Consider the following 54,963-nt stretch of genomic DNA (forward strand, 5'->3'; position numbering starts at 1 on the left):
GATCCGTAGTGGACTCCCTCGATCACGCCGCCCCGGGTGACGTGGGCGACGGGTGCATGCTGGGGCTCGCGCATCGCGGGCGCGTCCGCGAGGAGACTGCTGCGCATCACTGCCTCGTTTAGTGGTGGGTTGCTGCTGACCGGGGTGGCCGGCGGCAGGCCCGGCCCGGGGGGACCGGGCCGCGCCCGCCGCTTGGCTCAGCCCTCGCTCTTCGCGGCGGCGCGCGCCACGCGGCCGCGGACGGCGTACCAGCCGGCGACCAACGCCGCGGCGATCAGTGGCACGCACAGCACGGTGGTGCGCGCCGCTCCTCCGTCGGCGTACATGAGGACCAGGACGGAGGCGAGGAAGGCCAGCGTCACGAGTTCGGTCCACGGGGACCCGGGCAGGCGGTAGGAGGGACGGGTCAGTTCGCCGTCACGGGTCTTCCGCCAGAAGAGGAGGTGGCAGAGCATGATCATGCCCCAGGTGGCGAGGATGCCGATGGCGGCCAGGTTGAGCACGATCTCGAACGCGTCCGCCGGAACGACGAAGTTGAGCCCGACGCCGAGGACGCACATGCCGCTGGTGAGCAGGATGCCGCCGTAGGGCACCTGGGTGCGGCTCAGCCGGGCGGTGAAGCTCGGGGCGGAGCCGTTGACGGCCATCGAGCGCAGGATGCGGCCGGTGGAGTAGAGGCCGGAGTTGAGCGAGGACATGGCCGCGGTGAGAACGACCAGATTCATCACGTCGCCGGCCGCCGGGATGCCGATGTGGGAGAGCACGGTCACGAACGGGCTCTGGCCTGCGCTGTAGCTGTTCCACGGCATCAGCATCGACAGCAGGACGACCGAGCCGACGTAGAAGAGGCCGACGCGCCACATGATCGAGTTGATCGCCTTCGGCATGATCTCCTCGGGATTCTCGGTCTCACCGGCCGCGACTCCGACCAGCTCGACGGAGGCGTAGGCGAAGACGACGCCCTGGATGATCAGCAGCATGGGCAGCAGGCCGTTGGGGAAGATCCCGCCGTTGTCGGTGATCAGGGACGGACCAGGCACGGCGTCGTCGATGGTGTGCCGGGTCACGAGGAAAAAGATCCCGATGGCCATGAAGACGACCAGCGCGCCGACCTTGACGATGGCGAACCAGAACTCCAGTTCGCCGAAGATCCGCACCGAGATGAGGTTCACGGTGAGGACCACGGCCAGGGCTATGAGCGCGATCACCCACTGCGGGACGTCGGAGAACAGGCGCCAGTAATGGGTGTATGTGGCGACGGCGGTGATGTCGGCGATGCCGGTGGTCGCCCAGTTGAGGAAGTACATCCAGCCCGCGGTGTACGCGCCCTTCTCCCCGAGGAACTCCCGGGCGTACGAGACGAAGGCGCCGGAGGACGGCCGGTACATGACGAGCTCGCCGAGCGCGCGTACGACGAGGAACGCGAAGATCCCGCAGACGGCGTAGGCGACGAACAGTGAGGGGCCGGCGTCGGCGAGGCGTCCGCCCGCGCCGAGGAAGAGCCCGGTGCCGATCGCACCCCCGATGGCGATCATGTTGACGTGCCGGGGTGTCAAGGACTTGCTGTAGCCGGTGTCCCCGGCGTCCACGTGACGGGTCGTGGGGCGCTTCTCGTCTTTGAGGAACTGCTCGCTCACGCCTCGGGTCTGCCTTCCGTGGAGGTGGCCGCGCGCTGGGGGCGCACGATTTCTGTGAGGGTCGTCTCGACCCGCAGGAGGTGGTGGGACATGGCCTCCACCGCGTCGTGCTCGGAACCGTCGGCCAGCGCCTCGAGGATCGCCCGGTGCTCGCAGTTGGACTGCTCGCGCCGGCCGCCCAGTTCGTTGAGGAAGGTCGACTGACGCGCCAGTGCGTCGCGGATCTCCTCGATGACGCGGCGGAAGACGGGGTTGCGGGATGCCTCGGCCACCGCCAGGTGGAAGACGGTGTCCATCGCCACCCACGCGGTGGTGTCGGTCTCCTGCTCCATCCGGTCGAGCAGATGGCCCAGATGGTCCAGGTCCTCCGGGGTGCGGCGCAGCGCGGCGTACCCGGCGACCGGGATCTCGACGTGCCGGCGCACCTCCAGCAGGTCGCTGGCGACGTAGTCGCCGAAGGTGGGGTCCTCGACCGTGTTCGCCAGGACGAACGTGCCCTTGCCGCTCTTGGAGGCGGTCAGGCCGATGGCTTGGAGGGCTCGGAGCGCCTCCCGCAGCACGGGCCGGCTGACCTCCAGGGTCCGGCACAACTCGGCTTCGGAGGGGAGCTTGTCGCCCACGACGTACTCACCGCGCTCGATGGCGCTGCGCAGGTGGCCGAAGACCGCTTCCATCGCGCTGACGCGCCGCGGGGCCTGGCCACCTGTCTGGCTGTCTGACAGGTTCACGGTGTGATCCTGATGGGTGCGCCGGAGGGTGTCAAGACACCTGTGTCGGGAAAGTCCGGCCCGGCGAGTTTCGTACCGTGCGCACTTTCCGTCCTGCCACCGAAGCCGCCCGATCGGTGTCTGCGGCGAAACCGGCGGCATCCACCAGGGCGTGCACCACCGGCGTGTCGACACCCATCTCCGGATGCCACTGGACGCCCACGGCGAAGCGGTGCCGGGTGCTCTCGATCGCCTCGACGGTGCCGTCCGCCGCACGGGCTGCCACGATGAACCCGGAGCCAAGGCGATCCACGGCCTGATGATGGTGCGTGGCGACCTCGCGGGTCCCCGGCAGGAGGGCGCCGATCCGGGTCCCCGGCGCGGTGGTGACGGTGTGGGCACAGAAGTGGCCCCGGTAGGGGTTGTGGCCGTGATGGCCCACCCTGTCGGGCAGGTGCTGGATGAGGGTGCCTCCGGCGTGTACGTTCATCAGCTGCATACCCCGGCACACTCCGAGCACGGGAATGTCGCGGGCGAGACCAGCGGCCAGTACAGCCTGCTCCCACCGGTCGCGCTCGCGGACCGGCGGCCCCGTGCGCGGGTGGGGCCGGGCGCCGTACAGGGCGGGATCCACGTCCTCGCCTCCCGTCAGGACGATCGCGTCCAGACGTGCGACCACATCGGCCGCTGCCGACGGGGCGTCCGGCGGCAGCAGGACGGCCCGGCCGCCCGCGGCCTGGAGACAGCCGGCGTAGGCCGCAGGCAACACTGCGGCGGGCAGGTCCCACTCGCCCCACCGGGCGTCGGCCAGGTAGGTGGTGAGTCCGATGAGTGGCGGCTGGGGCATACCACTTCCTTTCAGGGCGTGAGGGGTGATCGTCGATGGCCGGGTGCACACCCGCCCCGCCGGACGTCCCCGGCCACGGCGGGCTGCGGCAGAAAAGGCGGACGGGGCGGACGGGGCACTGGCGGAGGGCGCCCCGGCGACAAGGTGGAGGGGCGGTCACGATCCGGGAGCGCGGGCTTGCGTTTTTCTTGCCGCGAGCAAGAATCCTGCTGGCGTTCATCCGCAATCACAAGAAAACACATCTTCGCGACAGATAAGTGAGCCTTAACTCCGTGCAAGGACTCGACCCCCGCCTGCTCGCCACCCTCGAAGCCGTCGTGCGGCACGGCTCCTTCAACGCCGCCGCACGCGAGCTCGGCTACAGCGCGCCCGCGGTCTCCCAGCAGATCGCCGAACTCGAACGCCGCGCGGGCCTGAGAGTGCTGGAGCGCCGGCCCGTGCGCGCCACACCGGCCGGCGAAGTCCTTCTCGACGCCGAGCAGGGCGTCCGCAACGCGTTGGCGACGGCATCGGTGGAACTCGACGCCATGCGCGCGGGTACGGCCGGACGGATCCGCCTCGGCGCCTTCGCCTCGGCCGCCACCAGCATCGTTCCGCAAGCGCTGGCCCAACTCCACGCGGCCTACCCCCACGTGCAGGTCAGCCTCAGCCAACTGGAACCCGAGGCCTGCTACAACCGGCTCAAGCGGGGGGACATGGACCTGGCCCTCAGCTACGACTACGACTTCATCCCCGTCCCGCCGCCCCGGATGCTGCGCCGGACGCTGGTCGCACGGGATCCGGTGGTGGCCGTGGTCCCGGCACACCACCGCCTGGCCGACAGGGAGGTCATCGACCTGGCCAGCCTCGCGTCCGAGACCTGGATCGCGGCTCCGGAGGCCGCACTGCGCCTGGAACTGCTGTCCCAGATGGCCAAGACGCCTGGCTTCCAGGCCCGCCTGCAATACGAGGGGGACGACTTCAACACCGTGCTCGGCTTCGTGGCCGCAGGCCTGTGCGTGGCCGTCATGCCGCAACTCGCCCTACCCCGCGCCAACACCCAGGTCGTGGCCCGCTCCCTGGCCGAGCCGCAGTTGACGCGCTTCATCTACGCCGTCCGCATCGACACCCGGCACGCCCCGCGCGCCGTCCTGGACCTGGAGCAGATGCTCGCCGCGCAAGCGCTGGCCGCGCTCGCATGAGGCTGCGGCGGGCGGCTACCGGAGGCGAACGGAGCGTGAACCCACGTGAAATGCGCCAAGTTGACGGCGGCCGCACGCGCGTAGACCGGGTGGTGACGCCAGGTCTCCCGGCTTGTCCGACTACCGGACGCGGTGGCTGAAAGTTAAACTATTGTGTGACGGGAGCCCTACGTTTGCGGCGGTTGACGTTCCAGCGAGAGGAAACCCCTCATGACCGCCGCCGACAGTGCGCCGCGAACGGCCCGCGTCCTCACCGGCTACCGCCCCGAGGACGGCTTCATGGCCGTGGAGCTGGACCCGCCTCCGGGCGAGTACGTATGGCACGACGAGCACGCCGAGCAGCAGGAGCAGCGCTACGGCCCGGGTGCGGGCTACCACCAGTGGCTGGCAGTGGACGCACGCGACGGCGCCGTATGGTTCGGCGACATCGACTGGCGGGCCCCGTCCGAAGACCTCGGCAGCCAGCTCCCCGGCCTCCCCCGCAGGGCACTCGGCGACGGGGCCGTCCCGGCCTCCGGAATAATGGTGCAGCTGCTCGGCCACCTGGCCCATGACGAACAGCGCGGCTGCTCCTGGCGCTTCTTCACCGCTGAGGAACTGCACGCGCTCGCCCTGCGCATACTCCCCGCCGTGCAGCGGCTCGTGGACTCCATCCACCGCATCGGACCGGGCGACGAACTGGAGTGGTCGGCCGAGGCCGCCACCGCCTGGGACGACATCGAGCAGGCCGCGACCCACACCTTCGATCCCTCCGGCGATCTCCGCTGGCCCAGGCTGCGCACGACACCGATCCCTGCCTGGCGTGTCGAGGTCGGCGCGTTCCTCGCCATGAACCCCGGTCTGTGCGATCCCTCCTGGGGCCTGGCCGCGGACGCGGAACTCGATGCCTACGCCGACTACAGTCCCGAGAGCGGCTATGGCGGTGTACCGGGGCGGATGTGCCGCGCCGCCGACCGGCAGATCGAGGACGGTTTCACTTTCTACGGCCACCGTGCCGCCCTGTACGCCTACCGCGCGCAGGCGTGCGGCGACCGTGTTCCGACAGACGCCCGCGTCTGGCTGGAGACGACAGAGGCGGGTCGGGGCACCTGGGAGGCGGCCAAGCCCCCCGGGGCCACCCTCGCCGACGTCCCCGACTGCGTGCTGGCGGCTTTGGCCGAAGGGTTCCAGAACTCCGCGCACCAGGAGGGTCTGGTCCTGACGGGCCTGGACGCCCATCTGCGCCGGTTGCGCGCCGAGGAACGCTCCGCCGTCGACCAGCAGCTCGTCCGCGAAGCCGAGGAAGCCGAACGCCTCGAGAACATGCTCAAGGACTTCCGCGCGGCACGGAACCGCACCGTGACACGGATCCTTGCCTGGTCCGATGGGCGCAGCGACGGGGAAATCGCCCGCCTGGCGTCCATGCCCGACGATTACGTCAGCGACTGGCGGGCCCGCCTGACCGACGAACAGACGACGGCCACACCCGCAACCTGAAGCATGTGCGGCGAAGACAGGGCACCCGCTCCGCAGCCTCACCGCCCGGGCAGCCCGTCGAGCGCCACGGCCGTCCGTAGACCGAGGCGACGGCCCGAGGCCTTGAGCTGGTGCCGCCGGCCCGCGGCGAGTACCGCTTGCGCGGGGTAGGCGGAGCCGGACCTGGCCGCTGTACCGGCGAGACGACCGGAGACGGTGATCGTCGACGGCCTCGGGACCGAACGCACCTGGCCTGCTGCGCCCCGGGCTCCGGACTCCGGCCGCTGCGATCCGAAGCCGCCATCCTCAGCCGGCGCCTACGACCGGACATCGTGAACCCCTGCGCAGGGCAGCGGCGCGGGTGGAGTGGGCGCACGCTCCCCGGCACCCAGCCCGGCGGTTCCAAGCCGCTCACCGAGCGCCAACAAGGGAAAGGCACTGGTCGCGGCGGCCTCGGGAGCGCGGTGGTCGCCTGTGGTCGCCCCCTGGAAGCGTCCGAGTCGGCAACCGCCGAGGCGGAGCCGAGTTCGTGCCCGGCCTCGCGCTGGGCGGCCGACAGAAACGGCATCACGGCCAGGGACAGAGCGGCGAGCACGATGCCGGGGATGGTCCGCTCGGCCTCTCCGGTGCCAGAGAGCGGCAGGACGGCGTCGACGGCGACGTACGTGGCGAGCGCGAAGAACGAGAAGGCGGTGATCCGTAGGATGGTCTTCTCCCGTGCCTCGCGGACAGCGTGGTCGCGGCCGGAGAACTGCCAGGCGACCGCGGCGGCCGAGGAGACCTCGATGACCGAGTCCAGGCCGAAACCGATCAGCGCAGTGGAGGGGGCGATAGCCCCAGCGGTGATGGCGACGATCGCCTCGACAACGTTGCAGGTGATGGTGGCCGCGACCAGCAGCCGTATCCGCTTCGCGAGGGCGTCACGGCGGGCCGGGGCCGGGCCGATGGATATCTCCGCAGCCATCTCAACAGCAACCCTTCTCCTCGGCGTCCACTCACGCACGGTCGGCCTCGACGGCGACCACGGCGGTGCGCAAGTCGTCCAGGGCGTGGCCGAGGCGCTCGTCGGCGAGTCCGTAGCGGGTGCGGCGGCCGACCGGGACCGTGACGACAAGACCGCAGTCGCGCAGGCAGGCCAGGTGGTTCGACAGCCGGGTCCGGGAGATGCCCCGCGCGTCGGCCAGCTCGGCGGGATGGGCCGGAGCCTGGCACAGGGCGAGCAGGATGCGGCAGCGGATCGGGTCGGCGAGGGCGCGGCCGCACCGCGCCGGCACCTCGATGTCGGAGGCGATTGTCATCACCTACGGGACGGTCCGCTTCGAGATCCCGATTCCCGTCGTGCCCGCCGCCGGCCGATTCGGCAGCTAGCCACTTCTCCTGCGGGGCCGCCCGAGCTCACCGAAGGCATCCTGTACGTACGCTGCACCCTCTCAGCGATCGACAACAACCACCTCGTCATCACCGCCCCGAAGACCCGCTCCAGCCGCGCCTGGGTCGCCATTTCACCCCGTGTCGCGACCGCACTCCGACACCAAGCGACGACAACCACCCGTATGCGGGGAGATCCTGACGATCCGTTCACCGGCCTGGTCTTCTGCCGCCCCGACGGACGACCACTCGGCCCCCACCACGTCCTGGACCGGCTCCATCAGCTGTCCGAAGAGGCCGGCGTCCCACGGGTCACCGTCCACGACCTGCGACACCTGGCGGCCACCATCACCATCAGCGCCGGCGTGCCGCTGACCGTGGTCTCCAAGACGCTGCGGCACTCCACCCTGTCGACCAGCGCCAACATCTACAGCCACCTCACCCGCCAGGCCGCCCGCGAAGCCGTGGACACCATCGACCGCGCCCTCACCGGAGCTGAGAAGGCCGGGCTCGGGACGAGCCGCCCGGCGTCACTGCGACCACCACGCGACCACATCCAACGGCTCGTCCGCCGGCTCCGCTCCCCTGTGCCGCTGGCCTTCAGCGCCACGGCCTCCCGGCCGCAGGCTGGACGTGCGACCACACTGCGACCACCATGGCCCCGGACGCACGAAAGGCCGTCCTCTCAAGTTTGAGAGAACGGCCTCCGACCTGCGTTTCCGCATGGTCGGGACGACAGGATTTGAACCTGCGACCCCTTGACCCCCAGTCAAGTGCGCTACCAAGCTGCGCCACGTCCCGTTGTGCCGCCCACCTGGGGTTTTCCCCCTCGCGGCGGGCACATGCAGAACATTACCGCACGTTGAGGGGTGCGCGTGCACGGGTGATCGGCGCGCGGGAGGATGGCCCGGTGAACGGACGGGATCGTGATGGTGAGGGGCGGGCGCGCAGTGCGCGGCCGCGCGACGGGCTGGGGCGGCCGCTGCCGTACGGGGCCGAGGGCGTGGAGCGGCAGCCCGAGGGGGTGGTGCGTACGCCGGCCGGGACCGTGGAGGAAGCGCAGCGGCTGCTGGACGCCGGGATGCCCTTCCACGCGCACGAGGTGTTCGAGGACGCCTGGAAGTCGGGGCCCGGGGGCGATGCCCCGCTGTGGCGGGGGATGGCGCAGCTGGCGGTGGGGCTGACGCACGCCGCGCGGGGGAACGCGGTGGGCGGGGCCCGGCTGCTGCGGCGCGGTGCGGCGCAGCTGGCCGGCGTGCGGGAGGCGTACGGGATGGATCTGCCGGGGCTGGCCCGGTGGGCCGGGGAGCTGGCCCGCCGGGTGGAGGGCGGCGCCGTGGTCGACGCCGCCGTGGAGGCCCCGAGGCTACGCGGCGGCGGGCTGTAGCAGGTCCCAGCGGTTGCCGTAGAGGTCCTCGAAGACGGCGACGGAACCGTACGCCTCGTGGCGGGGCTCCTCCAGGAAGCGGACGCCCTCGGCGGTCATCCGGGCGTGGTCGGCGGCGAAGTCGGCGGTGTAGAGGAAGAAGCCGACGCGGCCGCCGGTCTGGTCGCCGACGCGGGCGCGCTGGGCGTCGTCCTTGGCGCGGGCGAGCAGCAGGGCCGACTCGGTGGCGCCGGGCGGGCGGACCACGACCCAGCGGGAGCCGTCGGGGCGGGCGGTGTCCTCGACGAGGTCGAAGCCGAGGGCGCGGGTGTAGAAGTCGACGGCCTCGTCGTAGTCGCTGACCACGAGGGCGGTGAGGGCGATGTGGGATGGCATGCCGTCATTGTGCGTCGAGGAGGACCACGTCCAGGACACGGGGACCGTGGACGCCCTCCACCCGGTCGAGTTCGATGTCACTGGTGGCGGAGGGGCCGGAGATCCAGGTCAGGGGGCGGGTCGGGTCCAGCCGTTCCAGTGCCTGCGGGACGGAGTCCACCACCTGGCCGGGGACGCGCACCACGCAGACGTGGTGGTCCGGGATCAGGGTGATGCGCCGGCGCCCCTGGTCGGGCCCGCCGTCGAGGACGATCGTGCCGGTCTCGGCGACGGCCAGGGCGCAGCCGGTGATCACGCCGCCGACGCGGTCCAGCCCGGCCGGGGTGGAGGCGGCCCGGTCGTGGATCCGGGTCGGGTCGGCGGCGGAGAGCCAGTACGGGGGCAGGCCGGGCGGGACGAGGACGCTCTCGTGCCGGGACAGCAGCCACGCAAGCAGCATCGGCAGTCCGTCCTCGTCGGTGCGGTGGACCGTCGCGCGGTACTCGGTGAGGTGCGCGGCGAGCAGGTCGACGCGCTCGGCCGGGGTGCGGGAGCCGTGGACCCGGAGGTAGTCGCGGGGGACCTCGGGGTCGGGGCCGGAGGCGGCGCGGCGGATGCGGGAGAGGATGCGGTCCTTGCTGCTCACTTCTGCGGGGACTTCCGTTCTCGGGCCCACCAGTCGCGGAAGGACTCCGCCGGTACGTCGGGCAGTGCGCGGGTGTCGGTCCAGGCCCGGCCGGGTCCGGGCAGGCGGCGCGGTCGCAGCCGCCGGGCCCGGGAGAGCAGCCGTTCGCCCGCGCGCAGGGCGCCGGGGCGGTCGAGGAGGAGGCGGGCGGCGCGCATCGCGGCCCGTTCGGCGGTGTGGCCGTGGGCGGGCCGGATGCGGACGCGGACGCCCGCACGGGTCACGGGGCCGCCCTGGACCACCCGTTCGCGCAGGTGGACGAGGATCTCGGGGATGTCGATGGCGACGGGGCAGACCTCGTAGCAGGCCCCGCAGAGGGTGGAGGCGTAGGGCAGGGTGGCGTCGATCGGGGCGGCGGTGCCGCGCAGTTGGGGGCTGAGGACGGCGCCGATGGGGCCGGGGTAGACGGAGCCGTAGGCGTGGCCTCCGGCGCGTTCGTAGACGGGGCAGACGTTGAGGCAGGCGGAGCAGCGGATGCAGCGCAGGGCCTGGCGTCCGGTCGGGTCGGCGAGGGTGTCGGTGCGGCCGTTGTCGAGGAGGACGAGGTGGAAGGCGGTGGGGCCGTCGCCGTCGGCCCCTTTCCACGGTCCCAGCCCGGTCCACATGGTCGTGTACGGGTTCATCCGCTCGGCGGTGGAGGAGCGCGGCAGGGTCTGGAGGAAGATCTCCAGGTCGCGGAAGGTCGGCACCACCTTCTCGATGCCGACGACCGAGATCAGGGTCTCGGGCAGGGTCAGGCACATCCGGCCGTTGCCCTCGGATTCCAGGACGACCATGGTGCCGGTCTCGGCGACCATGAAGTTGGCGCCGGAGACGGCGACCCTGGCGCGCAGGAACTTCTCGCGCAGGTGCAGACGGGCGGCCTCGGCGAGTTCGCGCGGGTCGTCGCCGAGGTCCTCGGGGGCCGGGCGGCCCCAGCGGCCCATCTCGGTGCGGAAGAGGTCCCGGATCTCGCCGCGGTTGCGGTGGATGGCCGGGACGAGGATGTGGGAGGGGCGGTCGTGGCCGAGCTGGACGATCAGTTCGGCGAGGTCGGTCTCGTAGGCGGCGATCCCGGCCGCTTCCAGGGCCTCGTTGAGGCCGATCTCCTGGGTGGCCATGGACTTGACCTTGACCACCTCGCGTTCGCCGGTGGCGAGGACGAGGCCGGTGACGATCCGGTTGGCCTCCTCGGCGTCGACCGCCCAGTGCACGGTGCCGCCCGCCGCCGTGACGGCGGCCTCCAGCTCCAGGAGGTACCGGTCGAGGTGGCGGAGCGTGTGGTCCTTGACGGCCTTCCCGGCGGCGCGCAGCCGGTCCCAGTCGTCGAGTTCGGCGACGGCGCGGGCGCGTTTGTCGCGGATGGTGTGGGTGGCGTGGCGCAGGTTGGCGCGCAGCACCTCGTTCCCCACGGCTTCGCGGGCCGCTTCGGGGAAGGGCGGGAAGGCGGGCATGCCGAGGTCGGTACCGGTCATCGCGGCGGTTCCTCCTCGGTGGCGGCCAGGATCTCGGCGAGGTGCAGGGTGCGCAGTGGCTCGCCGGCGTGGCGCAGGGTGCCTTCGAGGTGGGCGAGGCAGGAGTTGTCGGCGCCGCACAGCACCTCGGCGCCGGTGGCCCGGGCGCTGCGGATCTTGTCGGCGCCCATGGCAGCGGACACGTCCGGGTTCTTCAGGGCGAAGGTGCCGCCGAATCCGCAGCATTCCTCGGCTCCGGGCAGCTCGATCAGTTCCAGGCCCTTCACCGCGGCCAGCAGCCGGCGCGGGCGGTCGCCCAGCCCGAGGGAGCGCAGGCCGTGGCAGGAGGGGTGGTAGGTGACGGTGTGCGGGAAGTACGCGCCGACGTCGGTCACGCCGAGTACGTCCACCAGGAACTCGGTCAGCTCGCGCACCCGCGGTACGAGGTCGTCCGCCAGTGCCGCGAGTGTGCTCCCGCGCCCCTCCTCGGCCGCCTTCCGGCCGATGCGCGGGTACTGCTCGCGGATCATCGCGGCGCAGGAGCCGGAGGGGGTGACGACGTGGTCGTAGCCCGCGAAGGCCTCGGCGGTGCGGCGCAGCAGCGGCTCGCTCTCGCGCCGGTAGCCGGTGTTGTACTGCGGCTGTCCGCAGCAGCTCTGGGCCGCCGGGAAGTCCACCTCGACGCCGAGGCGCTCCAGGAGGCGGACGACGGCGATGCCGGTGCGCGGGTACAGCGCGTCGTTGACGCAGGTGACGAACAGGGCGGCACGCATGACGGGCAGAATAGCCGGGTGAAGAAGTTCTCAGTGATCGGCATAGGCGCGGGCGACCCGGACCACCTGACCCTCCAGGCGGTCCGGGCGATCGGCGCGGCGGACGCATTCCTCATCCTGGAGAAGGGGGAGGAGAAGTCGGACCTGACGGGGCTGCGGCGGGCGATGCTGGAGCAGCACGCCCGGCCGGGCCACCGGCTGGTGGAGGGGCGCGATCCGGACCGGGACCGCACCCCGGCCGAGTACGCGCCGACGGTGGACGGCTGGCGCAGCGCGCGGGCCGAGATCTTCGAGCGGTTCATCGCCGAGGACCTCGCGGAGGGCGAGACCGGGGCCTTCCTGGTCTGGGGCGATCCGTCCCTCTACGACTCCACCCTGGCGATCCTCGACGAGGTGCTGGAGCACGGCCGGGTGGAGTTCGAGCACGAGGTGGTGCCCGGGATCAGCAGCGTCTCGGCGCTGCTGGCCCGGCACCGTACGAACCTGAACCGGGTCGGGCGCCCGGTGCAGATCACCACGGGCCGGCGGCTGGCGGAGGGCTGGCCGCAGGACGTGGACGACGTGGTGGTGATGCTGGACGCGCGGCACGCCTTCACGGCCCACCTCGACCAGGACCTCTTCATCTACTGGGGCGCCTACGTCGGCACGCCGGACGAGATCCTGGTCTCGGGGAAGCTGGCGGAGGTGGCCGGGCGGATCGAGGAGCTGCGCACCGAGGCGCGGGCCCGCAAGGGCTGGATCATGGACACGTACCTGCTCAGGCGCGCCTGAGGAAGGCGGGCAGGAGCTCGGCGAGGCGCTCGTACTCCTCGGCGCGGTTGTAGACCTGCCCGCAGACGCGGATGCCGCCGCCTCCCTGCCGGGGCCAGATCAGGACCCGGATGCCGGTCTTCGCCGCGAGTTCCTCGCGCAGGGTGCGGGCGGCGTCCTGGGTCTCGGCGGTGCCGGGGGGCAGCAGCAGGGAGCGCATCGCGAGGCCCGGGGTGTACGGCAGGGGGGTGAGCCCGGGGATCCGCGCGAGCAGGGCCGCGCCGTAGGCGGCGAGGGCGCTGTTGTGGGCCCGGACCTTGGCCGCGTCGAGCCGTTCGAGGAGGTCCAGGCCCTCGGGCGCGGCGAGCCAGCCGGTGTAGTCGGCGGTGGCGCGGTACTCGACGGAGACCGGGAAGCCCTGTTCGTCCTCCCAGGACGGGGAGAGGGAGCGGACCCGGGAACGGTGGGCGGGGGCCACGGCCAGGAGGGCGCTGCCGGAGGGGGCGTACCCCCACTTGTGCAGGTTCCCGAACCAGAAGTCGGCGGCGGCGATCGGCTCGGCCAGCATGCCGGGGGTGTGGGCCCCGTCGACGACGGTGGTGATCCCGCGCGCGGACAGTTCGGCGAGGAGCCGGGGTCCGGCGATCAGGCGGGCGGTCGGCGAGCTGACGTGGTCGAGGACGGCCACCTTGGTGCGGGGGGTGAGCCCGGCCAGCACGGTCTCGCACACGGCGTCCTCGTCGGGCAGGTGCGGGTCGAGGGCGACGGTGGTGACGGGGGCCCGGCGGGCGGCGGCCGCGACGACGGTGCCGTAGCCGTGGTCGGTGACCAGGATCTCGTCGCCGTCGGCCAGGTCCACGGCGTCGAGCGCGAGGTTGGCGCCCTCGGTGGCGTTGGCGATGAAGGCGATGCCGTCGGGGTCCGCCCCGAGCCGGTCGGCGATCCGCCCGCGGGCCGCGGCGACCCGTGCGGGGACCGCGTTGAAGAAGGCGTCCGGGTCGGCGTGCGCCTCGGCGCGCAGCAGCTCCTGGGCCTCGCGCACGGGCAGGGGGACGGCCCCGTAGGAGCCGTGGTTGAGGTGGGCGACGTCGGGGTCGAGCCGGAACAGGCCCGGACCGCCGGGGAAGACGGGCGGGGCCGGCGGTGCGGGCGGGACGGACGGCTCGGGCACGGGTACCTCCGGGTGCGCGGTGAGGCTGTGGGTCTCCCGCCGGCCCCGGCACGGGGCCCGCGGGCGTGTCCCCCGGAGCATGCAGTCCCGACGCACCCTCCGACAGGGCCGATTCCGCCAGAGTGGCCTACCTCCGGTCCGCCCGCCCGCAGGCCGGGCGCGCGAGGTCAGCGCGGCGCTTCGTCCCGGCCGCTGGTCGCCGCGTAGTACTGGAGGTCCTGCACCGCCACCGTGCCGTCGACGCGGTACGGCAGCTCCACCGAGGCCGCCGTCCGCCCGTCGCGCACCACCTCGGCGGAGCTGGTGCCCGGTTTCAGCGGCAGCAGTTCGGCGTGCGGCCCGGCCGGCGCGGCGTGCTCGTCCCGGGCGGGGCCGACGGTGGTGCGGACGGTGGCGGGCTCCGTCAGGAAGCTGAGCACCTCCACCGTGTCCCGGGGAGCGGCGCTGCCCCTGCGCGGCGACATCAGCAGCGACTGGCCGCCGGTCGGGCCGGTGGCGGCGAACTGGGTGCGGGAGGTGAGGTACAGGGTGTCGCGGACGATCCGGGGCCACTGCCCGGTCTTGAAACGGGTCAGGTAGTACGAGGTCAGGTCCAGGTACGCGTACCCGTTGTGCAGGGAGGGCGCGAACTGGCTGCCCTCCGAGTAGTCGTTCCAGGTGGTCAGCTGCACCCAGTCGGCCCCGTCGTCGATGGCGTGCGTCCAGGTGGTCCGCAGGGTGGCGGTGTTGCCCGCCTCGTCGTAGATCCCCTGGTTCGGCCGGGCGTCCTGGACGGACACCGGCTGCATCCAGATCTTGCCGAGGCCGTGCGCCCGGTCCACGTCGGCGGTGGCGCCCTCCTGGCCGGCGTAGCTGCGGCTGCCCCACTCGGAGAACCCGTAACTGATCGGCGCGTAGGCCGCGTTGTGGGCGCCGAAGTCGAGGAAGAGGGGGACGAGGGCCGTGCGGACGCCGTAGCGGGCCTTGAGGGTGTCCATCATCCGGGTCCACCAGGCCGGGCTCTTCTCCTCCGCCTTGAACGGGGAGACGACGAGGCGGCCGTCGCCGAGCCGGTGCGCGGCGGGGGCCCGGGCCAGGGTGGCGAGGGCGTCGGCGAGCACCGTGGGGTCGTCGGTGTCCAGCGAGGTCATGTCCGGCATCAGCATGACCCTGAAGGCCGGGTCGACCTCGTGGGCCGCCCGCATCAGGAGGTCGGCGCGCTCCCGGTTCTTCCCGGTCAGGGAGAGCAGGTCGAGGGTGAAGCCGTCGATGCCGGCGGCGCGGGCGGTGCGCACCTCCTGCCGGAGGTTGGCGTACTCCCAGTCGCCGTCCTTCGGGGCGACGGGCAGGGGGCGGTCGCGCAGCAGGCCGCCGTACCGCTCGTGCTTGCCGTTCTCCCCGCCGGGGCGGAGGTAGTTGCGGGTGTAGTAGTCGGCGTCGGCGCTCGCGTTGTCCAGGGAGAGCGGGTACGGGGTGAAGTAGTGGGCGAAGACCAGCTTCCCGGCGGCGGACGCGGAGCGCAGCGCGGCCGGTCCGGGCAGGTCGAAGGGGAGGGCTCCGGCGGGGCGGGCGCCGCCGCTGTCGACCCGGCCCCGCACGGGGGCGGAGGGCGGGGGCGGGGCCTGCGCCGGGCCCGTGCTCCCGGGGCCGGGGCCCGTGGCGGGGGCGGAGGGGTCGGAGGGGGCGGGCGTGCCGGTGGGCCGGGGCGCGCCGGCGGCGGGCCCGGCGCGGTCCTGGCCGGCGGCGGCCCGGAAGGGGTCCCAGAACATGCCGGTGGCGACGCAGGCTCCGGCGAGGAGACAGGCGACGAGGAGGGCGAGCAGGGGCCGTTTCCCGAGCGGCCTCGGCCGGCGGCGGTGGGGCGAGGGCCGCGAGGGGCCGTCCTTGCGCCGGTGGGACCGTCCGTCCGCCGTCATCTCGCAGCCCCTCCCAGGAACGTGCCCCGGGCCGGGGCTGCACAGCAGTAGAGCGGATTCCCGGCCCCCGGACAACCGTTCCCGGGGACGCGGGCCGCGCCGGCGCGCGCTCCTTCGGCCTTCCCGCGTACCGGACCTGCGGCGATCGGCCTAGGCCAGGCGGATGAGGAGGGCGCGGGCGGTGCGGTTGCCCCCGGCGGCGCGGAGGCGGACTCGCAGTCTGCGCGTGGCGTCGGCGACCCGGGCCGACTCCAACGGGCCTACGGTGTCCAGCAGTTCGTGCCAGGTGGCGCAGGCCCGCTCCAGGTGGCCGCGGTCCAGATGGAGTTCGGCGAGCCGTGCGGAGGTGATGGCACGGGCGCGGCGTTCGACGGGCGGGCGGTGGCGCAGCGAGGAGGACAGGGCCGCCACGGCGCCCGCCGTGTCGCCCAGCGCGGCCAGGACTTCGGACTGCTGGTGGTGGTAGGCGGCCCGGTGGTAGTCGCCGATCGGGGCGCACCGGCCCGTCGCGCGTTCCAGCAGCCTTTCGGCGCGGCCCAGATGGGTCAGGGCGGCGCGCCGGTCTCCGCAGGCCGCCTCCGCGACGGCGAGCTGGCCGGTGACGAACGCCGCCTGGACCGGCGGGAGTCGGGGGGTGTCGCGGGCTGCGGCCTCGGCCAGTTCCAGGGCCTGCTTGCGGTGCCCCAGGTGGTGGGCCTGGACGCTCATCGCCCGGAGCACGGGCGCGTGGCACCGCGGGTCCCCCGCCTCAAGGCCGAGCCTCAGCGCCGCCCGGTAGTAGGCCTGGGCGAGGCCCTGTTCGTTGCCGTCGAAGCACAGGAACCCGGCCGTGTAGGCGAGGCGGGCGGCGCTGCCGAGGAGCCGGTGGCGGACGGCGGGCGGCGCGTCGGCGCTCAGCCAGGGGACGACGGTGGTGGTGAGGTAGGCGGTCAGGGCCGGGCGGACGCGGCCGCTGCCGTACGCCATGTCGGCGTCCCGGAACACCGGCAGCAGGGCCTCGGCCGCCGCGACCTGATGGTGTTCGAGCCGGGCCCCCGCCGGGAACCGCGGGGCCGCGGCAGCGGTCGGCGGTTCCCCGGGGGGCCGCCAGGCGCGGGAGTAGACCGGGACCTCGCCGGAGGGGCCCCCGGCGAGGCCGGCCGGCCCGGGTGCGGCGCCGGGCCCGCTGCCGTACGGGGCGGCGGGTGCGCCTGCGGTCGTACCGCCGGCCGCGCCCGGCGCTCCGCCTCCCGTGCCCACGGGCGGTCTCCGGGATCCGCCCGGACCCGGCGCGGCCCGGGCGAGCCCGGTATCGGCCGGGCTGATCCGGCGGCCGGTCCGCCGGCTCAGCGCTTCGGCGGCGAGGGCCACCACGTGGGCGGAGGGGCGGGTGCCCGAGAGCCAGTGGGAGACGGAGGTGCGGTCGTAGCGCAGCGTGAGACCGGTCTCGGCCGCCACGCCGTTCACGGCGCGGGCGAAGTCCTGCCCGCTCCAGCGGGCGTCGTTCAGGAGGGTGCGCAGTCGTCCGTTGGGTTCACGCTTGGCCATCAGAACCGCCCAGGTCGCCGGGTCGTACACGTGTCCACCGCTTCAACGCGGCCGGACATTCAACACGTCGGGGTCGCGGCGGACGTACCGGGTCCGGCCGTCCTGCGCCTCACTAGGACCTGTGCACACCGTGACACACGGGCGCGTCCCGTGCCCCTGGCGTACGGGAGCACTACGGGCCCCGGCGGAGCGGAACCGCCACCCCCGGCTCACTCCGTCACGCCGCGCACCCCCCGCCCCGCCCCTCCCCCGCCCGCCGCCCCGGCGCACGCGCCCCGAGACGGCCGCACGACGCCCGCGCACGGCCCGCCGAGCAGGAGGTTCCCACCCGTGATCCCGTACCCGACGGACCATGACGACCCCGGTGCGGCGGCCGCGCCCGGCCGCGCCCGCGCCGCCGTCGACCCGGTGCTGCGCGCCTGTCTGCACACGCTGCCCGACGCCGTACGTGCGGTCTGCGCGTACCAGCTCGGCTGGGGCGACCGCTCCGGCGCCCCGACCGGCGGGGGCGCCGGTGCGGGGACGGCGATCGGGCCCGCCCTGGTGCTGGCGGCCGCGCGGGCGGTGGGCGGGCGCGACGGGGCGGCGCTCCCCGCGGCGGCGGCCGTCGAACTCGTCCACCAGTCCACGCTGTTGCACTCGGGGGTGACCGGCCGCGCCCCGGCCGCGCGCCGCCGGCCCCCGACCCGGGCGGTGTTCGGGACGACCGGGGCGGGCGCCGCGGGCGACGCGATGGCCGCGCTCGCCGTCCGCCTCGTCGCCGGCCGCCCCGAGGCGGTCACCGTCCTGTGCGACCGGCTGATCGAGCTGTGCGGGGCCCGGGCCGCGCGCCATGCGGCCGGTCCGGCCGTGGCGCCTCCCGGGCCGGGGGCGCTGTTCGGTCTCGCCTGCGCGCTGGGCGGGATCCACGGGGGCGCCCCGCCGTGGGTGACGGCCGCGCTGGACGCCTTCGGCCGGGCCGTGGGGGACGCCGCCCCGACCGCTCCGGCGCCCGGGGCCTCCGTAGGGTCCGACGCCCCCCTGGAGCACCTGGCCGGGGCCCTTCCCGGCCCGGCCGCGGCAGCCGAACTGGTGGCGCTGTACCGGCTGATCACCCGGAGGGAGCGCTGAGCGGCGGTGCCGGAGCCGCGCCGGCCGGCCCGATGGGACGGAATGCGACATTCCCCTGGTCATACCCTGGAATTGGCGCATAATCGTCGTCACGCGGCTCGAAGAATCCCTATGGCCGCGCTCGGTCACGCATGCAATGGGGGGCATCGTGATGATGGGGGACTCCCGGCCGCCCGGCGCGGCCACCACACTGACGACCACGTCCGCCGAGCTGTCGATGCTGCTCACCGCCGTGCGCCGGGGCCGGGTGCTCACCGTCACGGGCCGGTTCCGGGCACCGCGGAGCCTGCTCGTACGGGACATCGCGCGCCGGCTCTCGTCCAACTTCTGCGACGGGACGGCGGTGGTCACCGTCGCCCGGGACGGCAGCGTGGGGGAACTGGTGGCCGCGCTGGGCCGCGTACCCGGCATGCCCGTCCCGCCCCGCGGCACGGCGAACGCCGCCTCCTGGCTCGCGGAACGGGACATGCTGCTCGTCCTCGACGACAGCGACCGGCTGAGCCCCGCGGCGCTGTCCTGGCTGCGCACCCTGCTCACCCTCGCGCCCGGCCTGCGGATCCTGGCCGCGGGGGTGCACCCGCTGGCCGTGGGACAGGGGCGGGTGCACCGGCTCTGAGCGAGGCGGCCGCCGCTTCACACGCGCGGCACACGACTGCCATACGGGAGTCATTGAGTGGGGGAGCCCCTGCTCCTAGGGTCTGACCTGCGGGTTCCGGCGGCCCTGGCGTTCCGGTCGCGGGCCCGGGTACGTACGTCACCTTCCCCCGCGCGTACAGGAGACCCTCGTGAGCGAGCACGACAGCACGCCCCGCACCCCCGCGGTGGCCCGCCGCGGCTTCCTTGCCGGTGCGGCGGCCGTCGCGGCCTCGGCCGCCACCCCGGCCCTCGCCCGGGCGGCGACGCCCGCAGCCGGCGCCGCCGGAGCACGCCCCAACATCCTGCTGATCGTCACCGACGACCAGCCCCGGCACACCGAATGGGCCATCCCGAAGACCGTCGACTGGCTCGGCGGCCAGGGCGTCACCTTCACCCACGGGCACTCCGCGACCCCGCTGTGCGCACCCTCGCGCTCCTCGGTGTTCTCCGGCCGCCACGCGCACCACCACGGCGTCCGCAACAACGCGGCCTCCCACAGCCTCGACCAGTCCACCACCGTGCAGCGGTACCTCAAGGAGGCCGGCTACCGGACCGGGCTCTTCGGCAAATACCTCAACTCCTGGACCCTCGCGGACAATCCGCCGCACTTCGAGGAGTTCGCTCTCCTCCAGCCCGCCTACAACGACGCCCGCTGGAACGTGAACGGCACCGTCCAGCAGATCGACGGCTACACGACCAACATCGTCCGCAACAAGACCCTCGCCTTCCTCGACAAGGCCGCCACCGACAGCCGCCCGTGGTTCGCCTACGTCACCCCGTACGCCTCGCACGCGCCCAACGTCCCCGCGCCCAGGTACGCCGAGACGCCCGTCCCCGCGTGGAACGGGCGCCCCTCCGTCCCCGAGGCCGACCGCTCCGACAAGCCGCCCTTCATCCAGGACGCCACGGCCACCCTGGACGACGCCCGCGAGGTGCGCACCCGCCAGCTGCGCAGCCTGCTGTCCGTCGACGACGCGGTGCAGGCCATCCGCGACCGGCTGGTGGCGCTGGGCCAGCTGGAGAACACCCTCGTCATCTTCACCGGGGACAACGGCTACACCTGGGCGGACCACGGCTGGCTAAAGAAGTCGGTCCCCTACTCCCCCTCCCACGAGGTGCCGTTCTACCTGTCCTGGCCCGCCCGCGGGCTCGCCGCCGGCACCACCGACCACCGGATCGTCGCCAACATCGACATCGCCCCGACCATCCTCGAAGCGGCGGGCATCGGGCAGCCCGCAGGGCAGGACGGCCACTCGCTCCTCGGCGCCGCCGAGCGGGACCACCTGCTGGTCCAGTGGTGGAAGCAGGGCACCGGGGGTGGGGGACCCACGACCTGGGCCTCGTACGTCGCCAAGGACAAGCAATATACGGAGTACTACGACCTGCACACCGACGCGAGCGGAGCGGTCTCCGGCACCGGGCAGGTCTCCTTCCGCGAGTACTACGACCTGGTCGAGGACCCGTACCAGCTGAGGAACCTGCTGTACCAGGCCACCCCCGCGCAGGAACGGGCCCTCGGGATACCGGCGCTCGCCGCACGGCTGGCCGCCGACCGCACCGGCTGATCCGCCCACCGGCCCCTCCGGGAGAGACCCATGGCACCGAAGTCCTGCTGCGCGCCCGTACGCGGATCCGCCCCGCTCGCCCCGGCACCGGTCGCGCCGCCGCTCCCGCGGGCGGCTGACCCGGCGGCGGAGCGGGCCGTCCGGGACCTGCTGGACCTGCCGGGGGGCCGGTTCCTGATGGGTACCGAGGACCCGGACGGGTTCCCCGCGGACGGGGAGGGGCCGGTCCGGGAGGCGGTGGTCGGGGCGTTCCGCATCGCCCCGACCACCGTCACCAACGCCCGGTTCGCCTCCTTCGTGAAGGCCACCGGGCACGTCACGGAGGCGGAGTCCTTCGGCTTCAGCTTCGTCTTCGGCGGCTTCCTCGCCCCCACGGTCGCCGCCGCCTCACCGGCGGTCGCCGGGACTCCGTGGTGGCGGGCGGTCTCCGGCGCCGACTGGCGCCGTCCGGAGGGACCCGGTTCCTCTTCCCTGAGCACCCGCCAGAACCATCCCGTGGTGCACGTGTCCTGGAACGACGCGCAGGCGTACTGCGCCTGGTCCGGGACCCGGCTGCCCACGGAGGCCGAGTGGGAGTACGCGGCGCGGGGCGGGCTGGAGCAGCGCCGCTATCCCTGGGGCGACGAACTGCGGCCGGGCGGACGGTACATGTGCAACATCTGGAACGGGGACTTCCCCCGGCACAACACGCGCGCCGACGGCCACGCGGGCACGGCGCCCGCCCGGTCCTTCCGGCCCAACGGCTACGGGCTCTACCAGGCCGTGGGCAACGTGTGGGAATGGAGCGCGGACCGGTTCGGCGCGGACGGCCCCGAGCGGGCGATGCGCGGCGGCTCCCACATGTGCCACGACTCGTACTGCAACCGTTACCGGGTGGCCGCCCGCACCCGCAACACCCCGGACAGCTCGGCGGGCAACATCGGCTTCCGGGTGGCGGCCGGACCCCGCACCGGGTGATGCGGGGCGGGTGGGGCCGGTCAGCGCTGCCAGTCGGCCGGCTTCCACTCGGCGGCCGGCAGTCCGAGGATCACCTCGTCGAGGAACTCCCCCATCACCCAGGCCGATCCGCGCAGGGTTCCCTCCAGGGCGAAGCCCGCCCGGCGGGCCGCGGCGATCATGGGGGCGTTGTCCGCGAGGGTCTCCAGCTGGAGGCGGCGCAGCCCGCGCACGGTGAACCCGTAGAAGCAGAGCAGCTGGACCACCTCGGCGCCGAAGCCGCGGCCCCGGAAGGCGGGACGCAGCGACAGGCCGAGGTGGGCGTTGCGGTTGTGGGTGTCGATGCCCCACAGCAGGGCCTCGCCGGCCAGTTCGCCGGAGGTCCGGTCGACCACGGAGAAGAAGGCCTCGCCGCCGCCCGGTGCCCCCGGCTCGTACGGGGAGTGGCCGCCGGCGGCGGCGATCGGGGCCCAGGGCCGGGTGTCGGCGCGCGAGCGCGTGGCGACGTCGTCGTAGAGCTCGGCGTGGAGCACGGGCACGTCTTCGGGGAGCCGGGCGCGCAGCCCGGTCGATTGTCCTTGGATCACGGGGACTTCCTACGCCCTGCCCCGGGCCCGGCACAACCGGCTTTCCGCCCGGCGGGCGCGGCACGACCGGCTTGCCGCCCTCCGGGCGCGGCCCGGACACGGCTGCGCCCCGGCCGGGCACGAGGCCGGCCGGGGCGCAGTCGCGGAGCGCGGGGCGTCAGCCGAGCAGGGCGATCGCCTTGTTCAGCGTCGCGGAGGGACGCATGACCTCGGCGGCCTTGGCCGGGTCGGGCTGGTAGTAGCCGCCGATCTCGACCGGGGAGCCCTGGACGGCGATGAGCTCGCCGACGATGGTCTCCTCGGACTCCGTCAGGGTCTTGGCGAGCGGCTCGAAGGCGGCCGCGAGCTTCGGGTCGTCGATCTGGCGGGACAGCTCCTGCGCCCAGTACATGGCCAGGTAGAAGTGGCTGCCGCGGTTGTCGATGCCGCCCAGCTTGCGGCTCGGCGACTTGTCCTCGTTGAGGAAGGTGCCGGTCGCGCGGTCCAGGGTGTCGGCCAGCACCTGGGCGCGGGCGTTGCCGGTGGTGGTCGCGAGGTGCTCGAAGGAGACGGCCAGCGCGAGGAACTCACCGAGGGAGTCCCAGCGCAGGTAGTTCTCCTTGACCAGCTGCTGGACGTGCTTGGGGGCGGAGCCGCCGGCGCCGGTCTCGAAGAGGCCGCCGCCGTTCATCAGCGGGACGACCGACAGCATCTTGGCGCTGGTGCCCAGCTCCAGGATGGGGAAGAGGTCGGTCAGGTAGTCGCGCAGCACGTTGCCGGTCACCGAGATGGTGTCCTCGCCGCGGCGGATGCGCTTCAGGGAGTACGCGGTGGCCTCGACCGGGGAGAGGATCTCGATGGTCAGACCGTCGGTGTCGTGGTCGGCCAGGTACGTCTTGACCTTGGCGATCAGCTGCGCGTCGTGGGCGCGGCCCTCGTCGAGCCAGAAGACGGCCGGGACGCCGGTGGCGCGGGCGCGGGTGACGGCGAGCTTGACCCAGTCCTGGATCGGCGCGTCCTTGGTCTGGCAGGCGCGGAAGATGTCGCCGGCGGCGACCTTCTGCTCCAGGACCGTGTCGCCCGCGGCGTCGACGACGCGGACGGTGCCCGCGCTCGCGATCTCGAAGGTCTTGTCGTGGCTGCCGTACTCCTCGGCCTTCTGGGCCATGAGGCCGACGTTCGGCACCGAGCCCATGGTGGCCGGGTCGAAGGCGCCGTGGGCGCGGCAGTCGTCGACGACGACCTGGTAGACGCCCGCGTAGCTGCTGTCCGGGAGGACGGCGAGGGTGTCGGCCTCGGCGCCGTCCGGGCCCCACATGTGGCCGGAGGTGCGGATCATGGCCGGCATGGAGGCGTCGACGATGACGTCGGACGGCACGTGCAGGTTGGTGATGCCCTTGTCGGAGTCGACCATCGCGAGGGCCGGGCCCTCGGCGATCTCCGCGTCGATCGAGGCCTTGATCGCGTCGCCGTCGGCGAGGGCGCCCAGGCCGTTCAGGATGGTGCCGAGGCCGTCGTTGGGGGACAGGCCGGCGGCGGCGAGGGTCTCGCCGTAGCGGGCGAACGTCTTCGGGAGGAAGGCGCGGACCACGTGCCCGAAGATGATCGGGTCGGAGACCTTCATCATCGTGGCCTTGAGGTGCACGGAGAACAGGACGTCCTCGGCCTTGGCCCGCTCGATCTGGTCGTTGAGGAAGGTGCGCAGGGCGTCGACGTGCAGGACGGACGCGTCCACGACCTCACCCGCGAGCACCGGTACGGAGTCGCGCAGGACGGTGACGGCGCCGTCGGCGGCGACGTGCTCGATGCGGAGCGTGCCGGCCTCGGCGATCACGGTGGACTTCTCGGTGGAGCGGAAGTCGTTCTCGCCCATGGTGGCGACGTTCGTCTTCGACTCGGGGGTCCAGGCGCCCATGCGGTGCGGGTGGGCCTTGGCGTAGTTCTTCACCGAGGCGGGGGCGCGGCGGTCGGAGTTGCCCTCGCGCAGGACCGGGTTGACGGCGCTGCCCTTGATCTTGTCGTAGCGGGCGCGGATCTCGCGCTCCTCGTCGGACTTCGGGTCGTCCGGGTAGTCCGGAAGGGCGTAGCCCTGGCCCTGGAGCTCGGCGACCGCGGCCTTCAGCTGCGGGATCGAAGCCGAGACGTTGGGCAGCTTGATGATGTTCGCTTCCGGCGTCTTCGCAAGCTCGCCGAGCTCGGCGAGGGCGTCGGCGATCCGCTGGCTCTCCTCAAGGTGCTCGGGGAAGCTGGCGATGATCCGACCGGCCAGGGAGATGTCACGGGTCTCGACATTCACACCGGCCGTCGACGCGTACGCCTGGATGACAGGCAGGAAGGAATACGTCGCGAGGGCCGGGGCCTCGTCAGTGTGCGTGTAGATGATGGTCGAGTCAGTCACCGGATGCTCCGCTCCACAGTCTGCGTCTCTCGTCTGCAACATTGCTCGACATCAAGATATCTCGTGATCGGGCCTGTCTGGACAGCCCCCTGCCGCAAGCGTGACGAGACGCGTGTCACCCCGGCGGGCCCGGGGCGCGCGAAAGGCGTCGCCCCCCGCCGTCAGTGGCGGGGGGCGACGCCTCCGGGCGGTGCCTAGGCCCGTATCTCCTTGGGGTTCTGGCCGTACTCGTTGGCTCCGGGGTGACCCTCGGTGGCCATCAGGACCAGGATCCAGACCCAGCCGACGAACGGGATGAAGCTCACCAGGTACCACCATCCGGACTTTCCGGTGTCGTGCAGGCGGCGCACCGAGAGGCCGAGGGACGGCAGGAGGACGGCGAGCGTGTAGATCCAGCCGAGGACCGGGTAGGTGCCGAGCACGAAGTCGAGCACCGTGAGGACGATCACGATCGGGATGTTCCAGAGGACGAACATCCAGTATTCCTGGCGCCGGGCACGGCCGGCGAAGTCCACGTACCGCTTGATGACGTCGAGGTAGTAGTTCACGAGTCCCCCCTGAGGACGGAACCTGCGGCCCTCCCCGTCGAATGGGCCGGGCCGGACTTATGCCCTCCTTACGGCACTCCCAAGCCACCTCGAACCACCTGAATATGGCCAGTCTCCCTGGTTTCAGGAGCAGTTGACCAGCAGCGGGACAGGAGTGACGAAACCCTTACGGAGGGGCGCGCCGAGCCCCGTCCGGCCGGACGGCTCCGTAGCGTCGGGTCCATGCGCGTACTCGTCACCGGAGGAGCCGGCTTCATCGGCTCGCACATCGTCACCGCCCTGCGCCGGCACGGCCACGACCCCGTCGTCCTCGACTCCCTGCTCCCCGCCGCCCACACGGACCCGCCCCCGCTGCCGGACACCGGGTTCCTGCGGGGGGACGTACGGGACGCCGAGGCGGTGCGGGCCGCCCTGAGCGGGGTGGACGCCGTCTGCCACCAGGCCGCGATGGTCGGCCTCGGCACGGGCTTCGCCGACGCCCCCGCGTACGTGTCCGCCAACGACCTCGGCACGGCGGTCCTGTTGGCCGAGACGGCGCGCGCCGGGATCCGCGGACTCGTCCTGGCCGGATCCATGGTGGTCTACGGGGAGGGCCGGTACGCGTGCCCGCGCCACGGGGTGGTGCGCCCGGGACCCCGCCGCGCGGCCGACCTGGACGCGGGCCGCTTCGAACCGCTGTGCCCCGCGTGCGGCGCGGAGCTCACCCCGGGCCTGGTCGCCGAGGAGGCCCCGGCCGACCCCCGGAACGTCTACGCCACCACGAAGCTGGCCCAGGAGCACCTGGCGGCCGCGTGGGCCCGCGACACGGACGGCCGGGCGGTGTCGTTGCGCTACCACAACGTGTACGGCCCGGGGATGCCCCGTGACACCCCCTACGCGGGGGTGGCCTCGTTCTTCCGCTCCGCGCTCGCCCGGGGCGAGGCCCCGCGGGTCTTCGAGGACGGGGGCCAGCGGCGGGACTTCGTCCACGTCACGGACGTGGCGCAGGCGAACGTGGCGGCCCTGGAAGCCCTGGAGTCCCCCGGCACCCTCCCGGCCGGCCTGTGCACCCCGTACAACACGGGCAGCGGGGACCCCCGCACGATCGGCGAGATGGCCTCGGCCCTGGCCACCGCCCACGGCGGGCCCGCCCCGGTGGTCACCGGCGAGTACCGGCTGGGCGACGTCCGCCACATCACGGCCGACTCCGCCCGGCTGCGCCGGGACCTGGGCTGGCTCCCCCGCACCCCCTTCGCCGACGGCATGGCGGAGCTGGCCGCCTCCCCCCAGCGCCCCTCGGCCGCCGCCGTCTGAGGCCGACGGCCCCGAGGGGCCCGCCGGGTGCCCGATAGGCCCACCGGTCTGCCCCCGGGTCCCTGGTGGGCCGCCGGCCTCCGTGCGAGGTTGGTCCGGATCGACCGGACTCCCTTCCGAAGGAGCGCGCGTGGCCCCGATACGGGACGAAGACCGGAAAGCCGACGGCGGGCGCGCGCCCGGACGCACGCGCGCCCCTTCCGCGGCGCCGCCCGCCCACGGACTCGTGGGTCTCCAGGGCGGGCCCGGGAACGCCGCCGTCGTCCAGATGCTGCGGCGGGCCGGACACGCGTGGGCCCAGGACCGGCACCGGCACGGTCCCGGTTGCTCGCACCCGTCGCAGGGCGCCCCGTCACCGGGCCCCTCGGTACAGCGGTCCGCGGACGGCCGTGGCGACGGGGAGCGGCACGAGGGCGGCGAGGACCGCGGTCACGGCGCCGCGACGGATACCGGACCGGCCGGCCTGCGGGCCCTGCTCGACGCCGCCAGGGCCACCCCGGGCCGCGCCCTTCCCCCGTCGCTGCTCGCGGAAGCGGGGCCGTTCTTCCGGAACGACCGGCTGTCCGCCGGCCGCTTCCACGACGACCCCGTGTCGCAGCGGGCCGTCGAGGCCATGGGCGCCCGGGCCATGACGATCGGCGAGCACATCTTCGCTCCCCCCGGGGCCCTCGGGGACAAGGCGCTCATCGGCCATGAACTCAGCCACCTCAGCGAGAACCTCAACGGTGTGCGCGAGAGCGGCGTCAGCGGGGGCGACGGAACGACCGTCACCGACCCCGGCCAGCCGTCCGAACTGATGGCGGGGGCCGACGGAGCCGCCTTCGCCGCGGGAACGGGGACCGCCCCTTCCGTCCTCCGACGAGCGAGCACGGGGCACGCGGGAACCGGTGGCACCGGGCGGAGCGGCCAGGCCGTCCAGAGGGCCCGGCACGGTTCGTCGTCGACCTCGGCGGGCCGCCAGTCCCAGCGGCGTCAGCGTGTGCGGGTCGGGGACCTGCGGCACGCCGAATACCTCGTGAGGCCCGACTGGGGGCCCACGCTCGGCAACCGTGGCGGTGGCAGCTGGGCGAACGCGGTCCTGGGGCCGCTCAGCCTGCAGAACGTGCGCTCCAATTCCAACGCCCGGCTCCCCCCGGCCATCGACGACGCCCGGGCGGCGTATCCGCACCTGACGTTCATCGCGGGGCACCTGCTCAACGAGTGTTTCGGCGGACCGGGCCAGCGGTCGAAGAACCTCACCATCCTGCTCTCCGGCGCGAACGGCGCCCACAAGGGCTACGACGATCCCCTCAAGAACGCGGTGGACGACATGCGGCGCGTCTACACGTTGCTCTCCGATCTCTACCTTCCCATCGACACCCTCAGGTTCGGTGTCGAAACGACGGTCACCGCCTCCGCGTCACAGGGTTACGCGTGGTCCGAAACGGACTATCCCCAGAAGTACATATCCGAATACCTGCACTGCGTGGCCCGGATCCACGGCGGCGAACAGGTATGGGACTGGATAGAGCAGGCAGAGGAGCAGGACCCCGGCAACCGGGATTGGGCGCAGGTCGCCGCGTACCTGCGCCGGGTGGAGGACTGGGTGGACCAGGCGAACCGGCACCAGATCATCACCAACACCCCCGGTGGCGCCCTCCTGGCGCTCTAGGCCCGACGCCACGCCGCTGCCCCGTCGCCCCGTCGGTGGGGCAGCGGGGTGGCGGGGCGGCGGGGTCAGGACGCCGCGGAGCCCACCGGCAGCGTCACCTCGAAGCGGCAGCCGCCGGGGACGTTGTGGACGGCGGTGCGGCCGGCGTGGGCCTCCACGATGCCCCGTACGATCGCCAGCCCCAGCCCGGCCCCGGCCCCCGCCGGGCGCCCGGCCGCCGAGGCCCCCGCGCCCGTGTCCGCCGCGGGCACCGGCGTGCGCGCCGCCGCCCCCCGCCAGCCCGTGTCGAACACCCTCGGCAGGTCCTCCGCCGGGATCCCCCCGCAGCCGTCGGTCACCGACAGCACCACGACCCCGCCGTCCGCCCCGGTATCGGCCGCGATGGCGACCGTACCGTCGGCCGGCGTGTGCCGGATCGCGTTGACCAGCAGGTTCGCCAGGACCCGGGACATCTCCTTGGCGTCGACCTCCACCGGGACCCGCTCCACCTGCTCCCCCACCAGCCGGACCCCGTGCTCCCGCGCCAGCGGGTCGACCCCGGACAACGCCTCCGCGACGAGGTCGTACAGCGACATCCGGCTCGGGCTCAGCGCCAGCGCCCCCGCGTGGATGCGCGACAGCTCGAACAGGTCCCCGACCATCGTGTTGAGCCGCTCCACCTCGGTGCGGATCTGCCGGTGGTAGCGGCCGGGATCGGCGGCCATGCCGTCCTCCAGTGCCTCCGACATCGCCCGCAGCCCGGCCAGCGGGGTCCGCAGGTCGTGCGAGATCCAGGCGACCAGCTCCCGCCGCGAGGCCTCCAGAGCCCGCTCCCGCTCCCGCGAGGCGGCCAGCCGGTCGCTGGTCGCCGCGAGCTCCCGGGACAGCGCGTCCAGTTCGGCGGTGGTCTGCCCCGGCGGCGCGGCGAACCGGCCGCCGTCACCGAAGTCCCGCGCGGCCAGGGAGAGTTCCCGGCTCCGGGCCACCACCCACCGGCCCAGCAGCAGCGCGGTGGCCAGCGAGACCACCGCCGCCATCGCCACCACCAGGGTGACCACGCCGAGGTCGTGCGGGGACAGGAACATGGCCTCGGCCACGGCCAGCGTCCCGGCCAGCATGGCGGTGACCGTCACCCCGGCGATCACCGCGAGGGAGACGGCGACCGAGCGGCGTCGCACGAGGCGCAGCACCCCCGCCCCCAGCACCCCCGCGCACGCGGCCCCGCCGAGCGCGAACAGCGCGATGAGCAGCACGTCCTTCACGCCGCCACCGCCCCGCCGGGCTCGAAGCGGTAGCCGACGCCCCACACCGTCTGGATCAGCCTCGGGCTCCCCGGATCCTCCTCGATCTTGGCGCGCAGTCTGCGTACGTGCACGGTCACCGTCGACAGGTCCCCGAAGTCCCAGCCCCACACCTCGCGCATCAGCTCCTCCCGCCCGTGCGCCCGTCCGGGATGCCGAAGGAAGTGCGCGAGGAGGTCGAACTCCCGCAGGGTGAGGGCGAGTTCCGCTCCGCCGCGGGTGGCCCGGTGCGTCGCGGGGTCGAGCGAGAGCCCGGCACCGGTCAGCGGCGCGGGCACGGCGGCGGCGGCCGCGGCCCGGCTGCGCCGCAGGACGGAGGTGACCCGCAGGACCAGCTCGCGCGGGCTGAACGGCTTGGTGACGTAGTCGTCCGCGCCGACCTCCAGGCCGGTGATCCGGTCGTCCTCGTCGCCCCGCGCGGTCAGCATGATCACGGGTACGGGTCCGCTCGCGCGCAGCCGCCGGCACACCTCCAGCCCGTCGATCCCGGGCAGCATCAGGTCGAGGACGACCAGGTCCGGGCGGGCCCGTCCGGCGGCTTCGAGGGCGCCGGGGCCGTCGCCCGCCTCCTCCACGGCGAACCCGGCCCGCCGCAGGTAACCGGCGACGACCTCGGAGACGGTCGGGTCGTCGTCGACGACGAGGATCCGCGCGGGCGCCGTTTCGCGCGGGGACGCCTCTTCCATGCTGTTCATGCCCCCAGCCTCCCATCCGGCGCCCGCCACCGGACCCCGGCCCGGGACCCCCGGGGGTGACGTCCGCGTTTCGTAAGGAGCGCGGGACCCCGTTCGGGGCCCGGCGTTCCTACGGTGAGGACGTGACCGTGACCGTGAGTGTTGATGTCGTCCTGCCCTGTCTGAACGAGGCCGAGGCCCTGCCCTGGGTACTCGCCCGCATCCCTCCCGGCTGGCGGGCCCTGGTCGTGGACAACGGGTCCACCGACGGCTCGGCGGAGATCGCCCGCTCCCTGGGCGCCACGGTGGTGACCGAGTCCCGGCGCGGGTTCGGCGCCGCCTGCCACGCGGGGCTGCTCGCCGCGCGGGCGGAGGTCGTGTGTTTCTGCGACTGCGACGCCTCCCTGGACCCCGGGCTGCTGACGGGCTTCGTGGCCGCCGTGGCCTCCGGCGAGGCGGACCTGGTGCTGGGCCGGCGCCGGCCGCGGGGCCTGCGCGACTGGCCCGCGCACGCCCGGGTGGGGAACCTGGTGCTGGCCCGGCTGCTGCGCCGCCGGACCGGGCTGCCCCTGCGCGACCTGGGCCCGCTGCGCGCGGCCCGGCGGGCCGGCCTGCTGGGCCTGGAACTGTCGGACCGCCGCTCGGGCTACCCGTTGCAGATGGTGGTGCGGGCCGCGGACGCGGGCTGGCGGGTACGGGAGGTGGACGTGCCGTACCTGCCGCGCGCCGGGAAGTCGAAGGTGACCGGCACCTGGCGGGGCACCTGGCAGGCCGTCCGCGACATGAGCCGGGTGCTGGCCGAACCCGCCGCGCCCGGCGCCCGCGACCGCGCCTCCGTCGGGGGGACCCGGTGAAGACGACCCTGCTGGTGATCGCGAAGGAACCCCTGCCGGGCCGGGTCAAGACCCGGCTCACCCCGCCGTTCACCCCGGCCGAGGCGGCCGCCCTGGCCGAGGCCTCGCTGGCCGACACCCTGGCCGCCGTCGCCGCGACCCCCGCCGCGCGCAGGGTCCTCGTACTCGACGGGCGGCCCGGTCCCTGGCTGCCGCCCGGGTTCGAGGTGCTCCCGCAGTCCGCGGGGACCCTGGACGAGCGTCTCGCGGCGGCCTTCGGAGCCTGCTCCGGGCCCGCGCTGCTGATCGGCATGGACACCCCGCAGGTCACGCCCGCGCTGCTGACCGTCGACTGGGACGGGTACGACGCCTGGTTCGGGCCCGCCGTGGACGGCGGCTTCTGGGCACTGGGCCTCGCCGAGCCCGACCCCGGGCTGCTGCGCGGGGTGCCGATGTCGGTGGCGGAGACGGGAGCCGTCCAGTACGCGCGGCTGCGGGCGGCCGGGCTGCGGACCGGGCGGCTCCCGCTGCTGCGGGACGTGGACACGGCCGAGGACGCCCGGCGGGTGGCGGCCTCGGCTCCGGCGGGGGCGTTCGCGGCCCGGCTGGCGGCCCTGCCCGGCGGTGCGCCGGCGGTGCGGGGGTGACCGCCGCCGCGGCCTGGACGGCCGACGACCCGTACTCCCTCGCCCTGCGCAGCGGCCGGGGTCCCCTTTTCCTGCGGCGCGGGGACGGCTGGCTGTTGCCGCTGGAGGTGGAGCGCTGGTGCGAGGCCCCCGACGAGGCGGACCGGACCGTGCTGGGGCGCTGCCGCGGGACGGTGCTCGACATCGGCTGCGGCCCCGGGCGGCTGGTGGCGGCGCTGGCCGCCCGGGGCCACCGGGCGCTGGGCATCGACGTGAGCCCGGAGGCGGTGGCCCGTACGGCCCGCGCGGGCGGCAGCGCCCTGCGCCGCTCGGTCTTCGACTCCCTTCCCGGCGAGGGGCGTTGGGGCACGGCCCTGCTGATCGACGGGAACATCGGCATCGGCGGCGACCCGGCGGCCCTGCTGGGCCGGATGGCAGAGGTCCTCGCCGCCTCGGGGTCGCTGATCGTGGAGTGCGAGGAGGTGGAGGTGGACGAGCGCTGCGAGGTCCGGGTCGCGGACGGCCGCGGCGCGCAGGGCACGCCCTTCACCTGGGCCCGCGTCGGTGCCGCCGCGCTGACCGCGCACGCCGGGGCGCAGGGGTGGGTCCGCGCGGACCACTGGACGGTCGAGGGGCGCGTGTTCGTGGAACTGCGGCGTCCTGGAAGGACGCTCCCGCGGCCCTCGGACCGCCGGTCGGGGCGGACCGTACGCCCCTGAACGGTCCGGCGCCGCCCGGTGCCGACCGGTGCCGACCGGTGCCGACCGGTGCGGTCGGGTGCCGTCCGGTGCCATCGGGTGCCGTGTCTGCGGCGGACTCCGGCGCGGCCGCCCGCGGCCGCCCGCGGGCCGGGTCCGCGGGCGGTCGCGCCGCGCCGTACGGGGACGGCGCCCGAACCGTTCCTCCTGCTCAGCGGCGCTCGTTGGACTTTCCGCCGATGGTGTCCGGCGGCCATGGTCCGGACAGCGCATTGCGCGGGGAGGTGCCGGCGCCTTGGATCGACGAGATCAAGACGGCGGGACCGCTGCCCGGCGTCGACCGGGGGGAAGCACATGACCACCATGCCCGACGGCCACACGCCCTGGCCCGAGGAGTTCGTCGACCGCTACTGGGCTGCCGGGCACTGGCGTGGCAACACGCTGGACAACCTGCTGCGCGACTGGGCCCTGCGGTACGGACCGCGCACCGCGCTCGTGCACGGCGGCACCCGCCTCACGTACGCGCACCTGAACCGGCGCGTGGACCGCATGGCGGCCGGAATCCGGCTGCTCGGCCTGCGGCCCGGCCAACGGGTCGTCGTCCAGCTGCCGAACGTGCCCGAATTCGTCGTCACGGCCTTCGCGCTGATGCGCGCCGGGGTGGTCCCCGTGTTCTGTCCGGTCTCGCACCGCGCGCCCGAGGTGTCACGGCTCGTGCGGGTCACCGGGGCCGTCGGCTACGTCGCCCCCTCGACGTACCGGGGCTTCGACCACACGGCGATGGCCGCGGAGATCGCGGCCCGAGAACCCTTCCTGCGGCGGGTGTTCACCCTCGGAACGCCGGACTCCCCCGCCCCGTACGGCGGCGGCTTCACGACCGACCCGGCGGGCTGCCACTACTTCCCGCTGGGCTCCGTCGACGCCCCGCCCGGCCCGGCGCTCGCGCGGGGCGCGGACCGGGTGGCCCTCATGTTCCTCTCCGGCGGCCGCTCCGCGACGCCCGTGCTCGTTCCGCGCACCCACGACGACTACGCCTACCAGGCGCGGGCCGTCGCCGAGCTGGTGTCGCTGACCTCGGACGACGTGTACCTGGCTGCTCTGCCCGCCGGGGCCGACTTCGCCTTCGGCTGCCCCGGAGTCGTCGGGACGCTCTCCGTCGGCGGCACGGTCGTCCTGGTCGAGGACCCGGGGCCCGCCACGTGCCTTCCGGTCGTCGAACGGGAGCGGGTCACCGTCACGTCGCTGTCGCCCGCCACCGTCCGGCTCTGGCTCGACGCGCCCGGCCCGGTCCGGGCCGGCACGAGCAGTCTGCGCCTGGTGCAGGTCGGCGGCGCGCCTCTGGAGCGGGAGACCGTCGAACGGATCGGCCCCGCATGGGGCGCTCGCCCGCAGCGGGTCTTCGGCATGCCCGAGGGGCTGCTGGTCCTGACCCGGCCCGACGATCCGGCCGAGACCATGCTCACCACGCAGGGCCGCCCGCTCTCGCCGGACGACGAGATCCGCCTGGTCGACGCCGACGGCCGGGACGTGCCCGACGGGGAGCCCGGCGAACTCCTCGTCCGGGGCCCGTACACCGTGCGGGGCTACTACCGGGCGCCCGAAGAGAACGCCCGCGCCTTCACCGCCGACGGCCGCTTCCGCACCGGCGCCCGCGCGCGGCGCACCCCGGACGGCAACCTGGTGGTGGTGTCCCGCTTCATCGACCCCGCCTGGCCGGTCGAGGCGGAGGCCGACGCCGTCCTCCCGTAGGAGGACCTTACGGAACCCGCCCGACCGCTCAGACCCGTTCGAAGACGTGCGTGTGGCCGATGGACGTGAAGCCGCGCCTGGCGTACCACGTACGCGGCCAGTCCTGGGTGTCCGCGATCAGGAAGCGGATGCCGCACCCCGCGTCGGCGGCCCGGCGCAGGGCCGTGTCCAGGACCGCTCCGGCGTGCCCGCGGCCGAGGTGGGCCTCGGCGGTGACCAGGTCCTCGACCTGGGCCGTGCCCGTTCGCGGGTCGGCGTAGAGGTCGGCCCAGGAGGCGATCTCGCCCTCGCCGGTGCGGGAGCCTATGAACCGTACGAACTCGGCGCCGCGACGACGGGCACCGCGCTGTTCGACGAGGGCCCGGACGGTCTCCTCCCCGGCCTCCGGCAGGAAGCCCTGCCAACGCCGGGTCAGCGGGGCCCGCAGCGCGTCGAGTTCCACCTCCCGGGCGTGCGCGCCGTCCGGGACGGACCCGGTGTGCAGCATGACGAGGTAGGAGGAGTGCGTGTACCCGGCCCGGGTCAGCCACGGCGCGCAGGCCGCCGCGGTGACGTCGTCGAAGACGGAGACCATCCGGTGCCCCAGGTGCCCCAGGAGCTCCTCGGCCCGTGCGGGCAGCGCCCCGGGGTCGACGGCCCGCTCCACGACGATCTGGTTGGCGGACCAGGTGCGGGCGAAGGCGTCGTCGAGGGCCGCGAACCCGCCCGGGAACTCGACGGTCCGTGCCGCCTGACGGCGCGCGAAGGCGGTCAGGAAGGCGCTGATCCGCGGGAGTTCGGTGCCCGGTTCGATCGGCTGCGGCTGCGGCTGCTGCGTGTGCTGCGTCGGCTCGGTCGGCATGGTCCGAGCCTAGGCATCGGGTCCCCACCGCCGCCCCCGATTTTCCGCCTGTCGGCTTCCGGCCCCTCCCGGCCCGCCGGCGGTCCGGGTTCCGGTTTCCGGGCGGCCGCGGCCCCGGCGGCGCGAGACGGTCACGGCGACGGCGGTGACGACCACCACCGCGCCCAGCACGATCAGCAGGTTCCTCCCGTACGGCAGCGGCAGGGCCGTCGGGTTGGCCGCGACCCCCGGCCGCAGCAGCGCGGGCAGCGTGACGAGCACCAGCGCGCCCCCGGTGATCAGCCCCCCGCGTACGGGTCCCCGCGCGGGGGCCGCGGCGAGGAGCAGTCCGGCGGCCAGTACGAGCGGGGCGACGACCCCGTCGTGCAGGAGGAGCGAGCCGCCGAGCCAGACGAGCAGGTCCAGCGGGTCGGGCAGGGCGGCCACCAGCCGGCCCCCGACCGCGATCAGGAGCAGGCCGAACGCGCCCAGTGCGCAACGGAGGGCCTTCACAGCACCTCCAGCAGGGTGACCCACTTGGTCTGGAGCACCCCGGGCCGGTTCGGCGCGATGATCCGCGCCGGGTAGCCGTGGTCGGGCGAGAGCACCTGCCCGTTGAGTTCCAGCGCGAGCAGGGTGAGCGGGTCCTCGGCGTGGTCCCGTCCCATCTCCATGACGCGGTAGGCGCCGCCGGACTCCATGGAGGTGACGCGCAGCCCGGCGCCCGGCGGTGCGCCCGCGCGGGCGAGCAGGTCCCTGATCCGCACCCCGCTCCAGGCCGCCTGGGCGCTCCAGCCCTCCACGCAGGCGATCGGCAGGTCGGCCCGCGCCCGGGGCAGGGCGCGCAGCTGGGGGAGCGTCAGCGTGTACGGGCGGGGGCCGCGCACCTCCAGCCGCCAGTCGCGCAGCCGGTCGGGCCCGATCCCGGCCGCTGCGGCCGTCCGGTTGACGGGCAGGCCCTGCGGCCCGTGGCCGGGGTGCCGGGGGCCGAGCAGGTCGAGGAGCGCCAGCGGGGTGAAGGACTGGCCGACGGTGGTCACCGTGACCGCGCCGACGGCGGCGGCCGTCCCGAGGAGCAGCGACCGCCGGTCCGGCCCGTCCGCGGCGGGCAGCAGGCGGGTGCCGGGCGAACGCGCGGTCCAGTGGTCCCTGATCTCGGGGGCCTTGAGGGCGATGTGCAGCAGGATGGACCCGGTCACGACCCAGCCGAGGGCGAAGTGCGTCTCGACGAAGCCGAACGGCCAGGGGTACCACTGCACGATGTTGAGGAGTCCGGTGGCGACCTCCAGTACGGCGGTCGCGACCAGGACGGCCACCGACAGCCGCTCCAGGGCGTGCCGTACGCCGCGCAGGGGCGGCCACGCGAAGAGCCGGGGGTAGACGGTCCACAGCTTGACGAGCAGCAGCACGACCGCGGCGGTCCCGGAGGCGACGTGCAGGCCCTGGGTGAGCCGGTAGCCCCAGGCGGGCCGGGTGGGGAGGGAGTCGGCGGCCCAGGCCGGCGGGTGCTGGAGGTAGTGGCTGATCAGCCCGGTCACGAAGCAGACGGCGAAGGCGGCGGCGAGTGGGCGGCCGACGGCGGTGGCGGTACGGGCGTCGTGCAGGCGGCCGGAGGAGCCGGGCGGGCGTACGGCCGCCAGGGCCGCCTTCGCCCGGCCGACCGCCCCCCGTGCCGGCGGCACCGGCCCGGGGTCGTCGGCGGGGCCGTCCGTGAGCGACGGGTCACAGGGCGGTGGGGGGTCGGAAGTCATGCTCCCCATCACACCGTCCCGGGGGCCTGCGCGGGCCGTCCGGGACCTTACGAAACGCGGACGCCGGGCCCGGTCAGGGGTCTTGCGGCGGCCCGCGCTGCCAGGCTGGCGACCATGGACCACCCCCGCCTCCGCCCCCGTCCGGGCCCCCGCCCCCGCGCCGCCGCCCGCATCCCGGTCGCCGTGACCGCGCTGCTGCTCACCGCGCTGACCGGCGTGCTCGTCGCCGCCGTCCGCTACGACGCGTACTTCACCGACCCGGCCGGGCTCCTCGGCTGGTACGCCGCCGCCTGGGCCCTGTTCGGGGCGGCCGTGTGGTCGCTGCGCCGGGTGCCGGCCCGCCGCGTGGTCCCCCTGCTGCTGGCCGGGGCGCTGGCGGTGGCCGGGGCGGGGCTCGCCGGGCCGCCGCTGACCAGTACCGATTCCTTCCGCTACGCCTGGGACGGCCGGGTCCAGGCCGCCGGAACCTCCCCTTACGACCGCGCCCCGGCGGATCCGGCGCTGCGGCCCCTGCGCGACGCCTGGCTCTTTCCCCACACGCCCGCCGCCTGCGCCGGACCCGCCCGGGTCGTCGTCGAGCCGGGGGTCTGCACCCGGATCAACCGGCCCGCGGTGCACACCATCTACCCGCCCGTCGCGGAGGGGTACTTCGCCCTGGTGCACTTCCTCTCGCCGCCCGGCGTGCGCCACAAGGCGCTCCAGGCCGGCGGGGCCCTGACGGCGTTCGCGGTGACCGTGGGGCTGCTGCTGATCCTGCGGCGCCGGGGCGCTGACCCCCGTACGGCGGCCTGGTGGGCGTGGTGCCCGGCGGTGGCGGTGGAGGCGGTGAACAACGCGCACGTGGACGGGCTCGCCGTGCTGCTGTCGGTGGCCGCGCTGGGGGTGGTGGTGCGCCGACGGGCCCTGGGCGGAGTCCTGTTCGGCCTCGCCGTGGCGGCGAAGCTGCTGCCCGCGGTCCTGCTGCCGGGCGCGCTGGCCGGCGTACGGCGGTGGCGGGACGCGGCGGTGCTGCTGCTGCCCGCCGCGGCGGTGGTGGGGCTGGCGTACCTGCCGTACGTGCTGTGGTCGCGCTCGTCGGTCTTCGGCTACCTGGGCGGCTACGCCGAGGAGGAGGGGTACGGGGATGCGGGTGCGGGCGGCCGGTACGCGCTGCTGCGGCTGGTGCTGCCGGACGCGTGGGCGGTCCCGGCGGTGGTGGCCGGGATGCTCGCGGTGGTGGCGTACGTCTGGTGGCGCGGGGATCCCGAACGGCCGTGGAGCGGGGCCCTGCTGGTGACGGGGACGGCCTTCCTGCTGATGACCCCGGGGTACTCCTGGTACGCGCTGCTGCCGGTGGCCCTGGTGGCGCTGGACGGCCGGGCCGAGTGGCTGGGGGTGGCCGTCGCCGGGGCGGTCGTCTACGTGGGCCGGGTGCCGCTGGGCGGGGCGACCGTGGAGGTGGCGTACGGGCTGGCGGGCGCGGCGGTGCTGGCCGGCTGGGCGCTGCGCCGCCGCGCCGGGGCCCGGGACGGAGAGGGGTCTCGTCCCGGGCCGCGGCGCGGACGGGTGGGCGGTGGTCAGCCGATGTGGAAGGAGTCCCCGTAGACCTTCCAGTCGAGCGGGGTGTTGAGGTTCAGGTTGCCCTTCTTCAGGAAGACCCGCTGCGCGGTGTCGACGCGGCTGGTGTCGCTGTGCGCCTCCTCCTGCTTCATCGCCCAGACGCGGGCGTCGAGGAAGGCGTTGAGCCAGGTGGTCTCGTTGCCGCCCTGGGCCGGGGGCTTGGCCTTGGTCAGGGCCCGCTTGCGGATGTTGCGGAAGCTGGTGGAGTCGCCGCCGTCGCCGTGCATGACGATGGCGTCGTAGTACATGAACTGGCCGAGGGTGCCGACGCCGTCGCTCTTGCCCTGGCCGACGGCGGGGTTGAAGTAGACGCGGTCGCGCTCGTGGTCCTGCGCCTTCTTGAACTCGCCGTCGGCGGCGGCCTTGGCCCAGTCCTTGGTGAAGTTGGGGTCGAGGCCGGCGTGCGATTCGCCGCCGTTGACCTTGCGCAGGGCGGGCAGGTACTTGGCGAGCACGTTGCCGGGCTTGACCTGCGTGTAGTACTCGACGAGGTCGAGCATGTCGCCGGTGCCGGAACAGAAGCCGATGATGCCGGCGGTGTAGCCGCGCCCGTCGCGTATGTCCTCGATGTACTTGTACTGCGCCTTCCAGTCCAGCGAGGAGTTCTCCGCGCTGGAGACGATCTGCATGGCGATGTCCTTCTTCGCCGGGTCGTCGAGACCGGTCGCCGCCGCCGCGGCGGGGGAGGCCGCGGCCGGTGCCGCCGCCGGTGCGGCGGTGGCGTGCGCGGCGACGGGGGTGGCGAAGAGCGCGGCGCCGATCAGGGCGCCGATCGTCATGGTCTTGCGGCGGGGAGTGAACACAGGGCCTCCGTACGGTGGTTGAGCCTGTCCCGGCTTCATTAGGAAACTTTCCTACCAGATATCTGCGGCGGCCGACACCCCCCGCGAATGAACTCCGGAGGAGACCAATCCGCTCGGGCGGCGGCTCCGAAGTCCTCCATGACCGACGCCGTCACCGTCCCGGAGGACCGCCATGACCCGTACGCGACGCCGCCCCGCAGGTCACGGCCGGAGGGGGCGCGCGTGAGGCGGCCGATCCCCTTCGGCGCACCGCAGGAACGGTCCGCCCCCGACCTCCCCGGAATCATGGAGCACGTCGCCCGCGGCGATCAGGACGCCTTCGCCGCGCTCTACGACGTGATCGCGGGCCCCGTCCACGGGATCGTCGTCAAGGTCCTGCGGGACCGGGCGCAGTCCGAGGAGGTCACCCAGGAGGTCCTGATCGAGGTCTGGCGACAGGCCCCGCGCTACCGCCCCGACAAGGGCACCGTCATGACCTGGGTGCTGACCATCGCGCACCGGCGCGCGGTGGACCGGGTCCGCTCGGCGCAGGCCGCGACCGCCCGCGAACAGGACACGGCGGCGCGCGAACACGCCCGCCCCTACGACGAGGTGAGCGAACAGGTGGAGATCCGGCTGGAGGGGGAACAGGTGCGCCGCTGCGTGCGCGGGCTGACCGAACTCCAGCGCCAGGCCGTCAGCCTGGCCTACTACGGGGGGCTGACGTACCGGGAGGTCGCCGAGACCCTCCACACCCCGCTGCCCACGGTCAAGACACGGCTGCGCGACGGGCTGATCCGGCTGCGCGACTGCATGGGGGTCACGGCATGAGCCGCACCAGAACCGGCACCGAGCAGCTGCACGCGCTCTCCGGGGCCTACGCCCTGAACGCGCTGGACCGGGCCGAACGGGACTCGTTCGAGCGGCACTTGGAGCGGTGCCCCCAATGCGCGCAGGACGTGCGGGAGTTCGCGGCGACGGCCGCGCGGCTCGGCGTCGGCGTGGCGCTGCCCGCCCCACCGGGGATGCGGGCGGCGGTCCTGGGGCGCATCGACGGGGTCCGGCAGCTGTCGCCGGCCCGCCGGGGCATCGCCACCCTGCGCCGACGTGCGCTGCCGCTGGCGCTCGCGGCCTGCCTGACCGGGGTGCTGGCGCTGGGCGGGACGGCGGTGTGGGAGCACCAGCGGGCCCACCGGTCGGCCGCGGCGCTCCAGGACCTGACGGCGGTACTGGCCGCGCCGGACGCCCGTACGGTGATCAGGCGGTCGGCGTCCGGTGCCACGGCGACGGTGGTGGCGTCCCCGTCCCGGGACCGGGCGGCCTTCCTCGGCTCCGGGCTTCCGGCGGCCCCGGAGGGTCGGACCTACCAGCTCTGGCTGGCCGACGGGGGCACGATGCGGCCGGCGGGGCTCACGGGCGGCGACGGCGCGACCGTCCTGACGGCTCCCCTGGGCCGCGCGACGGCGGTCGGCCTGACCCTGGAACCCGCGGGCGGCTCCCCCGCCCCGACCAGCCCCCCGCTGGTGCTCCTCCCCCTCCCCCGCTGACGGCCGGCCACCGGCCCGGCGCGGGCCACGGCGCGCGGGGCGGCGCGCGGGACTCTGGCACATGCGGGCCAGCAGGGGGCATCCTTGCGCACATGCGACCCCTATCGGCCGCAGAAGCTCTTACGTACACCCCACCGCCCGGGCCCCCGGCCCGCCCGCACCGACAGCAGGAGGCGCCGATGGCCCTCGTCGTGATCCGCCACGCACCCGCCCCCGCCCCCGACCCGCTCGCCCCCGCCCTGGACACCGGCGCGCCGTCCGGGCCGGAGATCCGGCGCTGTGACCCGTGGTCGGGGGATCCGCTCCCGGCCGGGCTCAAGGACATCGAGGGCCTGGTGCTGACCGGGGACACCCCGGAGGCACTCCCCCTGCTGCGGGAGGCGCTGGCCGCGGAGGTGCCGGTCCTGGCCCTCGGCGGCGGGGCGGACCTGCTGGCCCGCGCGGCCGGCGGATCACGGCGGCCCGCTCCCCGCACTCCGGAAGCCGCCGATCCACTGCTCGGCGGCGACGGAGGCCCGGACAGAGGCCCGGAAGGAGGCCCGGAAGGAGGCGGGGAAGAGGGCCCGGACGGGGGTGACGGCCGACCGGCGCCGCCCCCGGCGTTCCGGGTCGGCGGCTGCGCGTGGGGGCTCGCGGCCCCGCCGGAGGGCGACGGGGCCGGGGGTCTGCTCGGGCGGTTCGCGGCGCTGGTGGCCGGGCGGGCCGAGCACACCGCCACCCGGGCCTTCTTCACCCCGCGCGCCGACGCCTGGGAGGAGCGCTTCGCCTACCAGACCCCGGCCTACGAGGCGGCCGTGTCCCGGATGGGCCTGGCGGCGGGCGGGACCGCGCTCGACCTCGGCTGCGGCAGCGGCCGTGCGCTGCCCGCGCTGCGCGGGCTGGTCGGCGCCTCGGGCACGGTGCTCGGCGTCGACCTCACGCCCGCCATGCTCACGGCGGCCGCCCGCGAGGGCCGGACCGGCCCGGGGCAACTGCTGCTGGTCGCCGACTGCGCGCGGCTTCCGCTGGCCGCCGGCACGGTGCACGGCATCTTCGCCGCCGGCCTGCTGGACCACCTGCCGAAGCCGCGCCCCGCACTCGCCGAGTGGGCCCGGGTGTCCGCGCCCGGCGGGGAGCTGCTGCTGTTCCACCCCTCGGGCCGGGCCGAACGCGCCGCCCGCCACGGCCGCCCGGTCAGCCCCGACGACCCCCTGGCCGAGCCCAACCTCCGCCCGGCCCTGGAGGCGACGGGCTGGCGCCTCGCGGAGTACGAGGACGCCCCGGACCGCTTCCTGGCCCGGGCCCGGCGCCCCTGATCAGGCGCCCCTGATCAGGCGCCCGGGGCGGCGGCCGGGTCCGCCGGATCCGCCGGCAGGTTCAGCTGCCAGGAGACGCCGAAGCGGTCGTTGAGCCAGCCGAACCGGGGGCTGAAGCCGTACGAGTCCAGGGGCATCAGCTCCTCGCCCCCTTCGGCGAGGGCCCCGTAGAGGCGGTCGATCTCGGCGACGCTCTCGCACTCCACGAAGAGCGACACGGCAGGGGTGAAGCCGAAGGCGTGCTTGACGTGGCTGTCGATGCACATGAGGCGCTGGCCGGCGAGCGAGAAGGTGGCCTTCACCACCGTGCCCTCCTCGCCGGGCCCCTCGGCCCCGTAGCGGGTGACGTCGAGGATCCCGGAGTCCTCGAACAGCGAGGTGTAGAGGGTCATCGCCTCTTCCGCCCTGCCCTCGAACATCAGGAACGTGGTGATCTTCTGTGGCAGCGAGGCCATCGTGCCCGCCTTCCGCGTGGTGGGGGGAGCCGTTCGCCCCCGAGGCTAGGACATGCCGGTGACACCGGCCCCGGGACTCACGGGCGGAGCGCCGGCTGGCCCCGGTCAGAGCCAGCCGTTGCGCCGGAACCCGCGGTGGATGACGAAGCAGGCGGCCGCCATCACGGCGACCACGACCGGGTAGCCGTACGTCCAGTGCAGTTCGGGCATGTTGTCGAAGTTCATGCCGTAGACCCCGCAGACCATGGTCGGGACGGCGACGATCGCCGCCCAGGCGGTGATCTTGCGCATGTCCTCGTTCTGGGCGACCGTCACCTGCGCGAGGTGCGCCTGGAGGACGGAGTCGAGGAGGCCGTCGTAGGCGTTGATCTGCTCGGTGGCGCGGAGCAGGTGGTCGCAGACGTCGCGGAAGTAGGCGCGGGCCTCGTCCGGGATGACCGGTATCGGCTCCGTGGCGAGGTGCTGGAGCGGTCGGCCCAGCGGCGCCACCGCCCGTCGCAGTTCGAGGAGTTCGCGCTTGAGCTGGTAGATCCGGCCCGCGTCGCCGCGCCCGCCGCACTCGCTGAACACGGCCGTCTCGACGGCGTCCATGTCGCTCTGCACGGCGTCGGTGACGGCCACGTAGTCGTCGACGACGTGGTCCGCCATGGCGTGCAGGACCGCCGCCGGGCCCTTGGCCAGCTGCTCCGGCTGCGCCTCCAGGGCCTCCCGGACGGGGCCGAGGGAGCCGCGGCCGCCGTGCCGGATGGTGATCACGAAGTCCCCGCCGACGAAGGCCATCAGCTCGCCGGTCTCGACGACCTCGCTGGTCGCCGTCAGTTCCTCGTGCTCGACGTAGCGCACGGTCTTGAAGACGGCGAACAGGGTGTCGTCGTAGCGCTCCACCTTGGGGCGCTGGTGGGCGTTGACGGCGTCCTCGACGGCGAGCGGGTGCAGCCCGAACAGCTCCGCGAGTCCGGCGAGTTCCGACTGGGACGGCTCGTGCAGGCCGATCCAGACGAAACCGTCGCCCGTCTTGCGGACCCGCCGCAGCGCCTCCTCCACCTCGGCGCAGTCCTCCTGGCGGATGCCGTCGCGGTAGACGAGGCAGTTGACGACGGCGCTGCCGAGCGGGGAGCGGGCGGGGTGGCTGAGGTCGACGGCCCGCCGGTAGCCGCGTCGAACGGCCCGGCGCAGGTTGCTGAACATGGACAAGGACGTACTCCCCTTCGGCGGATCAGCGGCCAGTCTGCCACCGCGGAACCGGTCCGCCCGCTCACACCGGCCTCAGGGCCTCCTGCGCGCTCTCGGCGACCACCCGGGCGACGAGGGCCAGGGCGGGCGAGTCCAGCTTCCACTGCTGCCAGTACAGCGGTACGTCCAGCGGGCGCTCGGGGGCCAGCTCCAGCAGCCGCCCGGAGCGGATCAGGGGATCCGCCTGCGTCTGCGGCACCAGCCCCCACCCGAGCCCGGCGGCCACCGCGTCCCGGAAGCCCTCCGAGGTCGGCACGTGGTGCCGGGCCCGGGAGGCGCCCGCGGCACCGGCGGTCAGACCCCGCACGAAGGCGTCCTGGAGTTCGTCCCGCCGGTCGAACACGATCAGCGGGGCCTCGCTCAGGTCCCGCGCGGGCGCTCCCGTCAGGTACCGGGCGGCGAAGCCGGGGCTGGCCACCGCCAGGTAGCGCGCGAGGCCCAGCGCCCGCACCGTGCAGCCCGCGACCGGGTCCGGGGAGGAGGTGACGGCCGCCATCACCTGGCCCTCGCGCAGCAGCGCCGTCGTATGGCCCTCGTCCTCGCGGTACAGCTCGAAGCAGACCGGCGGGTCCTGCGGCACCCGGGTGAGCGCGGGCAGGAACCAGGTGGCGAGCGAGTCCGCGTTCACCGCCATCGGCAGCCGCACCGGGCCGAGTCCGTCGGCGGCCCCCATCCCCAGCTCGGCCCGCGCGTCGCGCTCCAGGCGGGCCAGCTGCCGCGCGAAGCGGATCACCACCTCCCCCGACTCGGTCGGCCGCACCGGCTTGGTCCGCATCAGCAGCACCCGCCCGGTGCGCTGCTCCAGGGACTTCACCCGCTGGCTGACGGCGGAGGGGGTCACGTGCAGGGCGGAGGCGGCGGCGTCGAAGGTGCCCTCGTCGACGACCGCGAGCAGGGTCCGCACCTGTTCGAGGGGGAGCTCGTCCATCACGGGCGCTAATGGTACGTAAAAATCTTTAGCTGTACGCGGCCCCACGCCGTGCCTACGGTCGGTTCCATGAACAACGGCATCACCACAGCAGCCCTGGCCGGTTTCGGCACCGGCCTCTCCCTCATCGTCGCCATCGGCGCCCAGAACGCGTTCGTCCTGCGTCAGGGGGCGCGCCGGCACGCCGTGCTCGCCGTGGTCGCCATCTGCGCCGTCTCCGACGCGCTGCTCATCACCCTCGGCGTGGCCGGGGTCGGCGCGTTCGTCACCGCCTGGCCGGCCGCCCTGACCGCCGTCGCGATCGCCGGGGGCACCTTCCTCGTCTGCTACGGGATCCTCGCGGCGCGCCGGGTGCTGCGCCCCGCCGCGGGCGCGACCCTCAGCGCCGGGGGCCCCGCCGCCGGCTCCGCGCGTACGGCGGTGCTGACCTGCCTGGCGATGACCTGGCTCAACCCGCACGTGTACCTGGACACCGTCCTGCTGGTCGGGTCGCTGGCCGCGGACCGGGGCGACCTGCGCTGGGCCTTCGGCATCGGGGCCGCGCTCGCCAGCCTGATCTGGTTCGGCGCGCTCGGCTACGGCGCCCGGCTGCTGAGCGGTCTGCTCGCCCGGCCGGGGGCCTGGCGGGTGCTGGACGGCCTGGTGGCCGCCACCATGGTGACGATGGGCGGCATGCTGCTGGCACGGGCCTGACCGGGGGCGGAGCCGCCCGGCCGGCCCGGCGGCCGTGGTACTGACGCCTGACGGCCGGGTGCTGCCCGCACCCGGCCCGCCGCCGCCTCCAGGAGCCGCCGCCGTGCCCGACCGCCCGTCCTCGAACCCCGCCGCGCCGTCCCCATCCTCGCCTCCCGCCCCGTCCCCTCCCTCCGCATCGGTGCGCGCGTACTACGCCGGCCTGGCGGGCCCCCTCGTCGCCGCGACCGGGATCGTGCTGGACCTCCACGGCCGGGTCCTGGTCCTGACCACGTCCTACAAGGACGGCCTGGAACTGCCCGGCGGCACGGTGGAGGACACCGAGACCCCGGAGGAGGGGCTCGCCCGCGAACTGAGGGAGGAGCTCGACCTGTCCGTCCCGGTCGGCCGGCTGCTCGCGGTGGACTCCTGCCCGCCCGGCGCCCCGGGCCGCTCGCTCGTGGTCCACGTCCACCTGGTCGGACCGCTCGACCCGGCCCGGATCGCGGGGATCTCCTTCGCCGACGGGGAGATCACGGAGGCCCACTGGCTCACCCCGGAGGAGGCGGCCGAGCGGCTCCCCGACCGGATCGCCCCCCGGCTGCGCGCCGCCGTGGCCGCGCTGCGCTCGGGTTCCCTGGCCCACCTGGTCGGCGGCGTCCCCCAGCCCGGTTCCCCGGCCGGCCTCGACCCGGCCGCCCGCGCCGCCCTGGAACACGCGGGCGGCTACGACGAGGCCGGCCACCGCGCGGCGCGGCCCAAGGCCGTCACCGCCGCCAACGTGCTGTTCACGGATCGGGCCGGAGCGGTCCTGCTGGTGCAGCCCGGCTACGGCGAACCGGGCCGCTGGCTGCTGCCCGGGGGCGGTGTGGACAGCGACCTCGGCGAGACCCCCCGGGCCGCGGCCGCGCGCGAGGTCCGCGAGGAGATCGGCCTGGAACTGGGTCCGGGCCGCCTCCTCGCCGTCAACTGGTCCCACCGGCCAGGCTTCCCGGCGCGGATCCGCTTCCTCTACGACGGCGGGGTCCTCGACCCGGACTCCCTCGCCCGGATCCGCCTGCAGCCGTCCGAGCTGCTGCGGTGGCGCACGGCGCGCCGCGACGAACTGCGCGGCCTGGTCAAGCCGCTGCTGCGCCGTCAGATCAAGGCCTGCCTGAAGGCCAAGGCCCGGGGCGCGGGCCCGCTCGAACTCCACGAGGGGCGCCCGATCGGACCGAAGGGGCCGAAGCAGCCGAAGGAGCCCAGGCAGCCGAAGGAGCCGAAGGGCCACGCCACATCACCCTGAGCCGGAACATCGCCCAACCAAATACGACCTCATTCGACTATTCAGCCAAGCAGTTGCCAGGCCATTGCCGAATTTGACATCGCAGATGCACGATATGGACAGGCAGGGCGGACCGGCGACGTGCCGCTCCTCCGACTCCTGCACCGAGCGAGGTGGACCCCATGAACCAGCGCCGGGCGGACGGCAGCGCCGGAGACGTCGACTACGGCCGCATCGGCAGCGGTTACCCGGCCCACCGGCGCCCGGACCCCCGGATCGCGCGGCGCATCGCCGATGCCCTGGGGGGCGCCCGTACGGTGATCAATGTCGGCGCCGGCGCCGGATCGTACGAGGGGGCCGCCCGCGCGGTCACCGCCGTCGAGCCCTCCCGCGCGATGCGCGCCCAGCGCCCGGCCGGACTGTCCCGGGCGGTCGACGCGGTGGCGGAGGACCTGCCGTTCGCGGACGGGGAGTTCGAAGGCGCGATGACCCTCTTCAGCGTGCACCAGTGGACCGACGTGCGGGCCGGCCTGCGCGAGATGCGGCGCGTGGCGCGCGGCCCGGTGGTCATCCTGACCTGCGATCCGAAGCTGGTGCGCGATTTCTGGCTGTACTCCTACGCGCCCGAGGTACTGGACACCGAGGCGCGCCGCCACCCGCCGATCGAGGACATGGCCGGCGCCCTCGGCGGCACCGGAACCGTGGAATCCGTTCCGATTCCGCTGGACTGCACCGACGGCTTCAACGAGGCGTACTACGGCCGCCCCGAAATGCTCCTCGACCCGGCCGCCCGCCAGGCCTGTTCGGCGTGGAGCTTCGTCGACGACGGGGTGCGCCGGCGGTTCACCGAATCCCTGCGCCGCGACCTGGACTCCGGGACCTGGGACGAGCGGCACGGCCACCTGCGCCGCCTCCCCGCCTACGAGGGCTCCCTGGTCCTCGTCCGCGCCACGCCGGCCTGACACCCGACGCGACCCGGGCCCACATACCCCCTACCCCTTTGGAGTATCCCGCCCGGTCCCCTACGATGCGGGCATGAGCACGCGGGCGGGGCGACGGGACGGGCGGCACGGGCTGCCCGCGCGCCTGTGCCTGCTGTTCGCCCTGCTCACCGGGATCTTCGCCATGCACGGCCTGGGCCCCGGGCCGCCGACGCCGGCCTCCGGGCACACCACGCCCGCCCCTGCACCGGCCGCCCACCGGGCGGCCGAGGACCACGTCCCGGCCGGTCCCTGCGCCTGCCCCGACGAGGGCGGCGCCGACGGGCACGGCCTGCACGCCGACCCGACCTGCGCGGCGCCCGGTACCGCCGGAGCCCCGGTCCTGCCCGCCCCGGCGCCCGCCCCCGGGACCCTCCCGGCCTGGGCGGCGGCCGCGCACGTGACCGCGCCCGGGTCCGCGGTCGAGGGGCGCGCCCCTCCCTCCCTCAGCGAACTGCAGCTCCTGCGCATATGAGACGGCTCCGGCACCCGTGCCGCCGAGCCATTCCTCAGACCCCAGCACAGGAGCAGCATCACCATGACCATCCAGCGTTCCCTCGTCCGCCGCACCGCCGCCGTGGCCGCGGCGGCGACCGCCGCCCTCGTCCTCGCCGCCTGCGGCACCGACTCCGCGAAGGACTCCTCCGCGGGCGCCCCCACGCACGACGGCCACGCCGCCGGCTCCCCGGCGTCCGCCACGCCCTCCGCGCCGTCCTCCGCCTCGCCCGGCCAGGGCGGGAACAACGCCGCCGACACGGCCTTCGCCCAGGGGATGGTCCCCCACCACCGGCAGGCGGTCGAGATGGCCGGCCTGGCCGCGACCCGCGCCGGATCACCCGAGGTCAAGGCCCTCGCCGAGGAGATCAGGAAGGCGCAGGACCCGGAGATCAAGACGCTGTCGGGCTGGCTGACGGCCTGGGGGCAGCAGGTCCCCGCCGCCGACGCCGGTCACGGCGGGCACGCCATGTCCGGGATGATGACGGGCGGCGAGATGGACGAACTCACCAAGGCCTCCGGCAAGGAATTCGACGGGGCCTTCCTCCGGATGATGGTCAAGCACCACGAAGGCGCCGTGGCCATGGCCCGCACCGAGCAGTCCGCGGGTGCGTACGGGCCGGCGAAGGACATGGCCGCCGCCATCATCAGCTCCCAGAGCGCCGAGATCACCCGCATGAACACCCTCCTCGGCAAGGGCTGATCCCACCCCCGCACCCCCGCGCCGCCGCGCCCGCGCGCCGCGCCGCGGGGGTCCGCGGGCATGGCCCGGTCCCCTCGGACGCGCCGGCGTACGGGTGATGTGCGGCCCGTGCGGGGACGTGCCACGCTGGTCACAGACCCGGGGCAGGCGACCGTCGCGAGGAACGGGGGCGCGCTGTGGTGCGAGGAGCGAAGGCCGGATCCCTCAGGCGCCGCGTCGCCGCCGGTTGCGCGGCCCTGCTGTTCGTGGCCCTGGCCGCGGGCCCGGCCGCCGGATCGGGCACCGCGGCCTCCGCGCCGTCCGCGCCGTCCGCGCCGTCAGCGCCGTCCGACGACGACTCGGGCGGCGGGCTGGACCCCCGGATCACGGCGATCATGCACAAGCCGGAGTACCGCCACGCCCAGTGGGGCCTCCTGGAGACCGACCCCGCCGGCGGCCGGGTGGTGCACAGCATGTCGCCGGAGACGTTCTTCATCCCCGGGTCGACGGCCAAGCTGTTCGGGGTCTCCGGAACCTGGCGGACGCTGGGCGCCGACCACCGCTTCGTGACCCCGCTCTACGCGGTCGGCGAGCGCCGCGGCGGCACGCTGACCGGCGACCTGGACCTGGTCGCGCAGGGCGACCTCACGATGGGCGGCCGGACCGCCCCCGACGGTACGGTCGCCTACACCGACCTCGACCACACCTACGCCAACGACTTCCCGGGCGCCTCGCTCACCCCGGAGAACCCCCTCGCCGGCATCGACCTGATCGCCCGCCAGGTGCGCGGCGCCGGAATCACCCGCGTCGACGGCGACGTGATCGTCGACGACCGCCTCTTCCTCCCGGAGCCGGTCCTCGATCCCACCCCGACCCCGCTGATCATCAACGACAACCTGATCGACCTGCTCACCACGCCCGGGGACCGTCCCGGCGCCGCCGCCCGCCTGGACTGGCGGCCCAAGGTCGCCCCCTACGAGGTCACCTCGACGGTCACGACCGTGGCGGCGGGCCGCCCGGCCGCCGTGACGGTGACGACCACCGGCGGCGGCACCCGGATCCGGCTCTCCGGCACGATCGCGGCGGACGCGCAGCCGCTGCTGCGCACGGCCCCGGTGACCGATCCGGCGGCCTTCGGCCGCACCGCCCTGATCGAGGCACTGGCGCGGGCCGGGGTGAGCGTCACCGCGCCCCCGACGGGCCCCGACCCGGTCGGCCGGCTGCCGCGGGACTACCGGGGGCGGCCGCGCGTGGCCGCGTACACCTCCCCGCCGTTCGTCCAGTACGCCACGCTCATCCTCAAGGTCAGCCACAACCTGGGCGCCAACCTCGGCATGTGCCTGCTGGCCGTCACCACCGGAAGCCGGCAGTGCATGAACGGCTTCCCGGTGCTGGCCGGCTTCCTGGACCGGGCGGGGGTCGACCGCGAGCAGGCGGAGCTGCTGGACGGCCGGGGCGGCAACCCCGCGGACCGCGCCACTCCGCGGGCGCTGGTGCAGATGCTGACGTACTGGCAGCGCACGCCGGAGGCCGAACGGTTCCGGGAGGCCCTGCCCGTCCTGGGCGTCGACGGGCTGCTGGCGGACAACTGCCGCGACTGCCCGGCCCGCGGCAAGGTCTTCGCGAAGACCGGGGCGGCCGTCGGCCCGGACGCCCTCAACGACCGCCTGGCCGTCGGGGCGATCACGATCGCGGGATACCTGGACAAGGGCGACGGCCGCTACGACACCTTCTACGCGGGCGTCAACGGCGCCTCCACCCCGACGACCGACCCCGCGGGCGTGCTGTCCATCGCCAACGACCTGGCCATGATCGCCGCCTACCTCCAGGAACGCTGATTCAGAGCGAGTCCGAGCGGGCCGGAACCTCGTCGAGGAAACCGCCCGACTGGTGCTGCCACAGCTTCGCGTACGCGCCCTCCGCGTCCAGCAGCTCCTGGTGCGTGCCCTGTTCGACGATCCGTCCCCGGTCCAGGACCACGAGCCGGTCCATGCCGGCCACGGTGCTCAGCCGGTGCGCCACCACGAGTGCCGTCCGTCCCTCCATGAGCCGCCACAGCGCCTCCTGGACGAGGAGCTCGCTCTCGGAGTCCAGGGCGCTGGTCGCCTCGTCGAGCAGCAGGATCGGCGCGTCGCGCAGGATCGCCCGCGCGAGGGCGACCCGCTGGCGCTGCCCGCCGGACAGTTTGATGCCGCGCTCGCCGACCATGGTGGCGAAGCCGTCCGGGAGGGCGTCGGCGAACTCCGTGACGTGCGCCGCCTCGGCCGCGCGCCGGACTTCGGCGTCGGTGGCGCCGGGCCGGGCGAAGGCGATGTTGTCGCGCAGCGTGCGGTGGAACATCGCCGGGTCCTGCGGTACGTAGGCGATCAGGCCGCGCAGGTCGGCCTGGCGCAGCCGGCTGATGTCCTGGCCCCCGATCGTGATCCGGCCGGCGTCGATGTCGGTCATCCGCAGCAGCAGCCGGGTCAGGGTGGTCTTGCCTCCGCCGGACCGGCCGACGAGGCCGAGCTTCGTCCCGCCGGGCACGTCCAGGTCGAGGTGTTCGAAGAGCGGCTCCCCGCCCCCGTGGGCGAAGGTCACCCCCTCGAACCGGACGTCGCCGGACCGGGAGCGCAGCGGCTCCGGCGCGGCCGGGTCGACCACGGCGGGCGGGGTCAGCAGCAGTGCGGTGAACTGCGCGGCCTCCGTCATCGAGCTCTCCAGGCGGCGGTAGATCTGGTTGAACTCGAACATGATCCGGGTGGCGTTGGCGAAGTAGGTGAAGGCGACGACCACCGCCTCCACGCCGTGCGTCCCGCCGCCCAGCGCGACGGCGAGCAGCAGGCCGAGCGCGTTGGTCAGTACGGACATCGGCGCGACGAGCGTGTCGATGCGCAGGTTGCCGTAGTCCCACGACCGCAGCATGAGCCGGTGCGAACGCGCCACGCGCGAGCGGTGCTCGGCGGCCTCGCGTTCCTCGGCGGCGAAGGCCCGGACCGTGTCCATGTTCATCAGGCTGTCGGCGACGTGGCCCGACACGTGGGCGATCGCCTCCTCGCGCTGGTCGACCAGTGCCTGGCGGCGCCGGATCAGGGGCAGCACGCACACCGCCGTCACGACGATGAGCGACAACAGCCCGACCACGAGCAGCGGTTCGTACTGCCACAGCACCACCGAGCCGAACAGCAGCGGCACGAGGCTGCCCAGGACCGAGAACGTCAGCGTGTCGACGAACTCCTCGAAGCGGGACGCGAAGCTCAGGACCCGCTTGGTCAGCGATCCGGCGAAGTTGTCGTGGAAGAACGCGGCGTCCTTGGCGAACAGCTCGTCCATGCCGATCACGTACAGGCGCTCGATCCCGAGGGCGTCGACGCGGTTCAGGAAGTGCAGCCCGAGGCGCCACAGCCCCTCGGAGAGCAACAGGACGCCGGCGAAGCCGAGCACGTAGGGCAGCGCCGGGCCGACCCCCGCTCCGGCGCCCGAGGCGATGCGGCCGACGAGCTTGGCGACGACCAGCGGCGCGAGGTAGTTGATGCCGATGTTGCCCAGCGCCGGGAGCAGCATCGCCGGCCCCGCCAGCCGGCGCAGCCGGACCAGTTCGCGGCCGTAGTAGCGGAGTGCGAGGAGTACCGGACCCCTGCCGGTCGGACCTTCGGACGATTCAGCCGTTCCCATCACAACCCTGCGTCCTCGTGGGGCGAGACGCCGTCACCTCGCCGGGTGCGGGCCAGGAACCGCAGTGTCCCGCGAGCGAGCCCGCCGGGTCCACGCGTTTTCCCGTGTGGGGGACACGGCGCCGGCCCCGCCGGCGGACCCGGTCCCGGAAACGATCGAGGGGCCGTTTCAGATCTCTCTGAAACGGCCCCTCGATCTACGACTCTTCCGAGTCGGGACGACAGGATTTGAACCTGCGACCCCTTGACCCCCAGTCAAGTGCGCTACCAAGCTGCGCCACGTCCCGATGGCCGCTGACCTGGGGTTTCCCCTGGCCGGACCAGCACGAGAACAATACCGCACTTCCGGGGGTGGTCGCGCGCGGGTTTCCCCGGACGGCCGGATGTGACGGATCCGGCGACGGCGGCTTGACCTCAAGTCCGCTTGAGGGAGCAGGGTGGTTGCATGACACAGGCAATCGCGGACACCGGGTTCCGCCATGAGGATCTGGGCCGGCTCATCGCGCTCATGACAGGGGCGGAGAAGCACGGGCCCGCCGCCACCTCCACGCTCGACGCGCTGTGGGTGCTCTACGACCGGGTGTTGCGCGTCGGGCCCGGGAGTGCCGGGGCCGCCGAGAGGGACCGGTTCCTGCTCTCCAAGGGGCACGGGCCCATGGCCTACTACGCCGTGCTCGCCGCGAAGGGGTTCTTCCCCGTCGAGTGGCTGGCCGGATTCGGTTCCTACGACTCCCCCCTCGGCCACCACCCCGACCGCACCCTCGTCCCCGGCGTGGAGATCGGCAGCGGCTCGCTCGGGCACGGGCTGCCGCTCGCGGTCGGCACCGCGCTCGGGCTGCGCGCCCAGGGGCTGGACGACCCGGCCGTGTGGGTGCTGATCGGGGACGCGGAGCTCGACGAGGGCAGCAACCACGAGGCCATCGCCTACGCCGGCCCGGCCGGACTGGAGCGGCTGCACACCCTGGTGATCGACAACGACTCCGCGACCCACGGCTGGCGCGGCGGGATCGCCTCCCGCTTCGAGGCGGCCGGCTGGTCGGCGGTCACCGTGGACGGGCGCGACCACGAGGCGCTGCACGTCGCCTGCACCGCGCCGCATCCGGGCCGGCCGCACGCCGTCGTCGCCCGTGTCGAGAAGAAGTTCTGAGGGGGCAGGTCATGGACACCATGCGGGACCGGTTCGTGTCGGTCACGTCGAAGCTGCTCGACGAGGACCACCGGCTGGCGGTCGTGCTCGCGGAGATCACCATGGACGGGTTCCGGCCCGCCCAGCAGCGCCACCCGGACCGGGTGATCAACGTCGGGATCCGCGAGCAGCTGCTCGTCGGCGTGGGCGGCGGCCTGGCCCTCACGGGGCTGCGGCCCGTGCTCCACACCTTCGCCAGCTTCCTGGTCGAGCGGCCCTTCGAGCAGGTCAAGCTGGACTTCGGGCACCAGGGCACGGGCGGGGTCCTGGTCAGCGCGGCCGCCAGCTACGACTGGCCGGCCGGCGGGTTCACCCACATGGCGCCGGGTGACGTGGCGCTGCTGGACACCCTGGACGGCTGGACGGTCCACACGCCCGGCCACCCCGACGAGGCGGAGGAGCTGCTGCGCCACGCCTACGCCGCCGGGGACGACAAGGTGTACGTCCGGCTCACCGCGCAGTCGAACTCCGCCCCGCGCCCCGTCGGCGACCTGCGCTTCCAGACCGTACGGACGGGGAGCGCGGGTGTGGTCCTCGCCGTCGGCCCGCTGCTCGACGAGGTCCTCGCCGCCACCGAGGGCCTCGACGTCACCGTGCTCTACGCGGCCACCGTGCGCCCCTTCGACGACGCGGCCCTGCGCGCCGCCGCGGGCCGGGCCGCGCCGGAGGTGGTCCTGGTCGAGCCCTACCTGGCCGGAACCTCCGCGGCGGCCGCCGGGCAGGCCCTGATGGACGTACCGCACCGGATCCTGCCGCTCGGGGTGGGCCGGGCCGAGCTGCGCCGCTACGGCACGATGGAGGAGCACACCGCCGCCCACGGCCTGGACGCGGCCTCGCTGCGGCAGCGGATCAGCGGCTTCCTGGGCTGACCGCCCCGGAACGGCCCCGGGCGGGGGGCCGTCACGCACCCCCGCCCGGCCCGGCGCCGTCAGCGGCCCCGGTCCTCCCGCGCGTGGATCAGCTCCACCAGGTCGGCGGCGAGCGCCTTGACCGTCGTCAGGCCCTCCGTCCCCCAGCGCCGCGGCACCACGTCCACCGCACACACCGTGCCCAGGACGACGCCGCGCCGGTCGGTGAGGGGAGCCCCCGCGTACGAGCGCACCCCGCTCTCGTCCACGACCGCGTTGCCCGCGAAGCGCGCGAAGTCCCGTACGTCCTGGAGCACCAATGCGCGGCGCCGCACCACCACGTGCGGGCAGTAGCCGTGGTCCCGGGGCAGCACCCGCGCCGGGTATCCGGCCTGCGCGGCGTCCGGGCGGTGGTGCAGCCCTGCGAAGAACTGCCGTTCCTCCCCGACGAAGTTGACACCGGCGTACGGGGTCCGCAGGGTCCGGGCGACCCGCGCCGCGAAGGCGTCGAGTTCCGCGTCCACCCGCTCCCCCAGGCCCAGTTCGCGCAGCCGGACGGCGCGTGCGGGTGCCTCCCGGTCCACCGGGGTGAGGAGCAGGTGGCCGGTCGATTCGTAGTAGGTCATGGCGGTTCCCCCGGATCCGAGTGGGCTTGCTTCGCTGTGGACAGCAGATGGTGGACGAGGGCCGCGAGGGTCCCCGTACCGGAACCCCTCAGTCGCGCGTCGCACCGGACGACGGGAACCCGGGGGCCGAGTCCGACCGCCTCGCGGACCTCCTCGGCGGTGTAGCGGTGGGCGTCGTCGAACTCGTTGACGGCGACGACGAAGGCGATCCCCCGCCGCTCGAAGAAGTCCACGGCGGGGAAGCAGTCGTCGAGCCGGCGGGTGTCGGCCAGCACCACGGCCCCCAGGGCGCCCGCGCACAGCTCCTCCCACAGGAACCAGAAGCGCTGCTGCCCCGGCGTGCCGAACAGGTACAGGACGTGCCGGTCGTCGAGGGTGAGCCGGCCGAAGTCCAGCGCGACCGTCGTCGTCGCC

The 54,963-nt window shown here is 74.3% G+C and carries 54 protein-coding genes, 2 tRNA genes and 1 pseudogene (2 of these 57 cut by a window edge); 27 read left to right on the forward strand and 30 right to left on the reverse strand.

Translation table 11 applies throughout. The features are described 5' to 3' along the window. The 4 genes from ACZ5D2_RS08280 to ACZ5D2_RS08295 all read right to left on the reverse strand — a co-directional run. On the reverse strand, positions 1-107 hold the beginning of the coding sequence (locus tag ACZ5D2_RS08280) for an asparaginase (RefSeq protein WP_371675649.1). It extends 910 nt beyond the left edge of the window; the window shows 107 of its 1,017 coding nt (coding positions 1-107); its start codon is at positions 105-107; the stop codon falls past the left edge of the window. Between the two features lie 90 nt (positions 108-197). Next, positions 198-1,637 carry an amino acid permease gene (locus tag ACZ5D2_RS08285; protein ID WP_371675650.1) on the reverse strand — a complete coding sequence of 480 codons (1,440 nt, stop codon included), beginning with the start codon at positions 1,635-1,637 and terminating at the stop codon, positions 198-200. After that, on the reverse strand, positions 1,634-2,365 hold the full coding sequence (locus tag ACZ5D2_RS08290; RefSeq protein ID WP_078613352.1) for a FadR/GntR family transcriptional regulator: 732 nt from the start codon (positions 2,363-2,365) through the stop codon (positions 1,634-1,636). Before ACZ5D2_RS08290 ends, ACZ5D2_RS08285 begins: the two co-directional genes overlap by 4 nt. A gap of 31 nt (positions 2,366-2,396) precedes the next feature. Continuing rightward, positions 2,397-3,191, reverse strand: coding sequence for a gamma-glutamyl-gamma-aminobutyrate hydrolase family protein (locus ACZ5D2_RS08295; RefSeq protein ID WP_371675651.1), 795 nt, complete (start codon positions 3,189-3,191; stop codon positions 2,397-2,399). Positions 3,192-3,463: 272 nt separating this feature from the next. Between ACZ5D2_RS08295 and ACZ5D2_RS08300 the strand changes: the two genes are divergently transcribed. Next, positions 3,464-4,372 carry a LysR family transcriptional regulator gene (locus tag ACZ5D2_RS08300; protein ID WP_371675652.1) on the forward strand — a complete coding sequence of 303 codons (909 nt, stop codon included), beginning with the start codon at positions 3,464-3,466 and terminating at the stop codon, positions 4,370-4,372. A gap of 210 nt (positions 4,373-4,582) precedes the next feature. Then, positions 4,583-5,848, forward strand: a complete 1,266-nt coding sequence (locus tag ACZ5D2_RS08305) for a hypothetical protein (RefSeq protein ID WP_371675653.1) — start codon at positions 4,583-4,585, stop codon at positions 5,846-5,848. Between the two features lie 475 nt (positions 5,849-6,323). On the opposite strand, the pseudogene ACZ5D2_RS08310 reads toward ACZ5D2_RS08305, so the two are convergent. Then, positions 6,324-6,791 (reverse strand): annotated as a pseudogene (locus ACZ5D2_RS08310) (cation transporter); the annotation flags it as partial. A gap of 31 nt (positions 6,792-6,822) precedes the next feature. Further along, positions 6,823-7,128 (reverse strand): ArsR/SmtB family transcription factor, encoded by a 306-nt coding sequence (locus tag ACZ5D2_RS08315; RefSeq protein ID WP_371675654.1) that lies wholly within the window; start codon positions 7,126-7,128, stop codon positions 6,823-6,825. Here ACZ5D2_RS08315 and ACZ5D2_RS08320 point away from each other — a divergent pair. Continuing rightward, positions 7,021-7,890 (forward strand): tyrosine-type recombinase/integrase, encoded by an 870-nt coding sequence (locus tag ACZ5D2_RS08320; protein ID WP_371675655.1) that lies wholly within the window; start codon positions 7,021-7,023, stop codon positions 7,888-7,890. The genes ACZ5D2_RS08315 and ACZ5D2_RS08320 overlap by 108 nt on opposite strands. Positions 7,891-7,919: 29 nt before the next feature. Here ACZ5D2_RS08320 and ACZ5D2_RS08325 read toward each other — a convergent pair. Beyond that, positions 7,920-7,996 (reverse strand) — tRNA-Pro (locus ACZ5D2_RS08325). Between the two features lie 109 nt (positions 7,997-8,105). Between ACZ5D2_RS08325 and ACZ5D2_RS08330 the strand changes: the two genes are divergently transcribed. Beyond that, on the forward strand, positions 8,106-8,582 hold the full coding sequence (locus tag ACZ5D2_RS08330; RefSeq protein WP_371675663.1) for a DUF309 domain-containing protein: 477 nt from the start codon (positions 8,106-8,108) through the stop codon (positions 8,580-8,582). Here the strand turns inward: ACZ5D2_RS08330 and ACZ5D2_RS08335 are convergent. The 4 genes from ACZ5D2_RS08335 to ACZ5D2_RS08350 are packed head-to-tail and all read right to left on the reverse strand — an operon-like array spanning position 8,562 to position 11,827. After that, positions 8,562-8,957 (reverse strand): VOC family protein, encoded by a 396-nt coding sequence (locus tag ACZ5D2_RS08335; protein ID WP_371675664.1) that lies wholly within the window; start codon positions 8,955-8,957, stop codon positions 8,562-8,564. The genes ACZ5D2_RS08330 and ACZ5D2_RS08335 overlap by 21 nt on opposite strands. A gap of 4 nt (positions 8,958-8,961) precedes the next feature. Next, positions 8,962-9,582, reverse strand: a complete 621-nt coding sequence (locus ACZ5D2_RS08340; protein WP_371675665.1) for a LutC/YkgG family protein — start codon at positions 9,580-9,582, stop codon at positions 8,962-8,964. Continuing rightward, positions 9,579-11,075 carry a lactate utilization protein B gene (locus ACZ5D2_RS08345; RefSeq protein ID WP_468928127.1) on the reverse strand — a complete coding sequence of 499 codons (1,497 nt, stop codon included), beginning with the start codon at positions 11,073-11,075 and terminating at the stop codon, positions 9,579-9,581. The genes ACZ5D2_RS08340 and ACZ5D2_RS08345 overlap by 4 nt, the downstream gene beginning before the upstream one ends. Then, positions 11,072-11,827 carry a (Fe-S)-binding protein gene (locus ACZ5D2_RS08350; RefSeq protein WP_371675667.1) on the reverse strand — a complete coding sequence of 252 codons (756 nt, stop codon included), beginning with the start codon at positions 11,825-11,827 and terminating at the stop codon, positions 11,072-11,074. Before ACZ5D2_RS08350 ends, ACZ5D2_RS08345 begins: the two co-directional genes overlap by 4 nt. A gap of 18 nt (positions 11,828-11,845) precedes the next feature. Between ACZ5D2_RS08350 and cobF the strand changes: the two genes are divergently transcribed. After that, the gene (gene cobF / locus ACZ5D2_RS08355) at positions 11,846-12,598 is read left to right on the forward strand and encodes a precorrin-6A synthase (deacetylating) (protein ID WP_266843950.1); all 753 of its coding nucleotides are present in this window, start codon (positions 11,846-11,848) and stop codon (positions 12,596-12,598) included. Here cobF and ACZ5D2_RS08360 read toward each other — a convergent pair. The 3 genes from ACZ5D2_RS08360 to ACZ5D2_RS08370 form a co-directional block, all read right to left on the reverse strand. Continuing rightward, positions 12,585-13,748 (reverse strand): aminotransferase class V-fold PLP-dependent enzyme, encoded by a 1,164-nt coding sequence (locus ACZ5D2_RS08360; RefSeq protein ID WP_371675668.1) that lies wholly within the window; start codon positions 13,746-13,748, stop codon positions 12,585-12,587. The genes cobF and ACZ5D2_RS08360 overlap by 14 nt on opposite strands. A 167-nt stretch (positions 13,749-13,915) precedes the next feature. Then, positions 13,916-15,643: a glycoside hydrolase family 71 protein gene (locus tag ACZ5D2_RS08365; protein ID WP_468928131.1), complete on the reverse strand. Its 1,728-nt coding sequence runs from the start codon at positions 15,641-15,643 to the stop codon at positions 13,916-13,918. Between the two features lie 150 nt (positions 15,644-15,793). Next, positions 15,794-17,170, reverse strand: coding sequence for a hypothetical protein (locus tag ACZ5D2_RS08370; RefSeq protein ID WP_468928134.1), 1,377 nt, complete (start codon positions 17,168-17,170; stop codon positions 15,794-15,796). Between the two features lie 330 nt (positions 17,171-17,500). Here ACZ5D2_RS08370 and ACZ5D2_RS08375 point away from each other — a divergent pair, with 330 nt between their 5' ends. The 4 genes from ACZ5D2_RS08375 (at position 17,501) to ACZ5D2_RS08390 (ending at position 21,438) form a co-directional block, all read left to right on the forward strand. Then, positions 17,501-18,280, forward strand: coding sequence for a polyprenyl synthetase family protein (locus ACZ5D2_RS08375; RefSeq protein WP_468928136.1), 780 nt, complete (start codon positions 17,501-17,503; stop codon positions 18,278-18,280). Between the two features lie 148 nt (positions 18,281-18,428). Continuing rightward, positions 18,429-18,896 (forward strand): hypothetical protein, encoded by a 468-nt coding sequence (locus ACZ5D2_RS08380; RefSeq protein WP_371675672.1) that lies wholly within the window; start codon positions 18,429-18,431, stop codon positions 18,894-18,896. A 169-nt stretch (positions 18,897-19,065) separates the two neighbouring features. Continuing rightward, positions 19,066-20,481, forward strand: coding sequence for a sulfatase family protein (locus ACZ5D2_RS08385; RefSeq protein ID WP_468928139.1), 1,416 nt, complete (start codon positions 19,066-19,068; stop codon positions 20,479-20,481). Positions 20,482-20,511: 30 nt separating this feature from the next. Continuing rightward, positions 20,512-21,438, forward strand: a complete 927-nt coding sequence (locus ACZ5D2_RS08390) for a formylglycine-generating enzyme family protein (protein WP_371675674.1) — start codon at positions 20,512-20,514, stop codon at positions 21,436-21,438. Positions 21,439-21,458: 20 nt separating this feature from the next. Here ACZ5D2_RS08390 and ACZ5D2_RS08395 read toward each other — a convergent pair whose 3' ends face one another. The 3 genes from ACZ5D2_RS08395 to ACZ5D2_RS08405 all read right to left on the reverse strand — a co-directional run bounded on the left by ACZ5D2_RS08395 (position 21,459) and on the right by ACZ5D2_RS08405 (position 24,929). Next, positions 21,459-22,004, reverse strand: a complete 546-nt coding sequence (locus tag ACZ5D2_RS08395) for a GNAT family N-acetyltransferase (RefSeq protein WP_371675675.1) — start codon at positions 22,002-22,004, stop codon at positions 21,459-21,461. Positions 22,005-22,161: 157 nt separating this feature from the next. Next, positions 22,162-24,381, reverse strand: coding sequence for an NADP-dependent isocitrate dehydrogenase (locus ACZ5D2_RS08400; RefSeq protein WP_371675676.1), 2,220 nt, complete (start codon positions 24,379-24,381; stop codon positions 22,162-22,164). Positions 24,382-24,575: 194 nt separating this feature from the next. Next, positions 24,576-24,929: a DUF805 domain-containing protein gene (locus tag ACZ5D2_RS08405; RefSeq protein ID WP_371675677.1), complete on the reverse strand. Its 354-nt coding sequence runs from the start codon at positions 24,927-24,929 to the stop codon at positions 24,576-24,578. Between the two features lie 222 nt (positions 24,930-25,151). Between ACZ5D2_RS08405 and ACZ5D2_RS08410 the strand changes: the two genes are divergently transcribed. Together ACZ5D2_RS08410 and ACZ5D2_RS08415 are read left to right on the forward strand one after the other, a co-directional pair. Next, on the forward strand, positions 25,152-26,222 hold the full coding sequence (locus tag ACZ5D2_RS08410; protein ID WP_371675678.1) for an NAD-dependent epimerase/dehydratase family protein: 1,071 nt from the start codon (positions 25,152-25,154) through the stop codon (positions 26,220-26,222). A gap of 130 nt (positions 26,223-26,352) precedes the next feature. Continuing rightward, complete coding sequence (locus ACZ5D2_RS08415) at positions 26,353-27,873, forward strand: eCIS core domain-containing protein (RefSeq protein WP_371675679.1); 1,521 nt, start codon at positions 26,353-26,355, stop codon at positions 27,871-27,873. A 65-nt stretch (positions 27,874-27,938) separates the two neighbouring features. Here the strand turns inward: ACZ5D2_RS08415 and ACZ5D2_RS08420 are convergent, their stop codons facing one another. Together ACZ5D2_RS08420 and ACZ5D2_RS08425 are read right to left on the reverse strand one after the other, a co-directional pair. Next, the gene (locus tag ACZ5D2_RS08420; RefSeq protein ID WP_371675680.1) at positions 27,939-29,114 is read right to left on the reverse strand and encodes a sensor histidine kinase; all 1,176 of its coding nucleotides are present in this window, start codon (positions 29,112-29,114) and stop codon (positions 27,939-27,941) included. After that, positions 29,111-29,848: a response regulator gene (locus ACZ5D2_RS08425; RefSeq protein WP_371675681.1), complete on the reverse strand. Its 738-nt coding sequence runs from the start codon at positions 29,846-29,848 to the stop codon at positions 29,111-29,113. Before ACZ5D2_RS08425 ends, ACZ5D2_RS08420 begins: the two co-directional genes overlap by 4 nt. A gap of 122 nt (positions 29,849-29,970) precedes the next feature. Here ACZ5D2_RS08425 and ACZ5D2_RS08430 point away from each other — a divergent pair, with 122 nt between their 5' ends. The 4 genes from ACZ5D2_RS08430 (at position 29,971) to ACZ5D2_RS08445 (ending at position 33,733) form a co-directional block, all read left to right on the forward strand. Continuing rightward, the gene (locus tag ACZ5D2_RS08430; RefSeq protein WP_371675682.1) at positions 29,971-30,681 is read left to right on the forward strand and encodes a glycosyltransferase family 2 protein; all 711 of its coding nucleotides are present in this window, start codon (positions 29,971-29,973) and stop codon (positions 30,679-30,681) included. Further along, complete coding sequence (locus tag ACZ5D2_RS08435) at positions 30,678-31,307, forward strand: TIGR04282 family arsenosugar biosynthesis glycosyltransferase (RefSeq protein ID WP_371675683.1); 630 nt, start codon at positions 30,678-30,680, stop codon at positions 31,305-31,307. The genes ACZ5D2_RS08430 and ACZ5D2_RS08435 overlap by 4 nt, the downstream gene beginning before the upstream one ends. Beyond that, positions 31,304-32,005, forward strand: coding sequence for a class I SAM-dependent methyltransferase (locus ACZ5D2_RS08440; protein ID WP_468928150.1), 702 nt, complete (start codon positions 31,304-31,306; stop codon positions 32,003-32,005). Before ACZ5D2_RS08435 ends, ACZ5D2_RS08440 begins: the two co-directional genes overlap by 4 nt. 333 nt (positions 32,006-32,338) lie before the next feature. After that, a complete protein-coding gene (locus tag ACZ5D2_RS08445; RefSeq protein ID WP_468928153.1) occupies positions 32,339-33,733 on the forward strand; it encodes a (2,3-dihydroxybenzoyl)adenylate synthase in 1,395 nt (464 codons plus the stop codon). 28 nt (positions 33,734-33,761) lie between these two features. Here ACZ5D2_RS08445 and ACZ5D2_RS08450 read toward each other — a convergent pair whose 3' ends face one another. The 3 genes from ACZ5D2_RS08450 to ACZ5D2_RS08460 are packed head-to-tail and all read right to left on the reverse strand — an operon-like array spanning position 33,762 to position 36,304. After that, positions 33,762-34,574 carry a GNAT family N-acetyltransferase gene (locus ACZ5D2_RS08450; protein WP_371675686.1) on the reverse strand — a complete coding sequence of 271 codons (813 nt, stop codon included), beginning with the start codon at positions 34,572-34,574 and terminating at the stop codon, positions 33,762-33,764. A gap of 9 nt (positions 34,575-34,583) precedes the next feature. Beyond that, complete coding sequence (locus tag ACZ5D2_RS08455; RefSeq protein WP_468928157.1) at positions 34,584-35,066, reverse strand: hypothetical protein; 483 nt, start codon at positions 35,064-35,066, stop codon at positions 34,584-34,586. After that, on the reverse strand, positions 35,063-36,304 hold the full coding sequence (locus ACZ5D2_RS08460; RefSeq protein WP_468928160.1) for a molybdopterin-dependent oxidoreductase: 1,242 nt from the start codon (positions 36,302-36,304) through the stop codon (positions 35,063-35,065). The genes ACZ5D2_RS08455 and ACZ5D2_RS08460 overlap by 4 nt, the downstream gene beginning before the upstream one ends. A gap of 114 nt (positions 36,305-36,418) precedes the next feature. On the opposite strand from ACZ5D2_RS08460, the gene ACZ5D2_RS08465 reads away from it, so the two are divergent. Continuing rightward, a complete protein-coding gene (locus tag ACZ5D2_RS08465) occupies positions 36,419-37,888 on the forward strand; it encodes a glycosyltransferase family 87 protein (protein WP_468928163.1) in 1,470 nt (489 codons plus the stop codon). On the opposite strand, the gene ACZ5D2_RS08470 is transcribed toward ACZ5D2_RS08465, so the two are convergent. Further along, positions 37,861-38,682, reverse strand: a complete 822-nt coding sequence (locus ACZ5D2_RS08470; protein WP_468928286.1) for a chitosanase — start codon at positions 38,680-38,682, stop codon at positions 37,861-37,863. The genes ACZ5D2_RS08465 and ACZ5D2_RS08470 overlap by 28 nt on opposite strands. Before the next feature lie 246 nt (positions 38,683-38,928). On the opposite strand from ACZ5D2_RS08470, the gene ACZ5D2_RS08475 reads away from it, so the two are divergent. From ACZ5D2_RS08475 to ACZ5D2_RS08485, 3 genes are all read left to right on the forward strand, one after another. Beyond that, positions 38,929-39,516, forward strand: coding sequence for a sigma-70 family RNA polymerase sigma factor (locus tag ACZ5D2_RS08475; protein WP_371675690.1), 588 nt, complete (start codon positions 38,929-38,931; stop codon positions 39,514-39,516). Beyond that, complete coding sequence (locus ACZ5D2_RS08480; protein ID WP_468928167.1) at positions 39,513-40,232, forward strand: anti-sigma factor; 720 nt, start codon at positions 39,513-39,515, stop codon at positions 40,230-40,232. The genes ACZ5D2_RS08475 and ACZ5D2_RS08480 overlap by 4 nt, the downstream gene beginning before the upstream one ends. A gap of 179 nt (positions 40,233-40,411) precedes the next feature. Continuing rightward, on the forward strand, positions 40,412-41,527 hold the full coding sequence (locus ACZ5D2_RS08485) for a methyltransferase domain-containing protein (RefSeq protein WP_468928170.1): 1,116 nt from the start codon (positions 40,412-40,414) through the stop codon (positions 41,525-41,527). 14 nt (positions 41,528-41,541) lie between these two features. On the opposite strand, the gene ACZ5D2_RS08490 is transcribed toward ACZ5D2_RS08485, so the two are convergent. The 3 genes from ACZ5D2_RS08490 to ACZ5D2_RS08500 all read right to left on the reverse strand — a co-directional run bounded on the left by ACZ5D2_RS08490 (position 41,542) and on the right by ACZ5D2_RS08500 (position 44,143). Then, a complete protein-coding gene (locus ACZ5D2_RS08490; RefSeq protein ID WP_468928173.1) occupies positions 41,542-41,982 on the reverse strand; it encodes a VOC family protein in 441 nt (146 codons plus the stop codon). 105 nt (positions 41,983-42,087) lie between these two features. Continuing rightward, positions 42,088-43,170 (reverse strand): magnesium/cobalt transporter CorA, encoded by a 1,083-nt coding sequence (gene corA, locus ACZ5D2_RS08495; RefSeq protein ID WP_468928288.1) that lies wholly within the window; start codon positions 43,168-43,170, stop codon positions 42,088-42,090. A 67-nt stretch (positions 43,171-43,237) separates the two neighbouring features. After that, positions 43,238-44,143, reverse strand: a complete 906-nt coding sequence (locus ACZ5D2_RS08500) for a LysR family transcriptional regulator ArgP (RefSeq protein WP_468928289.1) — start codon at positions 44,141-44,143, stop codon at positions 43,238-43,240. A gap of 69 nt (positions 44,144-44,212) precedes the next feature. On the opposite strand from ACZ5D2_RS08500, the gene ACZ5D2_RS08505 reads away from it, so the two are divergent. The 6 genes from ACZ5D2_RS08505 to dacB all read left to right on the forward strand — a co-directional run bounded on the left by ACZ5D2_RS08505 (position 44,213) and on the right by dacB (position 50,074). After that, a complete protein-coding gene (locus ACZ5D2_RS08505) occupies positions 44,213-44,836 on the forward strand; it encodes a LysE/ArgO family amino acid transporter (RefSeq protein WP_468928176.1) in 624 nt (207 codons plus the stop codon). Positions 44,837-45,017: 181 nt separating this feature from the next. Further along, complete coding sequence (locus ACZ5D2_RS08510; RefSeq protein ID WP_468928179.1) at positions 45,018-46,100, forward strand: NUDIX domain-containing protein; 1,083 nt, start codon at positions 45,018-45,020, stop codon at positions 46,098-46,100. A 161-nt stretch (positions 46,101-46,261) separates the two neighbouring features. Beyond that, complete coding sequence (locus ACZ5D2_RS08515) at positions 46,262-47,041, forward strand: class I SAM-dependent methyltransferase (RefSeq protein ID WP_468928182.1); 780 nt, start codon at positions 46,262-46,264, stop codon at positions 47,039-47,041. A 73-nt stretch (positions 47,042-47,114) separates the two neighbouring features. Continuing rightward, entirely contained in the window at positions 47,115-47,534 is a 420-nt protein-coding gene (locus ACZ5D2_RS08520) for a DUF6153 family protein (RefSeq protein WP_468928184.1), read from the forward strand. A 63-nt stretch (positions 47,535-47,597) separates the two neighbouring features. Beyond that, entirely contained in the window at positions 47,598-48,257 is a 660-nt protein-coding gene (locus ACZ5D2_RS08525) for a DUF305 domain-containing protein (RefSeq protein ID WP_371675697.1), read from the forward strand. A 176-nt stretch (positions 48,258-48,433) separates the two neighbouring features. Then, positions 48,434-50,074 (forward strand): D-alanyl-D-alanine carboxypeptidase/D-alanyl-D-alanine endopeptidase, encoded by a 1,641-nt coding sequence (gene dacB / locus ACZ5D2_RS08530; protein WP_468928187.1) that lies wholly within the window; start codon positions 48,434-48,436, stop codon positions 50,072-50,074. Position 50,075: 1 nt separating this feature from the next. Here dacB and ACZ5D2_RS08535 read toward each other — a convergent pair whose 3' ends face one another. Then, positions 50,076-51,890, reverse strand: a complete 1,815-nt coding sequence (locus ACZ5D2_RS08535) for an ABC transporter ATP-binding protein (RefSeq protein WP_468928189.1) — start codon at positions 51,888-51,890, stop codon at positions 50,076-50,078. 212 nt (positions 51,891-52,102) lie between these two features. Then, positions 52,103-52,176, reverse strand: a tRNA-Pro gene (locus ACZ5D2_RS08540). 158 nt (positions 52,177-52,334) lie between these two features. Here ACZ5D2_RS08540 and ACZ5D2_RS08545 point away from each other — a divergent pair. Both ACZ5D2_RS08545 and ACZ5D2_RS08550 read left to right on the forward strand, forming a co-directional pair. Next, positions 52,335-53,036 (forward strand): transketolase, encoded by a 702-nt coding sequence (locus tag ACZ5D2_RS08545; RefSeq protein ID WP_371675700.1) that lies wholly within the window; start codon positions 52,335-52,337, stop codon positions 53,034-53,036. 11 nt (positions 53,037-53,047) lie between these two features. Next, positions 53,048-53,944, forward strand: a complete 897-nt coding sequence (locus ACZ5D2_RS08550) for a transketolase family protein (protein WP_371675701.1) — start codon at positions 53,048-53,050, stop codon at positions 53,942-53,944. Positions 53,945-54,003: 59 nt separating this feature from the next. Here the strand turns inward: ACZ5D2_RS08550 and ACZ5D2_RS08555 are convergent, their stop codons facing one another. After that, complete coding sequence (locus tag ACZ5D2_RS08555) at positions 54,004-54,549, reverse strand: GAF domain-containing protein (protein WP_468928192.1); 546 nt, start codon at positions 54,547-54,549, stop codon at positions 54,004-54,006. After that, a protein-coding gene (locus tag ACZ5D2_RS08560) for a GTP-binding protein (RefSeq protein WP_266843863.1) crosses the window boundary here: on the reverse strand, positions 54,546-54,963 show its 3' portion. The gene runs 188 nt beyond the window's last position; 418 of the gene's 606 nt are visible here — the last part of the coding sequence; the start codon falls outside the window, past its right edge — the gene reads right to left on this strand; its stop codon occupies positions 54,546-54,548. Before ACZ5D2_RS08560 ends, ACZ5D2_RS08555 begins: the two co-directional genes overlap by 4 nt.

The organism is Streptomyces sp. NPDC031479 (assembly GCF_055581065.1).

Coding starts and splice junctions, on each gene's coding strand:
- ACZ5D2_RS08445 (WP_468928153.1), top strand. CDS start 32,339: ATGACCACCATGCCCGACGGCCACACGCCCTGGCCCGAGGAGTTCGTC.
- ACZ5D2_RS08505 (WP_468928176.1), top strand. CDS start 44,213: ATGAACAACGGCATCACCACAGCAGCCCTGGCCGGTTTCGGCACCGGC.
- ACZ5D2_RS08350 (WP_371675667.1), bottom strand. CDS start 11,827: ATGCGTGCCGCCCTGTTCGTCACCTGCGTCAACGACGCGCTGTACCCG.
- ACZ5D2_RS08545 (WP_371675700.1), top strand. CDS start 52,335: ATGACACAGGCAATCGCGGACACCGGGTTCCGCCATGAGGATCTGGGC.
- ACZ5D2_RS08320 (WP_371675655.1), top strand. CDS start 7,021: ATGGGCCGGAGCCTGGCACAGGGCGAGCAGGATGCGGCAGCGGATCGG.
- ACZ5D2_RS08550 (WP_371675701.1), top strand. CDS start 53,048: ATGGACACCATGCGGGACCGGTTCGTGTCGGTCACGTCGAAGCTGCTC.
- ACZ5D2_RS08305 (WP_371675653.1), top strand. CDS start 4,583: ATGACCGCCGCCGACAGTGCGCCGCGAACGGCCCGCGTCCTCACCGGC.
- ACZ5D2_RS08370 (WP_468928134.1), bottom strand. CDS start 17,170: ATGGCCAAGCGTGAACCCAACGGACGACTGCGCACCCTCCTGAACGAC.
- ACZ5D2_RS08490 (WP_468928173.1), bottom strand. CDS start 41,982: ATGGCCTCGCTGCCACAGAAGATCACCACGTTCCTGATGTTCGAGGGC.
- ACZ5D2_RS08465 (WP_468928163.1), top strand. CDS start 36,419: ATGGACCACCCCCGCCTCCGCCCCCGTCCGGGCCCCCGCCCCCGCGCC.
- ACZ5D2_RS08520 (WP_468928184.1), top strand. CDS start 47,115: ATGAGCACGCGGGCGGGGCGACGGGACGGGCGGCACGGGCTGCCCGCG.
- corA (WP_468928288.1), bottom strand. CDS start 43,170: ATGTTCAGCAACCTGCGCCGGGCCGTTCGACGCGGCTACCGGCGGGCC.
- ACZ5D2_RS08425 (WP_371675681.1), bottom strand. CDS start 29,848: ATGAACAGCATGGAAGAGGCGTCCCCGCGCGAAACGGCGCCCGCGCGG.
- ACZ5D2_RS08470 (WP_468928286.1), bottom strand. CDS start 38,682: ATGACGATCGGCGCCCTGATCGGCGCCGCGCTCTTCGCCACCCCCGTC.
- ACZ5D2_RS08460 (WP_468928160.1), bottom strand. CDS start 36,304: ATGACTTCCGACCCCCCACCGCCCTGTGACCCGTCGCTCACGGACGGC.
- ACZ5D2_RS08390 (WP_371675674.1), top strand. CDS start 20,512: ATGGCACCGAAGTCCTGCTGCGCGCCCGTACGCGGATCCGCCCCGCTC.
- ACZ5D2_RS08365 (WP_468928131.1), bottom strand. CDS start 15,643: ATGACGGCGGACGGACGGTCCCACCGGCGCAAGGACGGCCCCTCGCGG.
- ACZ5D2_RS08485 (WP_468928170.1), top strand. CDS start 40,412: ATGGCCCTCGTCGTGATCCGCCACGCACCCGCCCCCGCCCCCGACCCG.
- ACZ5D2_RS08500 (WP_468928289.1), bottom strand. CDS start 44,143: ATGGACGAGCTCCCCCTCGAACAGGTGCGGACCCTGCTCGCGGTCGTC.
- ACZ5D2_RS08535 (WP_468928189.1), bottom strand. CDS start 51,890: ATGGGAACGGCTGAATCGTCCGAAGGTCCGACCGGCAGGGGTCCGGTA.
- ACZ5D2_RS08555 (WP_468928192.1), bottom strand. CDS start 54,549: ATGACCTACTACGAATCGACCGGCCACCTGCTCCTCACCCCGGTGGAC.
- ACZ5D2_RS08515 (WP_468928182.1), top strand. CDS start 46,262: ATGAACCAGCGCCGGGCGGACGGCAGCGCCGGAGACGTCGACTACGGC.
- ACZ5D2_RS08525 (WP_371675697.1), top strand. CDS start 47,598: ATGACCATCCAGCGTTCCCTCGTCCGCCGCACCGCCGCCGTGGCCGCG.
- ACZ5D2_RS08335 (WP_371675664.1), bottom strand. CDS start 8,957: ATGCCATCCCACATCGCCCTCACCGCCCTCGTGGTCAGCGACTACGAC.
- ACZ5D2_RS08480 (WP_468928167.1), top strand. CDS start 39,513: ATGAGCCGCACCAGAACCGGCACCGAGCAGCTGCACGCGCTCTCCGGG.
- ACZ5D2_RS08345 (WP_468928127.1), bottom strand. CDS start 11,075: ATGACCGGTACCGACCTCGGCATGCCCGCCTTCCCGCCCTTCCCCGAA.
- ACZ5D2_RS08450 (WP_371675686.1), bottom strand. CDS start 34,574: ATGCCGACCGAGCCGACGCAGCACACGCAGCAGCCGCAGCCGCAGCCG.
- ACZ5D2_RS08295 (WP_371675651.1), bottom strand. CDS start 3,191: ATGCCCCAGCCGCCACTCATCGGACTCACCACCTACCTGGCCGACGCC.
- ACZ5D2_RS08410 (WP_371675678.1), top strand. CDS start 25,152: ATGCGCGTACTCGTCACCGGAGGAGCCGGCTTCATCGGCTCGCACATC.